This window comes from Undibacterium sp. Di27W (assembly GCF_049340345.1).
In the GTDB taxonomy this organism is placed as follows: Bacteria; Pseudomonadota; Gammaproteobacteria; order Burkholderiales; family Burkholderiaceae_D; genus Undibacterium.
Genome location: NZ_JBMPOS010000006.1, coordinates 114,814 through 172,484 on the forward strand (window position 1 = coordinate 114,814; position 57,671 = coordinate 172,484).

Below are 57,671 nucleotides of genomic sequence, written 5' to 3' on the forward strand. Positions count from 1 at the left end.
CCGGTTTTTTGTGACTGGTCACGCAGGGTGCGGAACCATGTGCCGGGCTTACCATCGAAAGCATTCTCCAATGGATGACCGGGTTCTTCTGCCGGGCGGTTCAGGACGATGAGGCTGTCTGCGGCAATGGTGTTACCCAGGTCAGGTGCAGCCGGGTAATCAGCGGTCATTGCCAGTTGCTTGCTGGCGGCAATCACGAGGCGGAAGCTGTAAGCCTTCTCCACTGGCAGTTTCACTGTCTTCACATGCACGGTGCCGTATTTTTCTGTGGCGTCGTAAAACCAGCCTGTGCTGCTTTTCTGGAATTCTTCGCGGGTCTTGAAGGCGGGCAAGGTCTGCTCGCCAAAAGTGACGGTATCTGGCTCTACGCGGCTATGCACTTGCAGTTGCAAGACGCGCTGTGCTTCCATGCCTGCATAGCTGCCATTGACTGCACCGACATCGATGCGGATATCGCCTGCCTTGTTTTCAGGGGCATCGACTGCGAAGACTTGCAGGCTGGATTTGCCTGCCTGATACTGGCGGCTTTCACCATCGTCTTCATACAGGGCGAAACTGGATTTTCCATGCGGGTAGACATCCAGGGTCAGCACGTCCTTGGCTACCTGGCCATCATACAGGGCGACCGGGTACATGGGCAGGATGGCACCGGCACGTACCATGACGGGCAGCTTTTCCAGCGTGACTTGCTGGTCTATGACTTTGCCTTTGGCATCGGCTTGTACGACGCGGCCATCCCAGTAATCTATCCACTGGCCTTGCGGCAAATAGATGCCTTTGCGCCAGCCTTTGCTGGCAGCCTGGCTGCGGTAGACCGGGGCCACGAGAAAGTCTTTACCCAGCATGAACTGGTATTTGTAGTTTTCGTTATTGGCGTTCGTATCTTGTGGATAGTCCCACATCAGGCCTCGTACTATCGGTGCGCCGGTCAACTCGGTTTCATGCGCATAGGTGTACATATACGGCATCAGGCGCATCTTGAGTTTGAGGTAGTCGCGGTTGATGCTGCGGTAGGGCTCGTCAAACCACCAGGGGTGCTTGCGTTCAGATTTGGACCAGCCAGACATGCCCATCAGCACGGGCGTAAAAGTTTTCCATTGCAGATCACGTGTGAAGGTTTCCGGACTGCCGCCAAAGATGCCATCGACGTCGCCAGTGGCATACGCTTGCCCAGACAGGCCTGAGCCTATCAGGGTGGGGATATGCCAGCGTATATAGTCCCAGCTACCGGACTGGTCACCCGTCCAGGTGACGGCATAGCGTTGTGTGCCAGCCCAGCCCATGACTGTCCAGACAAAGGGGCGCGCGTCGGAATTGTCGAGTATGCCCTTGGCTGCGGCCATGTTGGCATCGAGTGAAAACTGATAGCCTTTGCCTGTCCAGGCCACGTCCAGCTTTTGCGCACGTGTGCCTGCGGTGCCGACTTCCCATGCGATTTTATCGACGCCGTTTTCTGTCCACAGACCGGTGCGGAAGCCATGTTTCTTCAGCCCGGCAACCACATCGGGCAAATTGGTGTAGCCGCAGCCATAGCCATCATTGGGCAAGATCCAGCCGCCTGGCATATCGTGTTCACGGTATTTGGCGGCGACGGAATTGACTACGTCTGGTGTTTTACCAGTCGGGCCATCTGTCCAGTTGCCGGGCACGGTGCCGGGCTTTTTAGCATTGTCGCCATCGTTATAGCAATCGGCATCACCATATTCATAGGCCCAGCGTGGCAAGAGTCTGGCGCGGCCTGTGAGTTCTGTATAAGACGCCAGCACGTCCTTGATGGAATTGCCGACGAAGTAATAGGCATCGAAACGTTTTTCCTGGTGGCTGGTACTCAGGTATTCATTCGAGCGGAAATCATAGCTGCCATTGCTCCAGGTATTGCGCAAGACGCCATAGCCTTTGCTGCTCATGTAGAAAGGCGCGGGGCTGGGCCTGTCACCTTCTTCCCAACCGCCTGAGTAAGACACTTCCATCTGCTTGCCCTTGAAGGCATAGGCACCGTTTTGCTGGCCACCACCAAAGAAGACTTCATCTGTGCTGCTGGACAAGGTCTGGAAGCTGGCTTTGTCCCCCAGTTCCAGCGGCTGGGTTTCTTGCCAGACCAGGGTTTTATTGTCAGGCTTGTAGAGGGCCAGGCGCAGTGGTGCGCGGTAGATGCGCAAGGCCATGGCTGAGGTCTGTATTAACTGATAGTCCGCCTGTGCCGTCAGTTGGTAAGCTACTTTGTCATAATCCTGCTTCAACACGATAGGTGCCGCCTTGTCGCCAGCACCGAGCAATTGCCCTTTCGTGCCTGCCCAGACGCGGAACAGATCAGGCTTGAGCAGGCTAATGCGTACGATGCTGCCATCTGAGGTCAGCAGTTCTATCTGATGGGCATCTGCCGCTATTTTTTGCATATTGCCCAGGGGCGCTGCCAGACTGGTGCTATTAAACGTATGGAAGATCAAGCTGGCGATGACGGTCTTGCGTATGATGGCGTGCAAAGTTTGCATGTTGGTATTTCATCCTATCTTTGAATGTGGGGCGCTAAACACCAGGGCAGAGCTGCCGACAATAATGGCGCATGCAGCAATGTAACTGCGCACTGTCTTTTGCAACAGCGAGATTTATTTTTTGCCTTCATCAAGAAAATTTGAACGACGCTGCGAGACTATCAAAAAGCATGGCGCAGGCGTGATAAATAATGCTGGACCACGCGGCGACAGGCGTCATTGGCCCTGTGTCGTATCAGCGTGATTTTGCGGCCATGGCCCGCCAAATGCAGGGCTTGTTCCAGCATGAATTTGCCTTCCCCTATCAAGACCAACTCGCGCACCCCTGGCAAGACTTGCTGGACGGGGTGATGGTGCTGGTCATGCAGGACTTCAGCGATCGCCAAAATCATCAGTTGGCAAGGGATATCGCCATGGCGGTAATGCAGACTCAGCTGCCTGTCTGTTATCTGGATGCTGCTTTGCCTGTCCAGGCCATCGCTGATAATCTCGACCTTGCGGGCAGACATATGTTGAAAGCCGGTGAATATTTCTGCCGTTCTGGCTGGGCTGAGTATCAAAATATCGGCAGGCGTGCGCATGAAGGCGGGGCGGCGGGGTAAAAGATATAAAACGAGCATTGTACCAATGCCAGAGCAGTAAGCGTGATCAGCGCGTTTTTGCCTCGCTGACCAGCCATTGATGGAAGGCCTGGAAAGCCGGGTTCTCTTTCATGTCTGCTGCATAGATGAGGTAATAATCCAGCCGCAGCGGGGTTTCTACATTCAATGGCCGCACCAGGCGGCCAGCGGCGATATCATATTCGACCAGCAAAGCCTGCCCAAGTGCTATGCCCTGCCCGTCTATGGCGGCCTGCAAGGCCATCAGCGCCAGGGTAAACAATGGCCCCTGACGCGACTCTTGATTGGGCAAACCCAGGGTGGCAAACCAGGATTGCCAGCTGGGGTAATCCGGGTCGTTCATGGCACTGACTTCATGCAGCAGGGTTTGCCTGGACAGGTCAGTGGGTGTCTGCAATTGCTCGGCGATGGCCGGGCTACAGACGGGGAAGACTTCAGTCGCAATAAAGGGTTCGATGCGAAAGTCAGCAAACTGGGTGCGGCGAAAATCAATCGAAATATCGCAGTCGCGGTAAGTACGGTCCACTTCAGAAACGATTTCCACCCGTATATGCGGATGACGGTTCAAAAAACGGTAAAGGCGCGGCACCAGCCATTTGGAACCAAAAGACGGCGGCACGCCCACGCGCAGCAAGGCATTGTTATCATTAAGCAAAGCATCGGTCGCCTGCTGGAAAATCTTGAAACCCTCGCGTATGCGCGGCAGGTACAACTCCCCTGCTTCTGTCAGCTTCAGGACATTATTGCTTCTTTGAAACAAATCTATACCCAGATGATCTTCCAGTAACTTGATCTGGTGGCTGACTGCCGCATTGGTCACATGCAACTCTTCCGCCGCCCGCGTAAAACTCAGCCGCCGGGCGGCAACTTCAAAAACACGCAGCGAATTCAAGGGCGGAAGGCGTTTAGACATGGGCATCCATCAAAAAACGATACGGTAACAGATGTTCATTAAATTTAACTTAATGAAAGATTGAAATTTTCTGTGGCGATGGGATGTTGGTTTTCTGGCAGTATTCGTGGGAGGGTTGGAAGAATAAGAACAAAACCCCTCACCACAGAGACACGGAGGCACAGAGAAATGCAAGAGAAAAACTTAAAAAAACTTCGACCTTCGTTATTCCGTAGGTTGGGCTACGGTTTACCAGCCCAACACTCGGCCTCAATCAACGTATACGTCGTTTCAAAGCCCAGTGTTGGGCTGATGAAGCGTAGCCCAACCTACGAGAATGCTAAATTCGCAAACAGATCACGCTCACCGACATTGAATTAATCTAAACGCAGTCTCAAAAATTAATCGCTGGCAAGACAGGGCATGCATGGTTAAGCTTTGCGTCACTTTCAAGCACTTTATACAGATTCTTATTGCAATGACCCACATACTGACGATAGATACCGGCACCACCAATACCAGGGTGACCCTTTGGCGCGATGGCGTCGTGATTGCGCATCAGGCACATGAAGTGGGTGTGCGTGATACGGCAATGACAGGCAATCGCGAAAAACTGCAAAAAGGCGTGCGTGCCACTTTGCTCAAAACCCTGGAACAGGCTGGCCTGACTGAAGACGATATCAGCCTGGTGCTGGGTTCAGGCATGATCAGCTCCAACGTCGGCCTGTTTGAACTGCCGCATGTGCTGGCCCCGGCAGGTTTGCAGCAACTGGCGCGTGGCATGGTGTCGGTGACGATTCCTGAAGTATTTGCCAAGCCCTTGTGGTTTGTGCCCGGCGTGCGCAATGTGGTTGACAACATAGGCCTGCACAATTGCGAAGCCATGGACATGATGCGCGGTGAAGAAGTCGAAGTCATCGGCGTCATCGACCAGTTGGGTATCACCGGGCCGGCCATGATGGTGATGCCGGGTTCGCATTCCAAATTTGTCTGCATCGATGACAAAAACCGCATCACCGGTTGCGTGACCACGCTGGCGGGTGAACTGATGTATGTCATCACCCACAACACCATCCTGGCGCAATCGCTGGAATCTTCTTTTGCCAACACCATCAGCACGGAGATGTTACTGGCTGGTGCCAAATCCGCACAAACCATAGGCCTGGGACGCACCTGCTTCAATGTGCGCATACTCGACCAGTTCACGATCTATGAGCGCAATGACAGGGCCAATTTCCTGCTGGGTGCCATCCTCGGGGCAGATTTGCTGACGCTCAAAAACAGCACGGCCATCAAGATGCTGCCAGGCACACCTGTCATCATCTGCGGCAAGCCTATCATGAAAGAAGCCCTGGCCCTGCTGATACAGAACGACGATTATTTCTCAGGCAAGGTGACCGTCGTCAGCGACGAAGTCCAGACGCATCTGGCCGGGTTGGGTGCGATCAAAGTTGCCACAGCCCGCGGATTAATAAAATAAAAAAATAAAATAAAAATAAGCGCCCGCCTGAAAAAATCTGGAGACATGCATGACCCGCATTAACACAAGAATTTTTGCCAGTCTGGCCACCGCCCTGCTGGGCATGAGCACCGCAAACGCAGAAACCGTGCGCATCGCCGTGGCCCACTACAGTGACCAGACCCTGCCCTATTTTGAAAAAATGGCGAAGGAGTTCAGCAAGGCCAACCCCGGCATTACCATCAAGGTAGAAGAAGTCAACTGGGACAGCCTGCAACAAAAACTGCAAACAGATATCGTCGGCGGCACCAACCCTGACCTTTCCATCGTCGCCACACGCTGGCTGCTTGATCTGGTCAGGGATGATGTGGTCGAACCGCTGGATGCGCGCATGACGCCCACCTTCAAGGACAAGTTCATCGGTGCCTTCATCAACTCTGGCAAGGTGGCCAGCAAGACCTATGGCTTGCCCATCTCAGCCTCTGCCCGCGGCCTCTACTATAACAAGGCCATGCTGGAAAAAGCGGGCTACCCCAACGGCCCCAAGACCTGGGATGAAGTCATCGCAGCGTCCAAGAAGATCAAGGCCACAGGTGCCTATGGCTTTGGCATACAAGGCAAGGAAATTGAAACCGAGATTTACTGGTTTTACTCGCTGTGGACTAACGGTGGTGAAGTTGTCGATGCCAATGGCAAGGCTGTTTTTGACAGTGCCGCAGGCATCAAGGCGGCGAATATCTACAAGAGCCTGATCGACCAGGGCCTGACACAGCCCGGCGTCACCAGCAACAGCCGCGAAGATGTGCAAAACCTGTTCAAGCAGGGCCGCCTGGGCATGGTGATTACTGCGCCTTTTCTCGCCAAGCAAATACAAAAAGAGAAACCCGGCCTGCAATATGGCGTGACTGCCATCCCCCAGGGTAGCAATGCAGCGACCTTTGCCACGACTGATTCACTGATCATGTTCAAGAACTCCAAGGTCAAGACGGCGGCCTGGCAATTTTCTGAATTTTTGTTCAGCAAGGCAGCGCGTGTCGCTTTCACCAGCGGTGAAGGTTTCTTGCCAACGACGAAAGAAGAAGCGGCAGACCCGGCTTTCAATGACGTGGTGACACAAAGCTTTATCAGCTACCTGCCAACGGCAAAGTTTGCCCCTGTCATTGCAGGTTGGGAAGACCTTTCAAAAATCGTCGCCAATGCCATGCAAGCCGTCTATCTGGGCAAGAGCAAGCCGGAAGATGCCTTGAAAGCCGCAGCCCTGCAAGCCAACAAGATGCTGAAGAAGTAAACATGAGCAAGCGCCCCCTGGCACCGTGGCTGCTGATTTTGCCCAGCTTTGCGCTGGCGCTTTTCATCGTCAGCTATCCGTTTTTTAATATCGTCTGGCAGTCTGTGCACGAGGTATCGCGCTTTGGCCAGGTGCGGGATTTTTCTGGCTTTGCCAACTTTGCCGCTATCTTTGCCGACCCGGTGTTCATGGCAACGCTGTGGCGCACACTGGTGTGGACCATCTGTGTCGTCGGTGGCACGGTGCTGGTGGCGGTGCCCGCTTCGCTGATACTGGTGCAGGATTTTTATGGCCGTGGCCTGGCACGCACGATTACCATGCTGCCCTGGTCTATCTCGCTGACCATGACCGCCATCATCTGGCGCTGGGCTTTCAATGATGAATTTGGTCTCATCAACCTGGGCTTGCAGCAAATGGGCATTATCAAACAACCCCTGCACTGGCTGGCTGATCCGGCGCTGGCTTTTCCGGTCGAGATCATGATAGGCATACTGGTGTCTGTGCCGTTCACGGTCACGATTTTTCTCGGTGGTTTGTCGTCAGTGCCGACTGATATCTATGAAGCAGCGCGCATGGAAGGGGCAAATGCCTGGCAACAGTTTCGCAAGCTGACACTGCCCTTGCTAAGGCCTTTCATCAATATCGCGATTGTATTGAATGTGATTTATGTGTTCAATTCTTTCCCCATCATCTGGGTCATGACCCAGGGCGGGCCGGACAATGGCACGCATATCCTCGTCACTTACCTTTATGAACTGGCTTTCCGCCTTGGCAGGCCGGGCGAGGCTGCGGCGGTATCACTGGTGATGCTATTGATGTTGCTGGCTTTTACTGGCATCTATATGCGCATGCAAGGGGGCGGGCATGCCGAGCAATAAGAGCAAGTTTAAGCGCAGCCTGCTTTGCTGGCTGGCCCTGTCCCCCCTGGTCATCGTGATCCTGCTACCATTTGCCGTCATGCTGCTGACTGCCATTAAACCGGCAGACGAAGTCTTGTCTTACCCGCCGCGCTGGCTGCCTACGCAGATAGCCTGGGAGAATTTTGTCGTGATGTGGGCAGAAACCCAGTTTGGCACGGCGCTTAAAAACAGTATCATCATCAGTACCCTGTCGACCGTGCTGGCTGTGGGCATCAGCATACCTGCTGCTTATGCGATGGCACGCTTCCGTTTTGCCGGGCAGGCAGGCTATCGCCGCTTCCTGCTGGTCACGCAAATGCTGTCACCTATCCTGCTGGTGCTGGGCCTGTTCCGCCTGGCTGCCGCGATACCGTATAGAGATGGCAACCTCGTCGATACCCACATCGGCGTCGTCGCTACTTATACCGCGCTGAATACCGCCTTTGCCGTGTGGATGCTGCAATCTTATTTTGCCACCATCCCGCGCGACATGGAAGAAGCCGCCTGGCTCGAAGGTTGCAGCAAACCCCGCGCTGTACTCAAGGTGTTTTTGCCACTGGCCATGCCTGCGATGGTGGTCACAGGCATCTTCACCTTCATCAACGCCTGGAATGAATTTGCAGTGATCTATACATTGATACGCTCGGCAGAAAACAAAACCGTGACAGTACAGATCGTCGACCTGGTGGCAGGCAGATACACCGTCAACTGGCACCACGTCATGGCAGCCGCCTTGCTGGCGACGTTGCCGGTGGCGGTACTGTTTTCATGGTTGCAGAAGTATTTGGTAAAAGGATTATCGCTGGGTGCGGTTAAGTGAATTTTTAGACCAAAAGGCTCACCACAGAGACACGGAGACACAGAGAAAATCATGAGAAAACCTCTAGTGATAAATGTACTCTATGTCTCTCTTCCTTTGATTTTCTCTGTGCCCCCTCTGTGGTGTAGCAGGGAATTCGAGTGGCATGCCACTCGCCTGCGGAACGAAGACTGCTTGCAAGCAGTCTTTCCTTCCTCTGTGCCTCTGTGGTTAATGGTTTTGAATTAATACAGGAAATTTTATGACTAAAGAAATTACACGTTACGGCAACATCCCTGCAGGTGCTGGTGGGCAGAGGTTGCCGTTTTCGCCTGCGGTGCGGGCTGGGGATTTTGTGTTTTGTTCTGGCCAGGTCGCCATGAAGGACAATGGCGAAGTTGAAGATGGTGGCATAGAAGCACAAACGCGGCGTACCATGGAGAATGTCAAAAAGGTGCTGGCGCTGGCTGACTGTACTCTGGCCGATGTCGTCAAGGTGACGGTATGGCTGGATGACACACGTGACTTCTGGACTTTCAACCGCATCTATCTTGACTACTTTGGCGAGCATCCACCGGCACGTTCTTGCGTGCGCTCTGAAATGATGGTTGACTGCAAGATAGAGATAGAAGTCACGGCTTACAAACCTCTTTAAATTTGTTTCATATCACCATGCACATGCAAATTGATACCGCCTACCGTTCCATCTATGTATATGCCTGGGATGTATTGGATATGGGCGTAACGGCCTTTGTCGATGCGGCGCTGGCCATGGGCGTCACAGATGTCAGCCTGGCTTGCAGTTACCACGCAGGTAAATTCTTGCGGCCACATGCACGCAAGGGGCCGAAGGTAATTTTCCCTGAAGATGGCGTGCTGTATTTTGAACCACGGCAAGAGCGATATGGCGAAATCAAGCCACAGGCACATAGTGATGCAGCCATCCGTCATGTGCTGGCAGATTTATTGGCCGATGGCCGTCTGCGTGTGCATGCATGGACAGTCTTGCTGCATAACACCCGTCTGGGTGCAGCTTACCCGCATCTGACTACGCAAAATGTGTTTGGTGACCGCTATGTGTATAGCCTGTGCCCCATGCAGCCAGCGGTGCTGGAATATGCACGCGCCGTTTGCCGTGATCTGGCGCAGCAATATGAACTCAGCAGCCTGATACTGGAAAGCCCGGGCTGGCAACCTTATGCGCATGGCTACCATCATGAATTTGCCCAGGTGCCCTCGAATGCCTGGCTGGATGTCATGCTGGGTATGTGCTTTTGCGATGCTTGCCAGCGTGCCGCGACTGAACAGGGTATACAGATCAAGGCTGTGCAACAGCGTATTGCTGGCAATATCAATGACTACCTGAGCAACCCCGTGCCCGTCACTGCCCATCAGGCGCAAGACTGGATACAGGCAGACCTGCTCAGGGATGAAGAGCTGCGCGCCTTCATCAGCTTGCGGCAGCGCCGCGTCACCAAGCTGGTGAGCCAGATCGCCACAGAATTGCCCAAGGCAACGCAACTGGCCATCATCCCCACGGTACAAAGGCCGACGGCTGATTGCTGGCAGGAAGGCAGTGACCTGGCTGCCCTGGCCGATGCGGCAGATTATCTGGAAGTACCGTTTTACGAACCCAGCGCCGCCCGTGCCATCAATGATGCGCGCCATACCCTGCATGCCACAGGCAACCGGCCAGAAAAGATACGTGCGATCTTGCGCCCCGGTTACCCTGACCTCAACACTGGTGCAGAACTGGATGCCGCCATCACGGGCCTGCGTGAACTCGGCATCAGTGATTTTGCGTTTTACAACTATGGCTTGCTACCGCAAAAACAACTGGATCATCTTGCCACCACACTCAATAGCCAGTTTGGAAAGGACACAGCATGAAACGTCATGTACTCATCACCGGTGCCTGCGGCGGCATAGGCAGCGTGCTGTGCCAGCGCTTTATCGCGAATGGCGATCAGGTATATGCCCAGGACCTGCCCGGCGCAGCACTCGACGCCCTGGTGGCAAAACTGGGACCAGAAAACTGTGTTGCCGTCGCCGCTGATCTGACCGACGCTGCTACCTTGCAAACCGCACTGGCTGCAGCCCTGCAAGACAATAGCATTGATGTACTGGTCGCCAACGCTGGTGCCGCACAAAGCCTGAACCTGGCCAGCACGACAGCAAGCAGTTGGAAACAGGACATGGACCTGAACCTGAACGGCACTTTCCATAGCGTGGAAGCTGTGCGCAGCGGTATGCAGGCCAAACGCAAGGGCAATATCGTCCTCATCGGCTCAGTCAATGGCATGACTTCACTGGGCCACCCCGCCTACAGCGTCGCCAAGGCTGGCCTGATCAGCTATACCAAGGCACTGGCAATGGAGCTGGGCAAACATGGCATACGCGCCAACATCGTCTGCCCCGGCACGGTAAAAACCCAGGCCTGGCAAGCCCGTGCCGAGAAAAACCCGCAAGTGTTTGAAGACTTGAAGAAATGGTATCCGCTGCAAGACTTTGCTACACCGGATGATATCGCCGATGCTGTGCTGTTCCTCGCATCTGATGCAGCACGCGTGATCACCGGCGTCGCCCTGCCAGTAGACGGCGGCCTGATGGCAGGCAACCGCGTGATGGCTATGGAATTGACGCAAGAGGAAATTTGAATCTTTTAAGACCTTTCAACACAGAGACACAGAGTTTGCACAGAGGGGCACAGAGAAAAACAAAAAGACCTTAAATCGATTTTGCCGTTCTCTGTGGCCTCTGTGCCCCCTCTGTGTCTCTGTGTTGAGAGGTCTTTCCCCAAAATAATCAGGAAGCAAGCATGGCAGCCGTACAGTTAAAAAACATCGTCAAGCACTATGAGCAAACCCCGGTTGTGCATGGCATAGACCTGGACATTGCTGATGGTGAATTCGTGGTGCTGGTCGGGCCTTCGGGTTGTGGCAAGAGTACCCTCATGCGCATGGTGGCGGGGCTGGAAGAGATTACTGGTGGCGATTTTTATATAGCCGGTCAGCGGGCAAATGATTTGCCCGCCCAGCAGCGCAATATTGCCATGGTGTTCCAGAGTTATGCACTCTACCCGCACCTGACTGTGTATGAAAACATCGCCTTTGGTCCCAAGTTGCGCAAAGAAAAAGAAGCCAGCTACAGGCCGCGCATAGAGGCAGCGGCAAAGATGCTCAATCTTGTACCTTACCTGGACCGCCTGCCCAAGGCACTCTCCGGCGGCCAGCGCCAGCGTGTCGCCATGGGCCGTGCAGTGGTGCGTGAGCCAGCGCTGTTTCTGTTTGATGAGCCGCTATCGAATCTTGATGCCAAATTGCGCGTGCAGATGCGGGCCGAGATCAAGTCCCTGCACCAGCGTCTGAAAAATACGGTCATGTATGTCACCCATGACCAGATCGAAGCCATGACCATGGGCGACCGCATCGTCGTCATGAATGCCGGGCGCATAGAGCAAGTGGGCAAGCCGCTGGATTTGTATGACAGGCCAGCCAATCTGTTTGTCGCCAGCTTCATAGGTTCACCTGGCATGAATTTGATCGCAGGCATACTGAGCATGGAAGAAGGCCAGCCCTGCTTGCGCACCGCCAGCAATATTCGCATACCAGTGCCTGCATCTGCCGCGCAGCAAGGCCAGGCTATTACGCTGGGCATACGGCCTGAGCATGTGCAGGCAAAACCATCTGGTATCATCCCTTTGGCGATGAGCATAGATAGCATAGAACCTACCGGTGCCGAGACTTACTTTTATGGCAAACTCGATGGCGTACAGAATGAGCATCCCTGCTGCCTGGCATCACGTGAACGCCTGCAAGTGGCGACCGGTGAAAAATTGGCCCTGCACTTCCCGATTGAACTTTGTCATCTGTTTGATAGCCAAACCGGCTTGCGCCTGAATTGACAGGCAAAAAAAGAAAGAATGAAGAGAACCCCATGCTGAACCTGACATCACTGAATGAACAAGCCCTGCTACCCGGTACCAAGGGTCTGGCGCTGACCGCCCCAATGCTGCAAAAAGACCTGGGCGCACAAGCCTGGAATGTATTGAATGCCGACACCAGCTTCCCAGTGGCCGTGCTGAAAGACAGCGCCCTGCAACATAATTTGCTGTGGATGAAGGCTTTCTGCGCCAGCCGCAATATTGTACTGGCTCCCCATGGCAAGACCACCATGAGCCCACAACTGTTTGACATGCAGTTGCGCAATGGGGCATGGGGCATGACGCTGGCGAATGTCAACCAGATGCGTGTGGCGCATCGCTTTGGCGTGAAACGCGTCATTATCGCCAACCAGCTCATCAGCAAGAGCGATATCCATTCTGCGCTGGCCTTGCTGGCTGAAGATGCGGACTTCACTTTCTATGCAATTTGCGATTCCATTGCAGGTGTCAACATGCTGGCGGATGCAGTGCGTGAAGCAGGCTTGCAAAGAACCTTACCGCTGCTGGTAGAACTGGGCTTTGCCGGTGGCCGCACAGGTTGCCGCAGCACGCAAGAAGCACTGGAACTGGCCCGTCATATCCACCGCAGCCCTTACCTGCAACTGGCAGGCGTAGAGGGTTATGAAGGCTTGCTGGTTGGTAAAAACCGTGAGCAAGACTTGCAGCAAGTGAAAAGCTTTTTGCAAGACATGGGCGCAGTATGCCAGCAGGCTGATCGCGAACAATTATTTGACTTGCCTGAGATATTAATCTCTGCCGGTGGCTCGGCTTATTTTGATCTGGTGGGTGAGGAATTTGTCAGCGAATTAAAACTCTCGCGCCCTTTGCTACCCATCTTGCGTAGCGGTTGCTATGTCACGCATGACCATGGTTTTTATCATGGCCTGGTGGAAGAAATGCATGAGCGCGTTACTGACTTACCAGCAGGCGGCTTGCGACCAGCACTGGAAGTCTGGAGCATGGTGCAGTCACGCCCTGAAAACGACCTGGCCATCCTGACCATGGGCAAGCGCGATGCTTCTTACGACATCGATATGCCTTTGCCTTTTGCCACACACAAGCCAGGCCATGCCAGCGCACCATTTCCCCTGCCAGCCGGTTGCAAGATAGAAAAAATGAATGACCAGCATGCTTACCTGCGCCTGCCCAAAGACAGCGGCCTGTGCCAGACCCTGGCAGTCGGTGACCTCATCGCCTGCGGCATTTCCCACCCTTGCACGACCTTTGACAAATGGCCGCTGATGCTGGTGGTCGATGATGCTTATCGCGTGCAGTCTGCCATCAATACCATATTCTGATGATGCCAGACGGTACTTATGATGTGGTGATCAGTAATGCCCAGGTCTATGACGGCAGCGGCTGCGCGCCCTACCCTGCCGATATAGGCATACGCGAGCAAAAGATCGCTGCCATCGCCGCCCCTGCCAGTCTGAAAGGGCAACACATCATAGACGCCAGGGGCATGGCCGTGGCACCTGGCTTTATCGATGTGCATACCCATGATGACAGGGTAGTCTTACAACAGCCCGCCATGCAGCCCAAACTGACGCAAGGCGTGACAACAGTCATCACCGGCAATTGCGGCATCAGCCTTGCACCCCTGAAAGCCAGTGCTGCAGTGCCTGCTCCCTTGTCGCTGATAGGCACGCAAAAAGACTACCAGTTTGACTGCATGGCCGACTATGTCGCAGCCGTGACAAGTGCTGAGCCCGCCGTCAATGTCGGCATGCTGATAGGCCACTCCACCCTGCGTGTAAATGCCATGGCAGACTGGACAGGTCCCGCCAGCGCTACCGAAATCGGCAGCATGCAAACCCTGCTGGCAGAAGGCATGCAGGCGGGTGCACTGGGTTTCAGTTCTGGCCTGTTTTACCAGACCAGCAAGGCCGCAGACAATGCTGAAGTCATCGCCCTGGCCACAATCGCCGCCCAGGCTGGTGGTGTATATACCTCGCATATACGTGATGAATATAATGGTGTCATGGATGCCCTGGCAGAAGCCTGCGATGCCGGGCAAGCGGCGCAATTGCCCGTCATACTCTCACATCACAAATGCGCGGGCCCGGCCAACTGGGGGCGCACGAGCGAGACCCTGGCGTATATCAGCGAACGTCGCCGCAGCCAGGCAGTGGGACTGGATGCCTACCCCTATGCCGCCGGTTCCACCGTGCTTGACCCCGATTATGTCGATGGTGTCATCCGCATCATGGTGACATTTTCCGAACCTTACCCGGCGATGTCGGGGCGTGATCTGTCCGATATCGCCACTGAATGGCAAGTCGATCAAAAAGAAGCGGCGCGCCGCCTGCATCCTGCCGGTGCGGTGTATTTCCAGATGCGCGAAGATGATGTACAGCGCGTACTCAGCTATCCGCATACCATGATAGGCTCTGATGGCCTGCCGCATGATGAGCATCCACATCCACGCCTGTGGGGTGCTTTCCCGCGGGTGCTTGGTCATTATGTGCGCGAAGAAAAATTGTTCAGCCTGGCTGAAGCGATACGCCGCATGACGACTTTGTCTGCCGATCATTTTGGCCTCAAACAACGTGGCCGCATCGCCTGCGGCTGCTGGGCCGACCTGGTGATTTTTGATCCGGCCACGATCAGCGATACTGCCACTTTTGCGCAGCCGAAACAGGCTGCCAAAGGTGTGCTGTGGGTACTGGTGAATGGCGAGATTGCTATGGCAGAAGGCAAGCTGACTGGCAAACGCGCTGGCAAGGTCTTGCGCAGGCAGGATGAGCGTTATAACTTTGACGACTAAATTTATTATGTGTTCCGTATTGGGGGCGGTGCGCATGGCGCACCCTACTTAACATTCATTTGGAGTTTTTGAAAAGACAAAAAATCTCACCTCAGAGACACTGAGACACAGAGATAGCACAGAGGCATTGGTAGGGTGCGCCGTGCGCGCCGCTGCCGCATGCATTTATATCAGGAAAGTCGTGCGCACGGCATACCCTACGGTGAGTTTGAAATATGCTTACTTCAAAGCGCTCAAGAAAATAGTTCTTCCACTTCTGCAAATCCATAAAAACTGCCTTCCATGTTTTGCACCTGACTGCTGTTTTCAGCCTTTGCAGTTTATGCATCCAACGCAGCAATCCGGCTTAACTATCCGACTTAACTATCCAGCTTATGCATCCTGCTCATGGCATCGGCCAGGCCATGATTGCCTGTTCTCCGGAGCGCCACCAGGCTGTCTTGTATCAGGCTCTCTGGATCACCTTGCCCAAGTTTGAATTGCGCCTGGCAAGACAAGACTGTGGCGTGAAAAGGTACAATGAATTTTGCTAATTGTTCTGCCCTGGGGCTTTCTTCTATCTTCCAGGGGTGTGCTTCATTCGCGTCCATCTGGCTGACCAGGGTTCCCAGTGCATGCATGGCAGCTGCAGGGCCTTCTTCCAAGTAGATATCGACTTCAAAATGGGCCACTTCATAATTCCAGGTGGGGGCATAACGGCGGTCACTCAGCCAGGCAGATGAGATATAACCCTGGACACCCGTAAAAGCCAGCAAGGCACGCGGATTCTTGCGGATGATCTCAAGCTGGGGGTTATGGATGGAAAAATGCCCTATGAAGCTGGCATTGCCCTCAGCATCTCTTTGCAGGATCAAAGGCAGGGGCGATGCTTGTATATTCACACCGTCGGCGCTGATGACCAGAGCCAGAGGATTACGGGCTACCATCTGATCGATTTCAGCTGTGGTTTTGGGCTGGAAAATTTCGGGGTTGTTCATTATTGACTCCAAATTGAATTGACAGCCATGGTAATCTTGCCACTCGCCTACAACAAGACGCATGACTGCAATGACAGATTTCAAAAATGAACAAGCCAGACTGGACTGGGATGATTTGCGCATTATCCTGGCGGTCGCCAGGACGGGTAGCCTGAACCAGGCTGCACTTGCGCTGGGCAGCAGCCACCCCACGGTTTTTCGTCGTGTGCGGGCGATAGAGAGAAAACTCGCAGTCACCCTGTTTGAACGCAAGCGCTCAGGCTATGTACCGAGTACTGCTGCCAGCGACATCATCACGGTAGCACAGCAAATTGAAGAGGATATCCATCGCCTGGAACTGGGCATCGCCGGGCTGGATGAAAAACCCACGGGCAGTGTGCGCCTGACGACAACAGATACGTTGATGTTCCAGCTATTACCCCCTGTTCTTGCCAGCGTACAGCAGCAATTGCCGGGCATACGCCTTGAAGTCAGCACTGGCAACAGCATGTTCTTGCTGGAAAAACGCGAAGCCGATATTGCCTTACGTGCCGGCGGCACGCCGCCGTATCATTTGATCGCCCGTCGTGTGTGTGATATTGCCTCTTGCATCTACTATCCTTCTACCTGGACAAATATGCACAGCAGTGAGATGGCACATCGTCCCTGGGTCATGGCCGATGCCACGCTGGCCCATCTGGACTCAGCCAGATGGCAGGCCGCGCAAGGTTTGCTTGAGCAGGCGGTATTTCGCTGTAACAGCCTCAGCAATGTCGCCAGCGCTGCCAATGCAGGCATGGGCATGGCCATTCTACCTTGCTACCTGGGTGACCGTGCACCAGCCCTGAAACGCCTGGGCTTGCCCATGGAAGAATTTCGCTCTACGCTATGGATACTCAGCCACCCTGACTTGCGCCGTGTCCGCCGCATCAATGCCTGCATAGAAAAACTCCTGCCTGCGCTGGCTGCGCATCAGCAATTGTTTGAAGGTAAGCTGCCAGCAGCCTGATTATGATGAAGGCCGGTCATCAAACGAATAATCTTCTTAAGCATCATGACAACTCAAAAAATAACTACGCTCGCACTGGACCTCGAAGGCACTTTGATCTCTAACGCCATGAGCCAGATTCCACGCCCTGGCCTGTTTGAATTCCTGGAACGTTGCGCTTTGATTTTCCCAAGACTGGTCATGTTCACGACAGTCAATGAAGACAAGTTCCGACATATCGCCCGACTACTGGTGGAAGAAGGCAAGGCACCTGCCTGGTTTGCCCATATTGAATACGTGAACTGGCAAGGCGAGACCAAGAATCTGGAATATATACCCGATGCAAGGGTGGAAGAATCCATTCTGGTCGATGATTTTGAAATCTATGTTCATCCCGGGCAGGCTGAGCAATGGATGCAGATAGAATTTTTTGATTATCCCTATTCGGAAGAAGATAGGGGATTGTTTAAAATGCTGGCAAAGCTCGAAGCCTTGTTTAAAGCCTGAATGGGGATCTGGAAGTCTAAGGAAAATAAGTACAGTGCTGGCCGCACAAGCACACCATATCTAGACTGATACATGTAGGAGCGGCTTTAGCCGCGAACATTTTGCCGTGCCGCTTATATACGCAGGAGTAAAACCCATTCGCGGCTAAAGCCGCTCCTACGAGGAAATGGCAGCGATTAGATCACATCATCAAATTAATCTGGTTCGTGCTTATGTTTTTTTACTTATGCAGGAATTTTCAACTTCCCCTAGCAATTTGTACTTCACATAAAAAAGACTTTCATACAGCAAAAACTGGCCTTTAGCACTCCAGCCTACATAAAGGCTGGTGAGTGTGGCGGCAGAAGTTGCCTGAAGATGCAAGTGATGTGCCATGCTCATCGCGCGCTTCATGTGTAGCGGGTCGCTGACTACCATACTGCTTTTTAATTGATTTACTTGCATGAGCTTGCATGCTTGCTGCAAGTTTTGATAAGTATTCTTCGAGACTTCTTCTATCAATATCTGCGAGGCTGGTACACCTGCAGCAATCGCATACTGCCGGGCGGCAGCGGCTTCAGACAGGGTATCACCCTTACTCAAACCACCCGTAAAGATCAGGTGAGTTACCTGGCCGCTCTGGTAGAGTTGTATGCCATAGTTGATGCGCTCGGCAAATACGGGGGAAGGCTTGTCTTTCCAGACGGATGCGCCCAGGATAATGGCAGCATCTGCTTTTGTTTTTTCAGTCGCAGCGAACTGCTGCACCAGCAGGGCCGGATAGGCCGCGATACTCCACATCACTGCCAGGTATCCCGCCAGCAGCAATACTAAGCTCAGAAGGGCGATATATTTAATATAAAAATGGCGACGCAGTTTATATATCTGAAACATGTGCATGGCTATTGCTTGCTCAGCAAGCGCCAGGGCTTGCTGGTGTTGGGGTCGACAGGCAAGCGTTTTTCATTGCTCGCATAATCATCTTCAAACACTGCCCAGGCATCGCCACGCCTGACCAGATACCAGAATGGCAGTTTGCGGCCCTCTACGCGCAGGGGGGTGCCATATAAATCCAGTTCAGATAAATCCAATGACAGGCTGGCCCTGGATGGCTTGCCATTGATACTGAGTTTGCCGTCCTGAAAACACCATTGCTCTTTTTCTTGGCTGATAAAGCAACCTTGTATGAGGCGCGCCAGATACAGGTCGGCTTCTTTTTGGCCAGGCCCGCCCAGACGTTGATAGGGGCCTTGCTCAGCTCTTTTTTTGCCATCACCAAGTAACCAGACTTTGTCCCCTTGCAGGCGCAGGCAATAATTTGCTTCATCGCCTTCATGCCAGGCCAGATTTTGTTTGATACGACCATCTTTGACGGTGAGGGCCACTTGCTGGTCATCAGTCGCTGTCATGGCAGTAGTCCAGCTGCCATGCTTCTTCAAGAGTTTCAGAAAATGGCTGGTGCTCCAGTAGCCTTCAAGCTTGCTCAGGGCAGCATCGCCAGTACAAACTTTATCGGTCGCGGCCATTGTCGCAGACGTGTAAAACAATATCAGGACGGTAGTAGTTTTTTTGATTGCGGACAGCATGTTTGATCTGCTCATGTCATAGACCTTATTTCATCGCGTTCAAGTATTCAATCCACAATTGAAAGTAGTGTTTCAATTCTGCTTTGCGTATATGGGTGTCAGCATGATGGATTAAAAAATCAGCCTGGTTTTGCAATTTGTCAGCCAACAGCATTTTTCTGACTTCTGGCAATATCCACCCTACATACAAGTGCAGATCAGCCATTTCCCAGGCATCCGTATGCGGCTTGCATAAATAGGCATTGGCTGCTCGGCGGTATTCCATAACCAGCAATATGACCTCTGGCGAAAAAACAGATGCCAGAGGTGCATATGTGGCTAATTCCTGATCTGCCTGAAACAGTGGATGCAGGCAAAAAGCCTGCAAGGCAGCCATGCTGGCATCCAGAGCTATCATGATTTCCAAACCATCATTGATATGTTTCATCAACAATTCCTGGCTGCGCCCGGCACGCCGCTCACCATAGACCTGACTGATCTCCTGGTATGCCCTGGTTGCTGTGATTGCGTGTGTTGCGTGTGTTGCGTGTGTTGCGTGTGTTAGCACCGAATTACTTTCCTTTTCACTGCATGATGCTGGAAGAGTGCACGGAACCATATAGGTCAGCGGTGCATGGTTTCTCTCATGGTAAATCTGCTCCAGTATATTTTAGCAGAATGGCCGGCCTGGCCCTTCATCAGACAGAATCAGACAGGATCACAGTTATTCAGGATTTCTCACCAAATTGACCGTCATCTTGATATCAAAATCCTCTTGTTTATCTGTCGACTCTTTTTGGAGAGTGGCTGTTTGATTGAGACCGGTGACGAGTTTTGGTTCTGCTACCAGAGTGCCATCCTTCCTGACTTGCATGGCGATAAGGACTGCGTTTTTATACTTGGCAGGTGCTGGCACCAGGTTGAAACTGATATCCCATGTGGCTTGTGGTTCTTTTGATGTCAGGCTGATTTTGGCCTCTTTTCCCTGTTCCACCATGACACGGGGAGTAATGGTTTCACCGCCGACATGGATGTCTGTATTCACCAGATAAGTGTCGGCCATGGTTTTGACGCTGGACTGTTTCTTTTGCCCAGCTTGCGTGACTACCGTTTTGACAGGTGTAACAGCCCAGGCGCTGTAGGCAGTGCTCGCGCACAGGCCACTCAGCAATAGATGGGCAATACTACGTTTTAAAAAACCAGGTGTTGATTCTTGTAATTGCATGATTCTTTCCTTCAAAGGATGATGAGAAGGCCAATGACAGGCCAGGGTGCTGGGGGTAACACTAAGCTGCGTCTTGAGCATGGCTTCGGCATAACTGCGCCTGGCTTGCGGCTGGGCAGCGATGACACTGGCATCACAGGCTAGCTCCTGATCGAGACGGAAATATCTGGCTGCCAGGTGTACCAGCGGGTTAAACCAGAGCAGGCATTGCAGTAAGGCAAACAGGCTGTTGGCATACACATCACCCCGGCGCAAATGGACTTGTTCATGACGGATGATGAGTGCCTGTTCTTCTGCGCTATAGCGCACAAAAAAATCGGCGGGCAAAATGATTTTTGGCTTGAAGAAACCTGCCAGTGCCGGGCCAGCCTCTACACTGCTGGAGAGGTAGACACCTTCATTCTCAGTCAGCCTGCCCAGCTTGTGCATGAAGCGCAGATGCGCAACCATGAGCATGCCCATGAAGCAAACACTACCTGTCAGCCATGCAGTGATAAGTAAGATGGGCCCGATGCTGGTGACCGGCATCTCCAGCATCGTGGCCGCAGCCATGAGTTTGCCTGCGGGTGCATTCAGGTCCACGCTCATCTCCAGATATTGGCGATGCGGCAGCAGCATGGCGAGCAAGGCCAATGGCAACATGACCCAGAGTTGGTAGCCTGCATTGGCACCTGACAGTTTGCGCAATGGCAGCCTGATGAGCAAGATGACGGCAATGATTACGCTAGCGACCATGCAGATCAGCAAGCCTGTCTGCAATAGATTATTCATCATCACCCAGCTCCCTGATCAGGCGTTTGAGTTCGGTGATATCCTGCCTGGATAATTTTTTTTGCTCACTGAAGTGCGCTACCAGAGGTGCAATACGACCATTGAACATTCGGTCCAGAAAACCCTTGCTCTCGGACATCAGCCATTGTTCACGCTTCAGGACGGGGGAATACAAAAAGCGCCTGCCATCTTTTTCTGCCTTTATCGCGCCCTTCTTCAAAAGGCGATTCAACAGGGTCTTGACGGTAGCTTCCTGCCAATCCTGCTGTTGCACCAGGATGGCACTGACCTCCTCGGCTGCCATCGGATGTTGCTGCCACAGGGTTTCCATGACCAGCGATTCGGCTTCGCTGATAGCGATGTTTTTCATTGCGGGCTCCAGAATTTATTCATTTACAGATGTAATCGATAAACAATGATTACACGCGTAATCATTGAAGTCAATAAAAATGCAGATAAAAATGACTGAAACTAAAAGCCCGCAAGCAGCCGCGAGCCTACTCCTGCAATAACGCTACTACTCTTGCCTGGTTTGTGCCAGGGCAGCAATAAATTCTTTGGCCGCCAGCATGACTTGCTGCGCCGACCAGCCCGGTTGATACAGGCTGGCACCCAATCCAAAACCATTCGCCCCCGCCTGCAGATACGTCTGCATGCCTGCCGGTTTGACACCGCCCACAGGCAGGCACAGGCTATCGACAGGCAAGACTGTGCGCCAGGCTTTTAAGACCGTGGGTGGCACTGCCTCTGCCGGAAATAACTTGAGCCCATCCGCCCCTGCATGCAGTGCTGCAAAAGCCTCGCTGATAGTGGCCACACCAGGCAAGCTGAACATGCCACGCTGCCTGGCCGCCGCAATCAGGGCCACATCCGTATGCGGCATGACGATCAAAGCACCACCCGCATCCTGCACCTGCCCCACCTGCTCCAGCCGCAATACTGTCCCTGCCCCCAGCAAACAATCAGCTGGCAAAGCCCTGGCCAGCACACCTATGCTGCGCAAGGCATCGGGCGAATTCAGGGGTATCTCTATGCAACGGAAGCCTAGCTGATACAGGTCCAGGGCGATTTCTTCGCATTCATGGGTCTGAATGCCGCGCAGGATGGCGACCAGGGGGATGGGATTGAGATAGGTGGGGAAATTAGTGGATGGGGGCATGGTGGTGTTCGTTCTTGTCTTGATAAGATAGATGATGCTATTTGATGAATATATTACTCTTGAACGTAAAGTAACCCGGGTTTTGAATTTGGGGTTGCTGTTGCTTTTGATTTTGATTTTCCGAATTTCCCATGTGTAGCCGCCGGTCTACCACCGGCCTGCAATCGCAAATACCGTTTTCAGACTATTAAGGATTTCAACTTAAAACAACAAACTCTTACATCGGCGAAACGCGAATCATAGGCCGAGTGTTGGGCTGGTGAAGCGTAGCCCAACCTACAGCACTGTTGCTGTTGGGTTTGATTTTCCGCAGTTCCCATGTGTAGGCGCCGTTTGTGCGGCACAGAAAATGGAAAAAGAAGGACCGCTGTTTGAGCGTAGCGAGTTTCGGGCCTTCCCATTTTTTGTGCCGCACAAACGGGAACCACCTTTAGGGGGCGGCTACGCCTGGGTCGCCTTTTTGGCCCACCTTTTTGGCGAAGCAAAAAGGTGGGTAGCCGCCGGTCTACCACCGGCCTGCAATCGCAAATACCGTTTTCAGACTATTAAGGATTTAAACTTAAAACAACAAGCTCTTGCATCAGCGAAACGATAATCATAGGCCCAGTGTTGGGCTGGTGAAGCGTAGCCTAGCGAGGCCCGGCCCAACCTACATCATTGCATCAACAACGCGTTAATCACACGTCCTCACTTAAACTGATAATTAAACGACAGCTTCACTATCCTCCCCAAAAAATTATCATAGTTATTGACCCCATAATTCCCGCGCGGATCATACTCTGGCTTGTGATTGAACAGATTCTGGATATTCAAATCCAGCTTCATATCCTTTCTTGGCCGCCATGAAATATTACTGGTCCAGGTCGTGATGGCAGCGATGCCCTTGCTGCATAAAGACTTGGGCGTATCCAGGCGGGTTTCGCATGATTCCTGATCATAGGAGGGGTCATACCAGCCGCCCACGCCCTGCAGTCTTTGCGGGCCGGTATAGTTGGCGGCCAGGGCCAGGTCCCACTGGCCGTAATTCCACAGGGCCGAGAAACGGCCAGTGATGCGCGGGTTGTTATAGGCACCGACAGAATTATCTTGCCATTCACCATCAGCACCCTTGACGATAAAACGGCGGGCGATGGTGGTTTGCAGGCCGAGGTTGAGGCGGCCATATTCACCCAGGCCGAAGCGGGCATTGGCATTCACATCAAAACCATCGACCAGGGTTTGTGACTGGTTGATATAGCTGCCTATCATGCCGCCCACCTGGCCAACGGTATACACCGGCAGTTTGCTGCACAAGCTAGGATTGGCAGCACACACTGCGGCAGCCTGGCCCTGGTTGGCCTTGTCCTGTGGCGAGACAGGGGTACGCAGCATGACGCCAGGTACGTCGGCTATGTCAGGACCAAACTTGGCGATGGCGCGTTCCAGCAATTGATTATAGTTTTCCGGGATAATTTCATTTTTGCGATTGATGAAATAATAGTCCGCAGAAATATCAAAGTCCTTGGTCGGCTGGAAGACAAAGCCGATAGTAGATATCCTGGCTTTTTCTGGCATCAGTTTTGAGTTGGGGCTGGTGACGCCGCCTATGTTGTAGGCACTGCATTCCGAGTTCAGCAAGTTCTTGCCAGTAGTCACATCACTGGCATTGGCCGATTTCATGAGTACGTCGGCAATCGCATTGGTTTGCGCACAGCGTATGGGGTCTTGTACCTGGCTCACGGCATAGATACCGCCCGTGCCTGATTCTGCCAGGCTGGGGGCGCGGAAGCCTTCTGAGTAAGTGCCGCGTACCAGCAAGCTATCCAGGGCTTGTATTTTCAAGCCGACCTTAGGCACGATGTTATTGTCAAAGCCGGGATATTTGTCGTCACGGATGGCAAAGTCGGCTTCTATGCTCTTGGTGATGGGTGCCAGAAATTCGGCGAACAAGGCCTGGCTGGTGCGCTGTCCCTTGAACCAGGAGCCACCCTGCCACCAGATATCGCCATTCGCAGCTGCCGTGTCGCCAGGGCTGGAATAGTTTTCATAGTTGAGGTTGAAGCCAGCGGCCATCATCAAGTCCCCTGCAGGCAGGGTGGCGATCTTGCCTGAGATTTTGGCGTCCAGGTTGGCAACCTTATCCCAGGATGGGTATTGCACATTCGGGTACATTTTTTCCAGCAGGGAACGGTTGCTGGCATTGTCGACACCAAATTTATAGGCTGGATTATCACTCATGATGGTGTAACCAGTTTTGGGGTCGGTAGTGTAAGGACCAAAGGCTGCCAGCAAACCACTGACGCTGGGGTTACTGCCACGCTGGTTCATGACGCTATGGGTTTCTGCCAGGGTCAGTGCGGTTTCCCAGTCCCAGCGACCAGTATTACCTTTCAAACCAGTGACGAGGCGGAATTCATCGTCGACCGTGCTTTGTTTGGCCAGGCCTGCGGCATCGAGAAAGCGGTAAGAAATACCAGCAACGCCGCCCATATTGCCCTGCAATTTTGCAGGTAAAGTGTTGTAAGGGTTCTTAGCCGACAGATAAGGGAAGGTCAGAGTATTGAGCTTGACGCCGGTATTACGCGCATACCAGGAAGGATAATCACCGCTGCTGAAATTGGGCGGACCTACATCAGTACTGAGGTCGATGTGGGTGATAGCCAGTTCGGCAAAGGCTTGCACATTATCATTGATATCATAATGGGCGCTGATGAAGCCATTGGTGCGCTTGGATGAAGGCACCCAGAATTTACCAAGGTTCAGGGTATTTAAAGCGCAGGTAGTATTGCTGCCATCTGCCTTCAGTGACAAAGGGGTGGGGCAACCCTGGGCCGGTGCGCGGTTGGTACCTACATTGCTGAAGGCAAACAGGGTGCCGGGGTTGAGCACGCCCGGGCCGCTGCCTTCGGCGATGCGCATATTGGTCAAAAAGCTGGGATGGTATTTGTAGTAATCATCCGGTATGGATGACAATATCTGGGGCAGGTAAACGGCATCACGCTGGTAATAACTGAGTGTGCCAAAGACATTGAATTTATCTTTTTCCAGGTCACCAAAACCATAGGTGATGGCGGCACCATATTCACCATTGCTTTTGGTTTGCATGGATTTTTGCCCATTCACGCGCACATCCAGACCACGGTAATTGGTCTTGGTGATGACATTGATGACCCCAGCTATCGCATCAGAACCATAAATTGCGGATGCACCATCGGCCAGTATCTCTACCCTCTCTATCGCATCAACAGGGATGGAATCGATGTTCACGAACTGGTACTGGAAACCATAGGTTGCGCCATAGCTGGACAAGCGGCGGCCGTTCAACAAGACCAGGGTGGCTTGCGTGCCCAGGCCGCGCAAATTGGCGGAGGATGCACCATCCATGCCGGTGAACAGGCTTTGCGAATCTTTCAGGTCAGGTACATTGGCACTGATATTGGCCAGCACTTGTTGCAGGGTGCTGGCACCCATTTGCTCTATCTGATCACGCTTGACGATCTGTATGGGTGACGCCTGTTCCCTGTCTATGCGCTTGATGCTGCTGCCGGTAATTTCCACCCTTTGCTGGCTTTTTTCGGCTTCTGGCGTATTGTCCTGAGCCTGCACAGCAACAGGCAGCATCATGCTGCCAAAAGCGAGGCAAAGCGCGCGCGTCATTACGGTCTCACGTATTTTCATTTTTCTATTTTGCATGGTCCTGGTCTCTGTTTGGCTGACTTACCCGAGTTACAGACGTGAGCGGTCCTGGCATGCTGCTATCGCGCATGCTTGTGCTTCTATTTTTTTGCAAGTCGGGAATTCTGAATTTATTTTGCTCGTCAAAATCATTCAGGTGTCTGGCTGACTCTTATGGAGCAAGGCACACAAGCTTTTTTGATTCGACATGAAAAAGTCTAAGTTGTATATGGATGTCACGCCATCGACATATTTTTAACTTCTCGTTTAGCTAAATTTGATGGTGACCAGTGTTTGCCTGTGTTTATTTGTAACGGAGTGAATAAAAAGCGCCGCTCCACAAAAGAGGTTTTTTGAACTACGGTAAAATTCTGGCCTTTGATGCTCCAGCCGTCGCCAAGCAGCTCCCTCAAGTAAATTTATGACTCAGCACAAAAGAAATAATCCGGCGATGGCTTTGACCACAATATCCCCAAAAAACCAGCGACAACATCCGCGGCTCTTGCGCGCGCTCTTGCTGGCTAGCTTATTGAGCGAAGCACTATGGGTGCATACTGTGTCAGCACAAGTAGTGACAACACCGGCCAAACCGGATGCGGCGACCAAACCAGAAAGCAAAGCAGAGAAAAAGCTTGATGGCAAGTCTGACAATAAACCTGCAACCAAAACTGAAACCAAGCCTGAAAATAAGCCAGATGCCAAGCCCGACGTCAAGGCCGAAGTCAAGCCAGACACGACGCCAGAAGTCGATGCATCCACAGTCACGGTCACTGCCGAGCGCCCCAGCAATCGCATAGACCGCCAGGTCTATGATGTCAAATCCGATGTCAACAGCAGCAATGGCACGGCAGCCGATGCCTTGAATAATATACCCTCGGTGAATGTCGATCCTGACGGCACGGTCAGCCTGCGTGGCAGCACCAAGGTGCAGATACTGATCGATGGCAAGCCATCTGCCATGTTGCAGGGGGATAACCGCGGTGCCACGCTGCTGGCCATGCCTTCGCATGATATTGAATCTGTCGAAGTCATCAATAATCCCGGTGCGCAGTTTGGCAATGAGGCCGGTGGTGGGCCCATCCTCAACCTGGTCATGCGCCGCACGCGCCAGCCTGGTGGTTTTGGTGTCATCAATGCCAATGGTGGTTCAGCCGGTCGTTACAATAGTGCTTTCTCGGGCAGCTATCATGAAGGGGCATTTGGCATACAAGGCGGCGTCAATGTGCGCCATGATGGCCGCAATTCGGTAGGCGATGTCAGCCGTGATCGTCTGGACACGCTCACACATGACAGCCAGACCTCGACCGCAAAGGGCTTGAATAATTCCTCGTGTCTGAATGCAACGCTGAGTTATAACCTGGGCGCAAAAGATACGCTGGCTGCCAGCTTTGCCTATTCCATTCGGAACAATGATCAGCAATCCGAAAACCATTACCAGACCTATGACCAGGCAAATACCTTGCTCAGTGACTATGTACGCACTGGCCTGCGCAAGGGTGACAGCAGCAATTACAGCTGGGGTGGCCGCTATGATCACAAGGGCGATCTCAATGGTGAAACCCTGAAACTGGATTTACGGGTATCTTCATCCGAGAATGCCAGTCAGAATAATTATGCCAATGTATACGCCGTCGCTCCTGGTTTTTTGTCTGACAAATACAGCCTGCAAGATAATAAAACCAGCGTGAAGTTAGTCGATTTCACCGGCGACTATGAGCGCCCGCATCATGATGGCCTGATCAAGCTCGGTTATAAAATCGCTGATAATAAAAGTGATTTTGATACCGGCTACTTTGATATCAACCCCGTCAATAGCGTGCCAGTCATCAACAAGGACAGAAGCAATCGCTACAGCCTGGATGAAGGCAATCTGGCGTTATATGGTTCTTACCAGTTGCGGCTGGATGAAAACTGGGGTGTGCTGGCAGGTTTGCGAACCGAGTACACCCATATCGATATCCAGCAACAGAGCGCCAATGTTGAAGCCACCAATCACTACATCAGTTATATCCCCAGTTTTTTTGCCAGTTATAAAGCAAGCGAAGATACTACCCTGCGTTTCAGCTATGCCCACCGCATACGCCGTGCCAGTGCCAGCGAACTGAACCCCTTCAAGGTATATCGCGATGATTTGAATGAATCGAGTGGCAACCCAAAACTGAAACCGACCCAGACTGATTCTTTTGAACTTGCCTATGAAACCAGGGTAGCCAAGCTGGACATGAATATCCGTGGTTATTATCGCAAGGAAAGCGATGCCATCGTGTATCACCGCTACTTCCTCAGTGACGGCATCTTGCTGACCACGCCGGAAAATGGTGGTGGCAGTCATACCAGCGGGCTGGAATTCACCCTCAGTGGCAAGGTCACGCCCAAGTTTTCCATCAATACCAGTGGCAATCTTTTGTTTGGCGAGCAGACTTATGTCAACACCGCCGGGCAAGAAGTGCGCCGCCCGGCTAACTCCCTGAGCGTGCGCGGCCGCTTCAATTATCAACTGACGGATGATGACCACCTGCAACTGAGCATCAATACCCAGGGCCGCACCGTCTCTGGCGAAGGATATCGCCAGCCCAATTCCACGGCTAATTTCAGTTATCGCCATAACATCAGCAAGAGCCTGAACCTGGTCATGAATGTGACCGATATTTTCAATTCCAACAAGACTGAAACCCAGGTTGATACCGATATATTAAGAGAGCGCAGTATCCGCCGTTATGATGGTCGCCTGATCTACATAGGTTTTTCTTATCGCTTTGGTGGTGCCAACACGGGTAGTGGCAATTCTCGTCCAGCGCGAGGCTGACAAGAAATGTAACAAATAAGCTGAGGGCTTTGCTGATTCAGCGCGATCTTACAGCGAGCAAAGCCTGGTTTTAGGTTACAGTTATGCCATCGCTACATCCCTCTTCGTGCCGGGATGTAGTGGAAATTTGACATAGATCAAATGTATATATGCCCGAAAGTGACATCTTGAACTGACTGGTAGCGCATCTGTTTCTTTGGTGACAATGCAGCAAGAGCAGACCTGCTTGCCTTTCGGGCCATTGCCATTACCAAAAGAAAAAACAAGAGACAAAACATCATGCGTATTTTGCTAGCGGAAGACGATAGTGTCCTGGCTGACGGTTTGACCCGTTCGCTGCGCCAATCCGGTTATGCCACCGATTGCGTCAACGATGGCGAAGCGGCTGACACAGCGCTGACGACCCAGGATTTTGATTTGCTGATACTGGACCTGGGCTTGCCCAAGCTCAGCGGCCCGGAAGTCTTGCGCCGCTTGCGGGCGCGCAATTCCCACCTGCCTGTCCTGATCCTGACGGCAGCAGATTCCGTAGAGCAAAGAGTCAAAGGCCTGGACCTGGGGGCGGATGATTATATGGCCAAGCCCTTTGCCCTGTCTGAACTGGAAGCCAGGGTGCGGGCCCTGACGCGCCGGGGCGCTGGTGGCGGCCCGACTGTCATCAAGCATGGGCCACTGACTTATGACCAGGTCGGGCGCATTGCCTATATCCATGAGCAAATGCTGGACTTGTCTGCGCGTGAACTGGGCTTGCTGGAAGTGCTCTTGCAACGTACCGGGCGGCTGGTCTCCAAGGAACAATTGGTTGATCACCTCTGTGAATGGGGGGAAGAAGTCAGCAACAATGCCATTGAAGTGTATGTACACCGCCTGCGCAAGAAAATAGAAGTCGATGGCGTGCGTATCGCCACCGTACGCGGTCTGGGTTATTGCCTGGAAAAATTCTTTATTCCTGCTACTGTAGCAACAGCGGCAGCACCCGCAAACCCTGAACAAAAATGAGTGAACAGCCAGGCAGCGCTACCAGCGACACAGCCACGCCTGGCGGCACGGCAGGCAAGCAGCCTGAAGAAAAAATCCAGCGCTCTTTGTTTGGAGAAATCCTCGACTGGATGCTGGCCCCCCTGCTCTTGCTCTGGCCCATGAGCATCGCCATCACGTATCTGGTGGCCAAGTCTATTGCCAACCAACCTTTTGACCGCGCGCTGGAAGACAATGTCCTGGTATTGTCACAGCAAGTCAAAGAGATAGACGGCAAGGTCGTTACCCAGCTCAGCAATCCAGCGCGTGATATTTTGCGGGCTGATGACCTTGATAATATCTATTTCCAGATCAAGGTCACCAAGAATGAAATCATTGATGGCGACCGTGACTTGCCCATGCCGCTGGACGATGAAAGACCGCCGATAGGCACGGTACAATTCAGGAATGCCGTCCTGCGCGGTATCGATATACGTATTGCCTATAGCTATATCGACCTCAACAAGACCAGTCATCGCGGCCCCAATAAAGACCCGCATCTGGCCCTGGTGCAAGTCGCCGAGACTCTGGAAAAACGTGCCCTGCTGGCCAATGAAATCATCAAGGGTGTGATACTACCGCAATTCATCATTTTGCCTATCGCCCTGGCCCTGGTCTGGTTTGCGCTGAGTCGCGGCCTGTCGCCGCTGGCAGAATTGCAGCAGAGAATACGGGCACGCCGGCCAGATGACTTAAGCCCTATAGATTCGCGCCATGTACCGGAAGAAATCACGCCCCTGGTCACATCACTCAATGAAATGCTGGCGCGGCTGGCGCAAACCATTGCCATCCAAAAACGCTTTATCGCCGATGCTGCCCATCAGATGAAGACACCGCTGGCTGGCATGCGCATGCAATCTGAACTGGCCTTGCGCCAGACTGATCAGCAAGAAATACATCAATCACTGACGCAACTGGCCACCAGTTCAGAAGCTGCCACCCGCCTGGTCAACCAGTTGTTGACACTGGCCCGCGCAGAAAATCTGGCGCCCACCAACCAGCCGCGCGAGCAAATCGACCTCAACATCCTGGCGCGCAATGTCGTGCAAGACTGGATACCAGCCTCCTTCGCCAAAAAAATCGACCTGGGCTTTGAACAGGATAAAAATGCCGTGCTGGTCTTTGGCAGCCCCCTGATGTTGCGTGAGATGCTCAGCAACCTCATCGACAATGCCCTGCGCTATACCCCGCAAGAGCATAGCGTGACTGTACGCGTGCGCATAGACCACGACCAGGCGCTGGCCATTGTGGAAGTAGAAGACAATGGCCCCGGCATAGCACTGGCAGAAAGAGAACATGTGTTTGAACGTTTTTATCGCATCCTGGGCAGCAATGTGCAGGGCAGTGGCCTGGGCCTGGCCATCGTGCGCGAAATCGCCAGCCAGCATGAAGCCCGCATACAGATAGTCGACAATCCCCAGCCGCAAGACCCGGCTTATCCTGGCTGTATATTTCGCATCTCTTTTCAGTTGAATCCCTATGATGAACTTGCCATGGAAGGGCTGTCATGAGCCAGCTACCTGAGACTAGTGGCAGCGTCGGCAAACAATACTGGCGTCAGACCAAAAGACTGACCATGACCCTGCTCTGCTGCTGGGGGCTGCTGTGTTTTGGCGTATTGTTTTTCGCGCGAGAATTATCGGCACTGACTTTTTTTGGCTGGCCTTTCTCTTTCTACATGGCAGCCCAGGGTTTGACACTGAGCTTTGTCATGATACTGGCCATCTATTCTCTGGGCATGCACTGGATTAGCCGCAAGCAAACAGAAAACTGACAGGAAACTAAGCATATGGGACAAAAAAGCTTTACCCAAAGACTGACACGTTATTACCTGTGGTACACCCTGCTGTTTATTGTCTTCCTCATCAGCCTGGCGATCCTGGAAAAAGAAGGCGTGCCGCGGGCCTGGATAGGTTATCTGTTCATGTTCGCCACCATCGTGCTGTATGCAGGCATAGGCGTGCTCAGCCGCACCTCGGACATCAGCGAATACTATGTAGCCGGGCGGCGCGTGCCCGCTATCTTCAATGGCATGGCCACCGCAGCAGACTGGATGTCTGCCGCCAGCTTTTTGAGCCTGGCTGGCGGCCTGTATTTGCAGGGCTTTGATGGCCTGGCCTACATCATAGGCTGGACTGGTGGCTTTTGCCTGGTCGCCATGCTGATTGCCCCCTATCTGCGCAAGTTCGGGCAATACACTATCCCTGATTTTTTGGGTGCGCGTTTTGCCGGTGCACCAGAAAATAATATAGTCAGGATACTGGCCGTTTTTGCCACCGTGTTTATCTCCTTCATCTATGTAGTCGCGCAGATTTACGGCGTGGGCCTGATCACTTCGCGTTTTACTGGCGTGGATTTTTCTGTCGGCATTTTCCTGGGCCTGGCCAGCATTTTGGTATGCTCTTTCCTTGGCGGCATGCGTGCAGTAACCTGGACCCAGGTGGCACAATACATCATTATCATCATCGCCTTCCTGATACCGGTGGCCTGGCTATCGATCAAGCATACCAATAATCCGGTGGCACCATTATCTTATGGTGCCGTGCTGCCTGCGCTGGTCAGCAAGGAAAAAAGTTTTGAGGCAGATCCGAGGGAGCAAGAAGTCCGGGCCATCTACCGCCAGCGCGCCGATGAATTGCAAATCAAGATACAGCAATTGCCGCAGTCCTGGGAAGATGGCCGGTATGAACTACAGCAAAAACTGGAAGAATTAAAATCAGGCAATGCCTCTTTGCTCGATATCAAGGCAGCAGGCCGGGTGCTCAGCAATTACCCAAAATCCGCCTATGAAGCACAGCTGCGCTGGAACGATATCCGCAATGCCTATCTGGCCAAGGCGCAACCTGGTTTTTCCAAATACACGCCCTATGCCGCCAGGGATAAAAAAGAATCCGACAACAAACGCAACAACTTCATGGCCCTGGTGTTATGCCTGATGATGGGTACGGCTGCCCTGCCCCATGTACTGGTGCGTTACTACACTACGCCCACCGTGAAGGAAAGCCGCGACTCGGTCTTCTGGTCACTGTTCTTCATCATGCTGTTGTACATCACCATCCCGGCACTGGCGATTCTGGTTAAGTACGATATCTACAATTCGCTGGTGGGCAGCGAATTTTCCAAGCTACCGGCCTGGGTCACTTACTGGGCCAATATAGACCGCAATAACCCGCTGGTCACGATCACCGATATCAACCATGATGGCATAGTCCAATTGGCTGAGATTGTGCTCGATGGCGACATCGTGGTGCTGGCGACGCCAGAAATCGCTGGCCTGCCCTATGTCATCTCCGCCCTGGTGGCTGCCGGTGGCCTGGCCGCGGCACTATCGACTGCCGATGGTTTGCTGCTGACAATATCCAACTCACTGTCACACGACATCTACTACAAAATCATAGACCCGCAAGCCTCGACACAAAAACGCGTGACCATTTCCAAATTGCTGCTGCTGGTCGTCGCCCTGATCGCCGCCTATGTCGCCTCGCTCAAGCCTGCGGATATCTTGTCGCTGGTGGGGACGGCATTTTCGGTCGCTGCATCGACGCTGTTCCCGGCCTTGGTGCTGGGCATCTTCTGGAAACGCGCCAATCGCCAGGGTGCCATTTGCGGCATGGTTTGCGGTTTTGTCATCTGCGTGTTCTACATGCTATATACCCACCCCCTGTTCGGCGGCACTCCCGCCAACCAGTGGTTCAGCATCGCCCCCATCTCGGCTGGTGTATTCGGCGTGCCTGCAGGCTTTATCACCATGCTGGTAGTCAGTTTTTTTACCCCCGGGCCAGATCAGAAAACGCTGGACCTGGTGGATTTTGTGCGACAGCCTTAAGCAGCCTTTGCAAGATGAGGCAAGCCTGCACCCTGCAAATTTATTCAGACTACCCCACTTTGCAGATGTGATACATGATGCACTGAGAGCCTACCTGTAGGAGCGGCTTCAGCCGCGAAGCCCTAGCATGGAAGCAGGCCTTGATCAGCAAGCCCAGTGAGTGATGAGTGATAAATTTGATCAGATTTGCCATTCATGACACAATGGGCTGAAACAAAATTCAGTAGACACAGACCCGCTCATGTATGGAATACCACGCAGTGCCGGGATGCTTATGATGTAGCGGCGCGTATTCGACCACAAGCTTGGAAATCCAGAAATCTCTGTAGTGCTACGCTATTCAAAATGCGTTTTTTTAAATACCCCGGACTGACTGTGGGTCTTACTCAAGGGAAGAATTATCTGAAAATGACTGCCTTTTACAAAATTTTTCTGACCTCATCAATCTGCTTGTCGTGCATGGTCAACCCGGCTTTTTCGCAAGAATTCAATATTGAAGACGACAGCTTATCCCAGCTACCTCCTACCGCATTAAATGCAGTAAGAGCCCATGCAAAAACCACTGATTACCGCGACTGTGCCGATGGCGGCTTCATAGGCAGCGCGATAGCTCTTAGTGGCGACACACAGAAATCAGACTGGGTCGCAAAAACAGCCGATGGTTGTGCATGGGGTGCTGCCACAGCGGTGATCTGGGTTTTGAAACATGAAGGCAATGCTTACCGGGTGGTGCTCAACAGTGGCGGTCAGACGCTGAGTCTCAAAGGGAAGAAATCGCATATGCTAAAAAATCTGGAAATCACGAGCGAGACTGCAGGCTATTATTCTGCGGCAAATTATCAGTACGATGGCAAACGCTATCAACAATTCAAGACGCGGTATGTTGATTTATCAAACCCGCGAGTATGCAAAAAAAATCCCGATGTATGTCCAGCCAAATAGCAGCAAGCCGTATATTTACTTAATGCCAGTACATAGCACGCAAGGCTTTATTGCGTCCTTTTGAAACCAGGTGAGCTACCTGCTTTCACTGCGACCTTATCACCAATGGCAATCGTGTTGATAAAGCTGCCGGGACTAATTTTTAATTTTCCCCAAGTCGCGCCACCGCAGCTATACGCGACCTCTGAGAATTTCCCCTTCTGGTAATCGATAGTCATCACCTGCCGGGCACGATGCTGGTGGTCAGTTTTTCACACTCAGGCCAAGTCAGAAAACGCTGTACTTGGGGGTTGAGCGGCAGTCTTGGAAAACACTCTATATACATATCCTGGCGACGTGCGCATCATGACTGTGTCACCAGGTTTCATGGTGTGGGAGACACCGGCTTCACGGACATGCCTTCTTTTTTGAGCATGGTTAATAGAGTGTCACACTGGTTGCGCCCATCTTCCCGGGGTAGCAAGTGCGCCAGGCCCAGCGCATAGAACTTATTTTGGCTATCCAGACTTGATGCCAGCATTTTCTTGAGCCAGCGCGGGTTACGCGTACAAATCACCCCGGTTTGCGATTCCATGGAAAACGGGGACAAGGTATCAGCCATCTTTCCATTTTCTATGGATTTTTTTAAATCTCTATTGAATTGAAGCCTGTCCTTGAGCATCTGAAGAACCTCGGCCTCACTATCATTGAATGCCCATCTCTGTAAATGATGTTGAAATTCCAGTTCCCGGTGTGGCCGAGAATTGCAATATGCATCAACCACGTCTTGTGGTGCATCAATGGACTCCACTTTTATTTGCGGATAATGTGTTCTGAAATAGTCCACCAGATCTGGGCGTATGGAAATCTCATCTGTAAAACCTGTTTCTTTTTTTGCCTGTTGTATCAGAGCTTCCAGTTTATTTTTAGACTCGGGTTTATACAATGCACTGCCATTTTTCTGCGCTTGAAAGTAAGTATTCATAGCGACGACGAGACCATATTCTGAATAGCTTTCGGCCAACTGCTTAGCGTGAGCAGCCTTATTACTTTTCACCATCTGATCTATTGCTTCCTGCTCTGCTTGCGTGGCTCCAGGAATGACAGCCTTGGGTGAACGATCAAACATTGCTTGCAGAACACTACGTATCTGTTCACGCGCTGCCTGTATCATTTCCTTGTTTGCCATGGTCGGCGCCAACGGGACAGGACATTCTCCTGCCATGTTAGGTAATAATGGTGCCAGCTCGGCGGACAAGGCACTTGCTCTGGAAAAAACAGGCAAAACTTTTTTGAAAAAATAATCATCATATTCCACCTCCAGGCCATTATGTGTCACGCCAAGGATATGAAAACTGAGATATTTCCCATCTTTGGCGATGCCTGTCACTTCCCACATTCTCACACCGCCACCAGCTTGACTCTCAGCGTGAATCTCAGTTTTCTCCTCAGCTTCAGCATAAGAGTGACATGGCAGCAGGAGAAAAAGTGCAAGCAGAAAATGGAGACTGCGTAAGCCTGTTCTTACACTATATTTTCGCCGCGGATAGAATTTTTTCATACAAAAATAAATTAATCTACACTCTTATTATCGAATTTTAATTGCAGCGCAACAAGGAGGCCAGTATCTATTTCATGCGTCACTATCGTATTAACCGCATCGCAATTGAGCAATACCACACATTGCCGGGATGTTGATGATGTAGCGGCGCCTTATCGTCCGCAAGCTTGGGAATCCAGAGGTCTCTGTACCACTGCACTATTCAAAATGAGTTTTTTAAATACTCCAACGCAAGGCTTTAATTACATGCTGCTGAAACTAATTGCACACCCCTGTGAATAAGAGGCGTGCAAAGTACTGCAAACATGAATCAGAATTTGGAGAAAGATGCTCTGACACCAGCTCTTACTGCCACGTTATCACCAATGGCAACCGTGTTAATAAAGTTACCGGATTCAAATTTTGTTTTTGCCCAAGTCACACCATCACAGCTATACGCGACCTCTGCATAATCGTAACTCTTCTGGTAATCGATAGTCATCACCTGTCCGGCACCTATCACCAGTTGATTCCCATAAATGATGGGACTCATATTCCCCCTGAGAACAGTTTTCCAGTTGACGCTATCGCTGCTGTTGGCGATCACGCCATTGGCATCCACGGCAATATATAGCCCATTGAGATACTGCATCCCTGTAATAACAGCTGTAGGGAAAACGCCGTCGCCACTAATTTTCTGTGCCTGCCAGATATTGCCATCCGTACTGACATATAGCATTCGCGGATCTGCACTTGTGGTGGTATAGAATTTTCCTTTAGCAAAAGCCGCCCAATTAAAATCGTAATCTTTTGCAACTTTCAGATCATTGATATTCGCGGCAAGATTCCATGTCTGGCTATCTGTAGTCCAGATAATTTTGTTGTTGCTACCAACAACAATAAGCCTGCCATTTCCGGAGACCAGGTCGGAAGGGTAAAACGAGGGTAAAGTCGAGCTGGAATTTGCAGAGGTTTGTGCAATGATTTTCTTATCCCAGCTCGCCCCGTCTGTAGTGCTAGAGACTATCAAGTTTCCGGATGAATCCCTGTTGAGCGTGATAAATTTCCCGAGCGCATAAGTCACTACGCCGCTTCCATGGTAAGCAGATGGTGAAGAAATGGTCCAATTTTCACCATCTTTGCTCCAGAGACTATATCCATACTCTTTTATTCCACCAAGAAACACACCATTGCCGTACACCACATTACTGAAATAACCAACCCTTGGTTTACTCGAATCATTATCGATCGCAGTCCAGGTGCGGCCAAATTTATTGGTACAAGCCAGTTGAGTGGCGCCATCCGATCCCGAAGCCGTACCAGGGCTCACGGCAGTTGCAGTGCCACCACCACTACCACCTCCACAGGCAGATAAAAAAATCGAGAGAGTCAGTACTAACTTGCTTTTAAGTTTCATCATATAGGAAGAGAATCAGAATTTGAGTGATGACCGCAATCAGCTAAAGCAAATGACATACAGTCAGGGGATGCGCAGCATTGTAACAAAAAGTAAATTCAGATTCTATCGAATAGTGCCCACACCTTGAGTCATTCAAGATGGTATTTGGGGCGTGACATAATTGATCTTGTTCATAGCTCAGCTGCAATATGCTGCAATAATAACAAATGTATTATCGAGTCTGGGATCGAATCATGATGCATAACTCAACAATCGACTCGGACGCGATGCGCCAGTCTTTTCGGCACTAAATCTCATGAAGCACACTTTTCTCTTCACACTAATGATTCTTGCAGTGTGCTCCTGTAGCGAGCCCATTCCAAATCGCGCCGAATCGCCGGAGGCAGCATTTCTGGCAGTGCGAGCAGGACTCAAAAATCATGATCTGAAAACTTACTTTGACGCTTTGACTGAGCAAGCCGTCCTTGATGAACTGGGAAATTCCGTCATGATTTGCCTAGGCGGATCTAATCCAAAGGCAGTTGCAGCAGGCCTTAAACAGTCAGTTGGCTGTGAAGAAATACTTAAACGTTACAATTGGCCTGCAAGTACGGGAAGTTCCCCTGACGCGTACAAAGCAGCAATCGCAAAAATCCATGACTCGCGTAGCTTGGCCGCAGAACTGGAAGCGAACCATAGAAGGTATGGAGTTGGTTCTTCATTTGTCTGGGGTTACCTTGACAAGGTTCGCCTGTCAAACCTTATGGTTGAAGGGACAAAAGCGCACGCCTCCGCCGAATGGGAATCCGGTGATAAGGGTGATGTGCGATTCGAGAAGGATGCGACAGGCTGGCGCTTTGACCCCATGCAGGGAGTCCGATGAAACTTGACCCTGCCCCTTCACATCCGCTCAATGACAGGCTCAGCCATCAATCACGCTGAACCAGGCGAAAGGGGAGCCCGCGCGTGTTGCCATTACCGTTACCATTGCCAAGGAGGATTTCCTTCCCTTTGTCGTCATAGGCAATGCTCTGCGCAGTGAGAGCTGCCCTGGCTTGTGACAAAGACGACACTTCTATCGTCAACGAACGGAGTGCTTCACTCTTCCCTTGAGCAAGCCGGATGATGGGTCCAGATGATAGTGCAAATACGCCAGCCTCTTGTTCAATTGCCGACGAAAGAAGATTCTTCCATCGTGCCCTTGCTGCCTGCAAGTCGGGCGTCTCAATGATGACTTCCTTCACACCCAGGAGACCAAGAGGTCCGCCTTTGAATTTCTGTAGTTCGTCGTGTGCCGCAGTCTGGCGAAGCTTCGAATCGAAGTGATACTCACAGACAAACAGCCAGGAATCGGCAGGTCCAATTCCGCTGATTCTGACATTGGTCCACAAGGCCTGCGGCTTGCCCTCACGATATGTGGTAAACGGTTCTGCCGGGCCATGAGCAATCTGATGCTGATCAAATTCCATCATGCTCGCGGCTGCCGACTTAAGTGGTTGGAACGCGATACCCGCGAGGCGTGTGCTTTCTGGTGCAACGCCTCCTAGCGCGGCAAACTGGCCAAACTCAAGCACGACATTTCCGAAGTAAAGACCGCCACTGCTAAAAGGCCCGTATTTCACCATTGGCCAAATGACTGGAACCTGAAGCTGGTTCGCAAAGAGCTGGAATGAGTCGTCAGTCGTTTTCTGCTCAATCAAGATGTGATCAATTCGAGAGATCGTCGAATCAGCGCCTGTCTGAGCGGCAATGGCGTTCGAACTGAAGCAGGCAAGCAGCAATAGTTGCAGCAGACGAAGTGACATATTGTTTCCTTGATGGTTAAGGTGTTAAATGTAGCAAATCGGCAATATAACACGGTACTCTGCGACATCACGCCTTAGTTTCAGTCTACCTACTTTCGGCATGGCTTTGCCAGACACGCTCTCCAAAGGCACAATATTCGAACTGTCCATGAGTTATGGAATGATGGAGTTAAAACGCCCAAGTACTATTTTCTTTTCCAATATTCACTCATTATTTGATGCGACCAGGCTGGCTGTTGAAGCTCTTGGCGCGGCAGGAATTCTCTCATGACGGGTTTAATATCCAGCACGGCTGTTCCATTGATTGCATCAAGCTCGGCAACAAAAACCTTTACACCTTCCACTCGAACGATACGGCAAATGGTGCTGCCGATTCTGTTTGGCCGGTTCTTGCCACGCTGAGCGAAAATACCCACTTCAGGCCATGCATTATTGTTTCTGGGATGGCGTGCGCCCGAGATAATTTTTGCGTCATCGACCTCGTGAAAATAGAACAAAATTTCAGCATGAGAAAAGTCTGCGAGCCCCTTTAAAGCATCAGGAGTAAAACCCTTAGTTAATGTGATACATGCCTCTTCGCCACCCCAGTAGTCATCCTCAGCATGAGGGCGCATCGCTTCTACAAAGCCTATGGCCTCAATTCTCACGACAGTAGCATTCAATACTGACATTCTTTTCTCCTATCTATGAAATCCATTGAGTCTTTAGTGCTTATTCATGGTCACCGGCAAAAATATAGATGCAGGTATTGCATTACGAAAAGAAGGGGTCAGGTCTTACGTTACGACAATTCTATTCTTGGAAAATGTATGAATTTAAGACCTGACCCTTTCTTTGCTGACGGCCAGCGATATGACAACGACTATGTCTTCGTGATCCATTTCAGAGATGGTAAGATCGCCCGATACGAAGAGCGAAAAGAAGGGGTCAGGTCTTACGTTACGACAATTCTATTCTTGGAAAATGTATGAATTTAAGACCTGACCCTTTCTTTGCTGACGGCCAGCGATATGACAACGACTATGTCTTCGTGATCCATTTCAGAGATGGTAAGATCGCCCGATACGAAGAGTATTGCGACACTGAGTTAATCACTCGAATTTTTCCTGACCGCATCGCTGCCAAAGCCATGCTCAAGACCAAGCCCACTTAAGCCGGGCATCGAAGATTGTCAGCGGCTTAGGGGCACAACACGTGTTCACAAATATCGGGCAGGTCATACATTCACTGATCATCACGGGGGTGACGGCGCTATAATTTGTCATGTTTCGCTTCTTCATAGAATTCGCCATCCGATAATTTCCAGATATAACTTTCAATGCCAGCTTCATGATCAGCGTGAAATATCCCTGTCAGATAGTCTGTCGTCCACTCTTCTGAATGAATGATTTCTTTTGAGAGTGTTTTCAGTTGATCTCTGATGTAGTCGAGGCACTGAATTCGTATGTCTGCACCGTAAAATATGTAGTGCGTCCAGTTGATATGTGTGTCTGGAATTACCCAGCCCTGGTTATACATTTCTGCGATTGGCGCATCGAAGCCGTAGTCCCCGGCTTTATCAATGAAGGATGAAATTACTGCCTTGATCTGTGGAATAGACTCTTCATGACATGCGATCCAACCTCTGATGCTTATGTATGTTCCCATGATTTTCAGAAGAGCCTTGATGAAATACGTATTGTACTATTGTCAGCTCGGCCACTTTGAGCTCCTTGGCGACAAAAAAACCACGCTAGGGTTAACCACCATGTTATCTGGCACGTTTCTTGATATGCTGTAATGGAACCGTAACCACGAGACGAGAACATGGCCAAGTTTTTCAATGAAATGCATGCCTATGATAATGCTGCACCGGGTGCCGCCGCACTTGGTGGCGCGGGCGGAGAATTGACGCGGGAACATTACCGTGAGTTTTGTAACTGGCTGGCGCAGCAGCCTGCCGAGCGCTTGAAGCGCAAGCGGGCTGAGGCTGACCTGAGTTTTCGGCGAGTGGGTATTACCTTTGCCGTGTATGGTGATGATGCGGGTACTGAGAGGCTAATCCCGTTTGATATCATCCCGCGCATTATCCATGCGGGTGAATGGGCGCAGTTGCAAAAGGGCCTGGCGCAGCGGGTGCAGGCGCTGAATATGTTCATCCATGATATTTATCACGACCAGAATATCATCAAGGCCGGCATTATCCCAGCTGAACAAATCTATAAAAATGCTCAATATCGCCCTGAAATGCAGGGTATTTCAGTCGCTTCTGACATTTATGCCCATATTGCGGGTGTGGATATTGTGCGTGCTGGCGAGGGTGAGTTCTACGTACTGGAAGATAACTTGCGGGTGCCGTCTGGTGTGTCTTATATGCTGGAAGACCGCAAGATGATGATGCGGCTGTTTCCTGAGCTGTTTGCGCGTAACAAGATTGCGCCGGTAGATCATTATCCTGACATGTTGCTGGATAACCTGCGCTCAGTCGCGCCTATGGGGGTGGATAACCCTACCGTGGTCGTCATGACGCCGGGCATGTATAACTCGGCATATTTTGAGCATGCCTTCCTGGCCCAGCAAATGGGGGTGGAACTGGTTGAGGGCCAGGATTTGTTTGTAAATGACAATGCGGTCTTCATGCGTACTACCCGTGGACCCAAGCGGGTGGATGTGATTTACCGCCGTATTGATGATGATTTTCTTGATCCTCTGGCTTTCCGCCCTGATTCTTCTCTGGGTGTGCCGGGCTTGCTGTCGGTGTATCGCGCTGGTCGTGTGACGCTGGCGAATGCGATAGGGACAGGCGTTGCGGATGATAAATCCATCTACCCTTTCGTGCCGGACATGATCAAGTTTTATCTGACAGAAGAACCTATCTTGAACAATGTGCCGACTTACCAGTGTCGCAAACCCGAAGACCTGTCGTATACCCTGGCGAACCTGGCTGAGCTGGTGGTCAAGGAAGTGCATGGTGCCGGTGGTTATGGCATGCTGGTGGGCCCGGCTTCGACCAGGGCGCAGATAGAAGATTTTCGTCAGCGTTTGCTGGCCAAGCCTGATGGTTATATTGCACAGCCTACGCTGGCATTGTCGGCCTGCCCTACCTTTGTTGAAAGCGGCATCGCCCCGCGCCATATAGATTTGCGACCCTTTGTCTTGTCTGGCAAGACCATCTCCATGGTGCCAGGCGGTTTGACGCGGGTGGCCTTGCAGGAGGGTTCGCTGGTGGTGAATTCTTCACAGGGTGGCGGGACCAAAGATACCTGGATACTTGAAAATTAAATCAGTAGGACTTACGCAAAACCGCCCCAGCTGCGTTGCAGCGCCTAGCCGTACTAAAGTACTGTCTTCGTCGCTACGCCTTGCCGGGACAATTTTGCGTAAGTCCTAGAAAAAATTTAAGTTGGGAGAAAATATATGCTAAGCCGTACCGCTGATCACTTGTTCTGGATGGCGCGCTATACCGAGCGCGCAGAAAATACTGCCCGTATGCTGGATGTGAATATCCAGACCTCGATGCTGCCGCAGTCTGCCGAAGATGCTGAACGCGGCTGGCGTGCCATGCTGGGCATCTCTGAATTACAGTCTGCCTTTGACCATCAATATGGTTTGCTGACGAAGAAGGATGTGCTGGACTTCATGGTCAGGGACCCGATGAACCCGTCGTCGATTGCATCATGCCTGAAAGAAGCACGCGAGAATGCGCGCGCCGTGCGCGGTACGCTGACAACCGAGGTATGGGAAACCCAGAATGCCACCTGGCTGGATATGCAGGACAACTTGTCGGACACGATACTGGAAAACGATCCTAGCCAGTTTTTTGAATGGGTCAAGTACCGTTCGCATTTATCGCGTGGCGTGACGCTGGGCACGATGCTGAAAGATGAAGCCGTGCACTTCATCCGCCTGGGCACTTTCATAGAACGCGCAGATAATACGGCGCGGATACTGGATGTGAAATTCCATGGTGCCAAGGAAAGTGGGCGCGGCAATGACAGCCTGCAAAGGGATTTTTATTACTGGGCAGCGCTGCTGCGTTCAGTCTCTGGCTTTGAGATTTACCGCAAGGTCTATCGCGATGTCATCACGCCAGAACGGGTGGCAGAATTGCTGATGCTGCGGGGTGACATGCCACGTTCCTTGTTGGCGTGCATGGATGAGGTAGTCGCCAACCTCAAGGAAGTGCGCAATGATGTATCAGCAGACACTGAACGTTTTGCTGGCAAGCTGCATGCAGAATTGCAATTTGCCCGCATAGAAGAGATCCTGGCAGAAGGTTTGCATGACAACCTGACGCGCTTCATGGAAAACATTTTTGACCTGGGTAATCGTGTCAGTCGCGATTTCCTGGTCCCGCTGGCGGCCTGAGAAAATATCATGCAACTTTTTATACGTCACCAGACTATCTACAAGTATTCAGCACCGCTGACTTACACCATACAACAATTACGCCTGACACCGCGTGCCGAGCAGCACCAGCATGCGATCTCCTGGCAAATCAAAACCGCAGGGCAGCGCCACGCCTTTGTTGATGCCTATGGCAATCCCTCGCATACGCTGACCATCACTGGCCAGCATCATGAGGTTGCCATCATTGCCGAGGGTGTGGTGGAGTTGACGACACCTTATCAGGGGCGCATCACCGATCCCGACACGTTTTCACCGCTGGTATTTACTGTGCCAACACGGCTGACCGAGCCAGTGCCAGCAATTGTGGACTTTGCTCTGACGCACTTGCCTGACAGCGGCAAGACCAGCACGGCTGCACTACTTAATCTGGCTGCGCACATCCGTGGTGCAGTCGAGTACCAGACTGGTGCAACCATCGTCACGACCAGCGCCAGCGATGCTCTGCAATTGGGCCGTGGCGTGTGCCAGGACCATGCCCATATCATGCTGGCCTGCTGCCATGCACGCGGTATTCCGGCGCGCTATGTGTCTGGTTATATTGATCCTGAATCCACTGGTCATGCCGACAGCCATGCCTGGGTGGATGTCTGGGTAGAAGACAGCGACTATAGCGGCTGGGTCAGCGTCGATGTGACGCATGCCGTGCTGATGACAGATGCCTATTGCCGTCTGGCCATAGGACGCGACTATGATTCAGCCGCACCGGTGCGTGGGGTGCGCCGCGGTGGCGGACTGGAAACCTTGAGTGTGACGGTGCATGTCACACCCAGGTGAGTTTCATGCTTTATCTGGCATACTTTATTTGGTAAGCATCAACGCGGTGACAGAGGCATGCTCTTCCAGTTCGTGTAGTCATGTATGCCGAACGAATACTGGGCTCCGGCAGTACTGCTATTGAGGCTGATGGCAGTTACCACACGATTGAGCTCGGTACGCATGATGGCTTCGCCTTCTTCATAGAAGCTGACATAGGACGGTTCTTGTTGAGAGGTTTCTGCGCCAACTATGGTGCGCCTGTTGTAGGTCACACCATAGGCAAGTTCGTTCTTGATGAAATCGAATATGGGGCCGCTGGTATCGCGGTAAGACATGATGGCGACGATGGGCACGTTCTGATAAACCCATTCTGCCAGGTTGCCACTGCCATAGCTATTATTGTACTGACGTTCGTCATACCAGAAGGGGATATCCACCACCATGTTGATATTCCATCCTAGGCTGGCACTTTTGGTGGCGATACGGTTTTTCGTATTGGTCACAAAATTTTGATACGCCAGGACGCCTGCTGCCAGATCGCTTTTCCACGGTTCTGCGGTATAGGGTTCCACATCAAAATGAATGGCGCTGAAACGCTGTGCCACTGTTGCCATTTGTTGATAGGCAAAGACCCAATCCAGGAAAGCATTCTTGCGCGCCTCACCAGCGGCCACTACCCAGTTAGAAGCGCCATCCAGGGCTTGCACTGAGATAGGCGTACTGGTATCGCCTATAGTAACCATTGCCGCATTGAGCGTGCTGACCAGATATTGGTATTTGCTGACAGGGATGTCGCGATTGATCTGCAAGTACACTTCTGTGACTTGTTTGTCTTTGCAAAACTGTATCAGGGCATTGACCTGGGTTTTATCTGCGGTCGTCAGCTTGTTGCTATTGCTGAGCACGCTGGTGGTATCCCACAACCAGGTTCCTGCTGTCTTGTTACTATACAGCGGTGTGGTAGGTAGCAGCTTCAGGCTGGCACTGTTGTCGGCAGGAGGTGGCGGCGGGTTGGCACTGCCGGTACTGCCGGCAGACGTGTCGCCACCGCTGCAAGCCGTCAGTACCGCCAGGCTCAGGCTAGCCAATAAAACCTGCCGCCTTACCTGTACTGCCTGGAAAAATTTGCGCGCAAGCACAAGTGTAGATTTCTTTTGCATCATCAATCCCTTGGTCACATACCAGCAGTTACAAAAACAATACAAATAAGGCAAGACATAGTACAAAGCGAATATATGCTCTTTTTTGCAAGTTGGGATTTTTAAATAGAAAAAACCATGCAGTATCACGAAGATTTCATTGCAGCTTTGCATACCAATATGACAAGCGTATTTCGCCGCCCTGCTTTCGGGTAGAATTCAAGTTTCGACAGAACAAGAATCCGCACTATGACTTACTGTATTGGCATGCGCCTAGACGCCGGGCTAGTGTTTCTTTCCGACTCGCGCACCAATGCTGGCGTCGATCATGTGGGCACTTTCCGCAAGATGTCAGTGTTTGAAAACCCGGGTGATCGCACCATGGTGTTGATGACTGCGGGTAATTTGTCGATTTCACAATCCATACGCCAGCTGGTGTCCGAGCATGTCGATGCTGCTGGCAAGACCATCTGGACTGCACCGAATATGTATGAGGCTGCACGCATCCTGGGTGAGGCCGTGCGCACTGTGTATCACCGCGATGCCAAGTCACTTTCAGAATTTGGCATAGACTTTAATGTCAGCCTGATTTTTGGTGGCCAGATCAAGGGCGAGCGTTGCCGTTTGTTCCAGATTTATTCTGCCGGTAATTTCATTGAATCTCATAATGAAAATACTTATTTCCAGATCGGCGAAGCCAAGTATGGCAAACCCATACTCGACCGTGTGGTGACACCGGCCACGCCACTGGATGAAGCGGCCAAGTGCGCGCTGATCTCTATGGATTCCACCTTGCGCTCCAATATCTCGGTGGGCCTGCCGCTGGATTTGCTGGTGTATGAAGACAATAAACTGGCCATCACCCACTTCGTCACCATCGATGAAAAAAACCAGTATTTCCAGATGATACGCAATACCTGGGGCCAGCAATTGAAGTCGGTTTTTGAAAGCATAGACGACCCAGTCTGGAACGCCAGCCCCGAAGCCCAGGGCAATGTCTTGTCAGCCACCAATATGCACAGCAAACCTGTGCGCGTGGCCGTGCCAGCTGAGTTGCTGGATACGGTAAACAGCCCTGCGCCTTTGCAGTCTTTGGCGCAGCAGCCCGACGACAATAAGCAGGCTTAAGAGCGTCAACAGGGGCTAAGCCAAAGCCCCCTGTATCATATAGCCTCAGATACAAAGACCTGACTTAATGGCAAAACATACTCTTATCCCGCTCAGCGATGGTCCTGTCATTGGCATCGGTCTTGGCACCATTTCCATGAGCAGCCTTGCCACTGAGAATGTCTTTGGCCAGGGCACAACGTGAGGCATCGGTTTCCTGGTGATAGTCAGGGGCGGCGGGCGGCTTGGCTTCACTCGCCTTGGCTGCCTTGGCATCGGCTTCCTGTTTTTGCACCTGGCGCTTGCGGAATTCAATTTCCCGGTCTTGCCAGCTTTGCGAGGGAGCGGTATTGGTCGACTCAGGCAAGCCTTTGACTTTTACTTCTTCTACCTTGGCTTTGCCAGCATCATCCTTTTTCTCGGAATAATGTGTTTTACCATTGGCATCTACCCATTTATAAATTTCTGCATGACTTGCATGGGCGATGAATAAAAGGCTCAGGCAGGCGGCCTGCAAGCGCAGTTTGGGTGTAATTTGCTTCATTTTTACCAACTTTTTACTAAGTATTAGACAATAACAGAGCTGATTTGCTTTGACAAATGCCGGAAGTCATATGCCGGGTCAATGTCAGGAAATGAACTTACTTCTTATGCTTGCGCCAGGCACAGTCAGTCGCATGGTCATTCACCATGCCTATACCCTGCATATAGGCATAGATGATGGTAGAGCCAACAAACTTGAAACCACGTTTCAGCAAGTCTTTGGAGATACGGTCTGATAATTCTGTGGTGATGATGCGTTCACCGCCATTGATGATGGGCTTGCCATCGACATAAGCCCACAGATAGGCATCCAGGCTGCCTTTCTCTTCACATAGACGCAAATATGCTTTGGCATTGGTGATGGCTGCAGCGACTTTGAGGCGATTCCTGACTATGCCCGCATTGCCCAGCAAGCTGGCGACTTTGGCATCATCATAACTGGCAATTTTTTTGGCATCCCAGCCATCAAAGGCTACTCTATAGTTTTCACGTTTGTTGAGTATGGTTTCCCAGGAGAGGCCTGCCTGTGCGCCCTCCAGATTAAGCATCTCAAACAAGCGTACTTCATCATGACAGGGCTGGCCCCATTCATGGTCGTGATAATGCAAATACAAGGGATTAGAGGGATTGGCCCAGCTGCAGCGTGTCTTCATATGTAAAAAGCCAAATAGAGTAGGATATGATGTGGGAAAAGGTTTTTTAACAAAAATTTTCAATTCAAATTGACATTCTACTTATTTATCTTAGAATCGTCTTTCGTCATCAGATAGTGGAATAACCATGTTGAGTTTTAAGCAAAGCAGTAAGCAACTGCTGGCCTTGTCCGCAGTAACCCTGGTCTTGAGCGCCTGTGGTGGCAGTAGTAGCAATAATAGTCAGGATGCCAAACAAGTCAGCGTTTCGCCAGCCCCTTTGATACAGGCCGCACCAGTCAGCGCAGACGTCATGCAGTTTGCTGGCAAGCGTCAAAACTACAGGATCACCCGCCTGGGCTCGACTTATGTTGTACTTGATACTACCGCCAGCAAACCAGCAACCACCGTAGACGCCAGTATCAAGGTACTGCAATTTGCCGATTTCCGCGTCAATCTGACGATCGCTGACAAGGCCAAAACCTTGTCCGTCACAGGATTGAATAATCTGATCGACCTGTACATTGCCTTCTTTAATTGTGTACCAGATGCAGATGGCCTGGCTTACTGGATAGACCAGGTGAATGCTGGCGCGAATGAAGCGCAAATTGCCGAAAGCTTTTACCTGGTTGCTGCGCAATCACCAGAACTGACTGGTTATACCAGCAATATCACGAATGATAACTTTATCCGCCTGATCTATAAAAATGTACTGAGCCGTAGTGGCAGCACTGCGCCCAATGCGGCGGAAGTCGATTACTGGTCCAGCCAGCTCAACAAAGGTGCTTCCAAGGGGAGTATCGTCAGGGCTGTGCTGGTTGCCGCGCGCGCCACCGCCAATGACCCCAACTGGTCCTGGGTTGCCTCATTACTCAATAACAAGCTTGATGTCGCCAATTATTTTGCGGTACAACAAGGCCTGAGTTATCTGACGCGTAGTGACAATATCACCAAGAACATGGCCATTGCCGCCGCAGTCACCAGCAGCTCTACGTCCGCCGCCCTGGACCTGATCGGTGTCAGTGGCAATGACCTTAATCAAACTACCACAAGCCAATATGGCAACCCAGACAGCCTGGCCAATATTTGCACGCCAGCAGGCGAGAAAAACTGGGTGCGCGCGCATCTGGATGATGTCTATCTGTGGTACAAAGATATCATCAATGTACCGCAATCCTTATATAGCACGCCGCAGGATTATTTCCAGGCACTGATCGTCAAATCCAAGGACAGGTTCAGCTTTACTTCCGAGCAAGGCAGTATTGATGATTATTTCCAGACCGGTGCTGATGTTGGCTTTGGATTTAGCCTGACCCGCGATAGTGGTGCCATACGGGTACGTTATGTGCAACCTGGCTCGCCTGCCGACAAGGCACAGATCAAGCGTGGCGCAACCCTGGTCAGCGTAGACAATTCCCCTATCAGTTCTTACCTGAATGATGCGCAATATGATGCCATCTACCCGGTCAAGGCAGAAACCCATAGCTTCCAGATCCAGGATAGCGGTTCCTTCTCCAGTCGCCCGGTAACGATGACAGCCACCACAGTCACGACTGCCCCGGTCTTGCAAAACCAGGTACTGAATGTGAATGGCAAAAAAATAGGCTATATGGTGTTTACTGACCATATACGCACGGCAGAGACCCCATTGGTTAACACCATCACCCAGTTCAAGCAGGCGGGCATCAGTGACCTGGTCCTGGACTTGCGTTATAACGGTGGCGGTTACCTGTACATTGCCAATGAGCTGGCAGCCATGATCGCCGGTAAAAAGGCAGTCAACAATGTCTTTGAGAAATTGCAGTTCAACGATAAACATCCTGACGCGACTGCGGATAATATTTCGTATTTCTACGATACAGACTCCTACTATCGTCCCTTGCCGCAACTTAATCTGCCACGCGTATTTATCCTGACTGGCAGTAACACTTGCTCGGCCAGTGAATCTGTCATCAATGGCCTGAAACCCTTCATGGACGTGATTTTGATCGGCGACACCACTTGCGGCAAACCCTATGGTTTTATCCAGACCAATAACTGTAATACGGCCTATTTTGCCATCCAGTTTTCTGGTGTGAATGCGCTGAATCAGGGGGATTTCACGAATGGCTTCACGCCGACTTGCCGGGTATCCGATAGTTTAAATTATGCTTTAGGTGATCAAAATGAACCACGCCTGTCAGCTGCCCTGAAATATGCCAGCACCGGCGCATGCCCAACTACAGCATTCAGCCCTGCCCCGCCACCGGCAGCATTTGATACTGTCAAGGACAGGGAACCGCGCCCATGGCGTAACAACAAATTGCTGAAAGTGAATTCAAAGTTCAGATAAGCTCAGATAAGCTCAGTAAATAAAGAAAAAGCGCACCACGGTGCGCTTTTTCTTTGTCCAGGGAATGCCCCAGTTACTCATGCATTTAACATCTGGCCACACAGTCTGTGCACTCAATGCATGACTACCCTGCGCATTTTTTGCGAGATATAAGCCAGGCTGACCAGGCTCATCAAGGCGCACACCAGGAAGGCAATGCCGACTGCCACTGTGCTCATGGTTTCTCCCTTTAATACCTGGTTCATCATCTGGTTTTGCGCCAGCACGGGCACCCACTGGAACCAGGCAGGTTCACGGCCAGGGAAAAGTATGGGAACCAAAGAAACAAAGGGAATGAACATGGTCACCATCTGGTTACGCACCTGGGCTTCCTTGTAGCTCTTGCAATCGAGCGAGACCGCTATCTGTATCGCTGCCATGCTGGCCGCCAGCGGCAATAAGACCAGCAGGAAACCCAAAGCATCCTTGAAATTGAACTGGAATTCAGCGCGCAGGGTTTCATTATGGATCAGCCATTGCGAGGGGAAGAAACTACCTATGGTCAGCACCACCACCCCCATGCCGACGATGGCAACGGCCCCCCATTTACCGATAGTCAGTTGCCAGCCGGTGACAGGATTCATCATCAGCGGTTCCAGCGAGCCACGTTCACGCTCGCCCGCCGTGGTATCAATGGCAGCATACATGCCACCGAGCACGATGGCCATCAAGACCATCATGGGTAGCATGGTGGTGATGGTGGCTTTGCGTTCTTCCGGCTTTTTGATATGACGTTCACGCACATCTATGCGCTGCAATAATTCTGTGGAGACACCACGCATGGCCAGACCCATGGTCGCAACCTCTTGCGAATAGCCGTCCAGCAAGCGACGCAGCGGGCGCACCCCAAATTCTGCCTGACGATTCGAAGTATCAAAGGCAATTTCCAGCGTGCCCTTGTCACCTGTAGCCAGCTTTTCATCAAAGTCATCTGGGATCAGCAAAACAGGTTGATCCAGTTCCTTGCTTTGTGATTTGGCTGCATAATCATCGGGCGCAGTTTTGATTTTATACCCCTGGCGCTGTATGAAATTTTCCAGGCCACGCGCATGCTCTATACCCTTGACGAGTACGCTGCGTTTTTCTTCCTGTGACTCCACTTGCGTCAGCACCACGGAAAAAATCAAGAGCATCAGTGGCACACCCAGCAATGAGCTGATCAGGGCCACCAGCAGGGTACGACGGTCACGCAAGGCATCGCGCAATTCCTTGCGCAAGATAGCTAAAGTGGCTTTCATCAATTGACTCCTGCCAGGGATTTTTGTGGATGCAAAAATGCCAGTTTGACGAATGCATCTTCGAAATTGTTTTCACCAGATTGCTGCAGCAAATCATCGACAGTGCCATGGGCCACGTCCTTGCCGTCGGCCACGATGACGACCTGGTCACACAGGCGTTCTACTTCCTGCATGATGTGGGTAGAGAAGATAATGCACTTGCCGCCGCCTTCGGGTGAACGCAGGAAGCGCAGGAATTCTCTCAGGGCGCGGGTAGCCACCACGTCCAGCCCATTGGTGGGTTCATCCAGGATGATGTTCTTGGGATCATGCACCAATGCCCTGGCCAGCGCAGTTTTCATGCGCTCACCCTGGCTGAAACCATCGGTGCGGCGGTCCAGCAATTTATCCATGTCCAGCCATTGCGCCAGTTGCAGGGTACGTTGCTCGGCGTGCCCGGCATCCATGCCATGCAAGAGCCCATAGTAATGAATGTTTTCCCTGGCGGTCAGGCGTGGGTACAGGCCGCGGGCATCTGACAAGACCCCCATCTGCGATTGCGTGGCAGATGTACCCGCCTTGACGGCCGTGCCATCCACCTTGATGTCGCCCTTATCAGCTTGCAAGAGGGCAGCAATCATGCGCAGCGTGGTGGTCTTGCCTGCACCATTGGCACCCAGCAAGCCGGTGATGCAGGCATCCTGAGCGCTGAAACTGACGCCACTGACCGCCTTCACCACTTCACGGTTTTTTTTCATCAAGCCCAGGCTGCGCGCAGTCTGGACCAGGGCATTACCTGAGGATTTACCCAGGCGCACAAATTCTTTGTGCAAGTCATGAACGATAATCATGGCTTGGCCTCCTTGCCAGCTTTATTGGCAGAAGCTGGCGTCGGCGCCTGCCAGGCCAGGGCGCGTGGAATCTGGCGCACGCAAGCGGTATCAACCTTGATGGCTTCGCTGTCTTCCTTGGCATTCAAAAAGCGGTGCACGACATCGCGCACACAACCTTGTGCCAGCAAACCATGACCAGTGTTTTCTATCTGTACATGCACTGCATTCGGGCCCAGTGCCTTGGCCACTTCTGCACCGTGCCTGCTGGGGGTGACCGGATCTATGCCGCCACTGAGTAGCAAGGCGGGAGTAGCAGATTTAGGGATGGTAAAGAAGCCCGCTGGTATCTCGGCACGTGGCCATTTTTTGCAAGCCTGGGTATACATCTCAGCCATGAGTTTTTCAAAATCATCACTGGCAGGTAAATTCGCTGACTGGGCAAAGGCTTCGCCACACCAGACCGATAAATGCATGCCATAAGAAATCCCGCCAGGACCGGGCAAGCTGGTAGCACCACTCATGGTAATCAAGGGCGCATAATTACCCTGCTCTGCCTGTGTCAGTGCATAGGGCAAGGCGGCCAGCGAATTGGGGCTGTACAGGGTTTTATGCACCAGGCCCAGCAAACCATCGCGCGTCATATCAAACTTGATGGGTGTACCCAGGCGCGGGTGTAGCAGGCTGATTTTTTGTGGCTGGCTGGCCAGCAGTTTTTTCCAGCGGTTTGCCAGGTCAGGATAACTGGTATTGCAGGCGACTTCTTTTTCACAATCGCGGAACAGGGCATCGAGCGCCTTTTGCGCATCGGAGCTCGCCAGACGCATGCTCGGCGGCACCACGCCATCGAGCACGACGCGACGCACGGATTGTGGATATTGCCGTAAATATTCAAGTCCGGCACGGGTGCCATACGAAGCGCCCACCAGATTGATACGGCCATAGCCTTGCTTCAGGCGTACCGCTTCCAGGTCTTGCATGGCGATGCTGGTACTGAAGTATTGCAATTCACCATAAGGCAGGGTTTGCAACTGACGCATGCAATCATCGGTCAGTTTGATTTTTTGCTCTGGGGACAAGACTTCATCGGCTTTTTCCAGCGCAGGGCATTCCAGCGGCGCGCTGCGCCCTGTACCGCGCTGGTCGACAAACACCAGGTCACGACGACGGTTGAGGCGCGACATCAGGGCTGTGCCCCAACTGGCGACATTGATGGCACTTTGCCCAGGCCCACCGGCCAGCAGGAAGACGGCATCCGGTAGTTTGTTCCTGTCTTGCGAGGGCACGACGACATAGTGTATGTCTATCTGCTTGCCTTGCGGCTGGGCCGGGTTCAGTGGCCTTTGTATTTGCCCGCACTGCACTTCCTGGGGGAAGTCTGGCAAGCGACAAGCCTTGGTGGTGGCAGGGGCGGCGGCATAAGCCGCCATGCTGCTGCACAGTGCCAGCCCGGACACGAGCCCGAGCATGAATCTTTGGTTCAAAGTGGTCTCCTGAAAAGCAATGATGCGAATTGCAAAATCAGGAGTCTAAGCGTAATTGTTTATTCAGTAAATGCCAGGCTGGCCTGTGTACCGAGATTCGTCAGCAAAGTCTTGACAGGTGCAGGCAAACCCAGTTGCGCAGCATCACTGAGCGGATGCCAGGCATGATCGGCTTCCGCGATTTGCAAATGTCGCTTGCTGAGCTGCACCTGCACCGGCAGGATGTGCAATTTGAAATGGGTGAACACATGGGCAAACACTGGCAAGACCTGGATGCTGGCAATCTCGCCAAAACGACTCGCTTGAGCGCGCACGGTCGCCATTTGTGCATCGACAGAGAAAGCAGCATCCTGGCAGTCTTGCATGCCTGCCAGCTCTGGCAGTGACAATAAACCGCCCCAGATGCCTGTGGGTGGCCGTCTTTCCAGCAAAACTTCAGCGCCATCTTGCAGTAACAACATGATGGCCTGTTTTTCTTTTTGGGCTTTCTTGGGCTTGCGCACAGGCAGCTCGGCTGTCCGGTCCTGGGCATAGGCCACACAGCGCGACTGGAAAGGGCATAGCTGGCATTTGGGGCTGCTGCGAGAGCACAAGGTAGCACCGAGGTCCATCAGGCCCTGGGTATAGGCACCTATGTCTTGCGCTGGCAATAAAGCCTGGGCGCGCAGCCACATATTATCTTCAACTGGTTTGGTGCCGGGGTAACCATCTATGCCAAACACACGGGCAAATACTCGCTTGACGTTGCCATCCAGAATTGCGGCCACCGTGCCATAAGAAAATGCCGTGATCGCCGCTGCCGTAGAACGGCCTATGCCAGGCAGCTCTTGCAACAAGGCCGGGTCAGCCGGGAATTTGCCCTGGTATTTTTCCACTACCTGTTTGGCACACTGATGCAGATTGCGGGCGCGGGTGTAATAACCCAGCCCACTCCAGTGTTCCATGACTTGCTCGACCGGCGCTGCAGCCAGGTCAAACACGGTAGGAAAAGTCTCAAGGAAACGCTGGTAATAAGGAATGACCGCTGTCACCTGAGTCTGCTGCAACATGATTTCAGACAGCCAGACACGATAAGCTTCATGGCTTTGCTGCCAGGGCAAGCCATGGCGGCCATGTTGCTTTTGCCAGGCAATGAGCGCGGCAGAAAAACTGGGATCAAAGTACGGGGATTTGGCAGGCTGAGGCTCAACCTGAGCATGAAACTGAGGCTGGCCCTGCGGGCCAGCCTTGCTACTTGATACTGTGGACTTCATTGTGTCAGGCAGCTACCCTGAGTGCCTTCAATTCGGCATTCAATGCTGTCTTGAGGCTGTCTTCCAGATCAGTCAGGGCTTTTTTCTGTGCATCGATATCTGCCTGCAAGCTCTCAAAAGAACCTATCTTGTCTTCCAGGCTATCGGTCGCCACATGGATACGCTGTATCGACTGCATGCGGTTTTTCAACTGGCCCTTGTGTTCACGTATCTGTGCTTCCAGCGGTGCCATGACGACTTTTTGCCATGCTTCGACATCGCGGTTGGCTTGCAGAAAGCTTTGCTTGACGCGGGCGGCGACAGAATCAAAGAACTTGTGCATCAGGACGACTTGCGGTGTCGTCAGCAAAGTGGCGGTACTGAATTGCTTTTGGTACACGCCTTCTATGGCTTCGACTTCCTTGATGTACTTATCCAGCGAGAATGACATAGGTGCAGACAGGGCCAGACCATGCTCAGTCGAGAACTTGCGGTACATGACCGTCATCATTTCCGAAATTTCATCGGTCTTTCTGTTGGATGTCTGCAGGTTCAGCTTCACCTGGGCAAAGAATTGGCGCACAGACTCACGCAGGCCGATAGAGAATTTGCTCTTTTCCATGGCTTCACGCGATTTGCGGATTTCTTCACGCAGGATATCCATGCCCAGGCTGGTGTAGACCTCGGTAGACAGGCGAGTGAAGACTGAGCGCGTACCCTGCATGCGTAAAAGGCTGGCGTCGAATTCTTTTTTCTCGGCATCAATACGCTTCATCATGTGTTCGATGACGTTCATATTCTTGCCGCGCAAGCTCTTCAATTCCATCATTTGCTCAACCATGCTGCGGCTGCGGGCAGAAATAACCGCTTGCTGGGCATGGATGATTTCATTGATTTCTGAAGTCAGCTGGGCACGTATGATGTTTTGCTTGGCTGGTATCAACTCCTTGGACAAGGCATATTCCAGCGTAGGCAGACGACTCTTGGCCAGCAAAGGGGCATCTTTATTGATCTTGGCAACCAGGCCTTTTTGCGCCGAGATAGGGAAAATCTGCTTTTCTTCCAGACCAAGGGTATGGGCAACGGTGCTGATCTGGCGGACGATTTGCGCTTCCACTTCTTCCGGTGTGCGCAATTCATCCCACATGCTGTCTATCTTATTGAGGACAACCATGCGGCCTGGGCCATTGCCTATATTATTGCGCCAGACATCGATATCGCTCTTGGTCACGCCAGTGTCAGCGGCCAGGATAAACAATACGGCATGCGCATTCGGGATCAGGTTCAGCGTCAGTTCAGGCTCGGTACCTATGGCATTCAGGCCCGGCGTATCGACGATGATGAGGCCTTCTTTCAATAAAGGATGGGGGAAATTGATAATGGCATGACGCCATTGAGAAATTTCTACCAGGCCATCTTCATCGACTTCCAGCGGTGCATCAGGGTCGTTTTCATCAAACAGGCCATATTGCTTGGCCACGTCTATGCTGACTTTCTTGGTCAGGCTGACTTGCTTGAAGGCTTCCAGCATGCCGTCGCCGGAATTGATATTCAGCGGCAGCACCGTCCAGACATGGCTTTGGCCCTTGTATTCACTGGTCGATTGCGCTTCGGCACGGGTTTCTATAGGCAACAGGCGTATGCAAGGCGGGATAGTGTCGTCATACAAAAGCTCGGTCGGGCACATGGTGGTGCGACCAGCAGATGACGGTAATATGCGTTGACCATAATCAGCAAAGAAGATGGCATTGATGAGTTCGGACTTGCCGCGTGAAAATTCAGCAACAAAGGCGATGGACAGTTTGTCGTCAACCAGACGCTCCATCAGACGTGCAATACGCTGATCACTGGCGGCATCGGCCATATCCGATCCATGTATCCATGACCGGTACTGCTCCAGCGCTTTGACCACTCCTTTGCGCCAGTCGCTGTACTCCTGGAATTTCTGAACCAGATTGCTCATGTTCCCCTCAGTTAACTTTTTTGATATTCCAAGTATATATGGAAGCGTTAAAAAAATACGTGTAAATCGAATTTTGCTTACATTTCAGCCATATTTGTGGGTTTATTTCTGACATTTTGCACAATAAAAGCTACTACGTTGTCCTTGTTTTATCTGTTTTATGGGCTCGCCACAGACCCGGCAAGGCTCGCCTGTGCGGTCATACACAAAATAAGATTGTTGAAAATAGCCACTTTGACCATCCACACCAATGAAATCCTTGAGTGTGCTACCGCCCTGCTCTATCGCTGCAGCCAGGGTGGCACGTATGGCCGCTTCCAATAAAGTATAGCGCTTAAGACTGATGCGTCCAGCCTGAGTTTTAGGATTTATGCCAGCCCTGAACAGGCTTTCAGATGCATAAATATTACCAACACCGACCACAATGTCCCCGGCCAGCAAGACTTGCTTGATGGGGGCACTACGGTTTCTGGTCAATTTATACAATAATTCTGCGGTAAACCCCGCCTCCAGCGGCTCTACACCGAGCTGACGTATCAATAAATGCTCTTCCAGGTCACCATCGGCGGCATCATGCCAGAGTACGGCGCCAAAGCGGCGCGGGTCGGTCATGCGCAAGGCAAAATCACCAACCACTATATCAATATGGTCGTGCTTTGCTGGCTGCACGTCTTTATCCAGCACGCGCAAATGGCCAGACATGCCCAGGTGGATGAGCACAGTACCATGCT

Annotated in this window: 51 protein-coding genes (2 of these 51 only partly in view); 26 read left to right on the forward strand and 25 right to left on the reverse strand. The window is 51.9% G+C overall.

What is annotated here, in order from left to right:
* The 3 genes from ACO0LF_RS14010 to gcvA all read right to left on the reverse strand — a co-directional run.
* On the reverse strand, nucleotides 1-2,492 hold the 5' portion of the coding sequence (locus ACO0LF_RS14010; protein ID WP_423014890.1) for a TIM-barrel domain-containing protein. The gene continues 856 nt to the left of window position 1, outside the view; the window shows 2,492 of its 3,348 coding nt (coding positions 1-2,492); it begins with the start codon at nucleotides 2,490-2,492; its stop codon lies beyond the left edge, outside the window.
* 161 nt (nucleotides 2,493-2,653) lie between these two features.
* Nucleotides 2,654-3,112: a hypothetical protein gene (locus tag ACO0LF_RS14015; protein ID WP_423014892.1), complete on the reverse strand. Its 459-nt coding sequence runs from the start codon at nucleotides 3,110-3,112 to the stop codon at nucleotides 2,654-2,656.
* 28 nt (nucleotides 3,113-3,140) lie between these two features.
* The gene (gcvA, locus tag ACO0LF_RS14020) at nucleotides 3,141-4,025 is read right to left on the reverse strand and encodes a transcriptional regulator GcvA (protein WP_423014894.1); all 885 of its coding nucleotides are present in this window, start codon (nucleotides 4,023-4,025) and stop codon (nucleotides 3,141-3,143) included.
* A gap of 457 nt (nucleotides 4,026-4,482) precedes the next feature.
* Between gcvA and ACO0LF_RS14025 the strand changes: the two genes are divergently transcribed.
* The 10 genes from ACO0LF_RS14025 to ACO0LF_RS14070 all read left to right on the forward strand — a co-directional run bounded on the left by ACO0LF_RS14025 (nucleotide 4,483) and on the right by ACO0LF_RS14070 (nucleotide 15,159).
* The gene (locus ACO0LF_RS14025) at nucleotides 4,483-5,484 is read left to right on the forward strand and encodes a 2-dehydro-3-deoxygalactonokinase (RefSeq protein ID WP_423014896.1); all 1,002 of its coding nucleotides are present in this window, start codon (nucleotides 4,483-4,485) and stop codon (nucleotides 5,482-5,484) included.
* A gap of 49 nt (nucleotides 5,485-5,533) precedes the next feature.
* The gene (locus ACO0LF_RS14030) at nucleotides 5,534-6,751 is read left to right on the forward strand and encodes an ABC transporter substrate-binding protein (RefSeq protein ID WP_423014898.1); all 1,218 of its coding nucleotides are present in this window, start codon (nucleotides 5,534-5,536) and stop codon (nucleotides 6,749-6,751) included.
* Nucleotides 6,752-6,753: 2 nt separating this feature from the next.
* Nucleotides 6,754-7,629 carry a carbohydrate ABC transporter permease gene (locus ACO0LF_RS14035; RefSeq protein ID WP_423014900.1) on the forward strand — a complete coding sequence of 292 codons (876 nt, stop codon included), beginning with the start codon at nucleotides 6,754-6,756 and terminating at the stop codon, nucleotides 7,627-7,629.
* Nucleotides 7,616-8,470 carry a carbohydrate ABC transporter permease gene (locus tag ACO0LF_RS14040; protein WP_423014902.1) on the forward strand — a complete coding sequence of 285 codons (855 nt, stop codon included), beginning with the start codon at nucleotides 7,616-7,618 and terminating at the stop codon, nucleotides 8,468-8,470. The genes ACO0LF_RS14035 and ACO0LF_RS14040 overlap by 14 nt, the downstream gene beginning before the upstream one ends.
* Before the next feature lie 241 nt (nucleotides 8,471-8,711).
* Nucleotides 8,712-9,104 carry a RidA family protein gene (locus tag ACO0LF_RS14045; RefSeq protein ID WP_423005767.1) on the forward strand — a complete coding sequence of 131 codons (393 nt, stop codon included), beginning with the start codon at nucleotides 8,712-8,714 and terminating at the stop codon, nucleotides 9,102-9,104.
* Nucleotides 9,105-9,121: 17 nt separating this feature from the next.
* The gene (locus ACO0LF_RS14050) at nucleotides 9,122-10,339 is read left to right on the forward strand and encodes a hypothetical protein (RefSeq protein WP_423014904.1); all 1,218 of its coding nucleotides are present in this window, start codon (nucleotides 9,122-9,124) and stop codon (nucleotides 10,337-10,339) included.
* The gene (locus ACO0LF_RS14055) at nucleotides 10,336-11,106 is read left to right on the forward strand and encodes an SDR family oxidoreductase (protein WP_423014906.1); all 771 of its coding nucleotides are present in this window, start codon (nucleotides 10,336-10,338) and stop codon (nucleotides 11,104-11,106) included. Before ACO0LF_RS14050 ends, ACO0LF_RS14055 begins: the two co-directional genes overlap by 4 nt.
* A 161-nt stretch (nucleotides 11,107-11,267) precedes the next feature.
* Nucleotides 11,268-12,353 (forward strand): ABC transporter ATP-binding protein, encoded by a 1,086-nt coding sequence (locus tag ACO0LF_RS14060; RefSeq protein ID WP_423014908.1) that lies wholly within the window; start codon nucleotides 11,268-11,270, stop codon nucleotides 12,351-12,353.
* A gap of 32 nt (nucleotides 12,354-12,385) precedes the next feature.
* Nucleotides 12,386-13,690 carry an amino acid deaminase gene (locus tag ACO0LF_RS14065; RefSeq protein ID WP_423014910.1) on the forward strand — a complete coding sequence of 435 codons (1,305 nt, stop codon included), beginning with the start codon at nucleotides 12,386-12,388 and terminating at the stop codon, nucleotides 13,688-13,690.
* Nucleotides 13,690-15,159 carry an N-acyl-D-amino-acid deacylase family protein gene (locus ACO0LF_RS14070; protein WP_423014912.1) on the forward strand — a complete coding sequence of 490 codons (1,470 nt, stop codon included), beginning with the start codon at nucleotides 13,690-13,692 and terminating at the stop codon, nucleotides 15,157-15,159. Before ACO0LF_RS14065 ends, ACO0LF_RS14070 begins: the two co-directional genes overlap by 1 nt.
* Before the next feature lie 359 nt (nucleotides 15,160-15,518).
* Here the strand turns inward: ACO0LF_RS14070 and ACO0LF_RS14075 are convergent, their stop codons facing one another.
* A complete protein-coding gene (locus ACO0LF_RS14075) occupies nucleotides 15,519-16,136 on the reverse strand; it encodes an FMN-binding negative transcriptional regulator (protein WP_423014914.1) in 618 nt (205 codons plus the stop codon).
* A 61-nt stretch (nucleotides 16,137-16,197) separates the two neighbouring features.
* Here ACO0LF_RS14075 and ACO0LF_RS14080 point away from each other — a divergent pair, with 61 nt between their 5' ends.
* Nucleotides 16,198-17,124 (forward strand): LysR family transcriptional regulator, encoded by a 927-nt coding sequence (locus tag ACO0LF_RS14080; protein ID WP_423014916.1) that lies wholly within the window; start codon nucleotides 16,198-16,200, stop codon nucleotides 17,122-17,124.
* Nucleotides 17,125-17,169: 45 nt separating this feature from the next.
* On the forward strand, nucleotides 17,170-17,610 hold the full coding sequence (locus tag ACO0LF_RS14085; RefSeq protein ID WP_423014918.1) for an NIF family HAD-type phosphatase: 441 nt from the start codon (nucleotides 17,170-17,172) through the stop codon (nucleotides 17,608-17,610).
* 210 nt (nucleotides 17,611-17,820) lie between these two features.
* Here the strand turns inward: ACO0LF_RS14085 and ACO0LF_RS14090 are convergent, their stop codons facing one another.
* The 6 genes from ACO0LF_RS14090 to ACO0LF_RS14115 all read right to left on the reverse strand — a co-directional run bounded on the left by ACO0LF_RS14090 (nucleotide 17,821) and on the right by ACO0LF_RS14115 (nucleotide 22,309).
* The gene (locus ACO0LF_RS14090) at nucleotides 17,821-18,483 is read right to left on the reverse strand and encodes a YdcF family protein (protein ID WP_423014920.1); all 663 of its coding nucleotides are present in this window, start codon (nucleotides 18,481-18,483) and stop codon (nucleotides 17,821-17,823) included.
* Nucleotides 18,484-18,491: 8 nt separating this feature from the next.
* A complete protein-coding gene (locus ACO0LF_RS14095) occupies nucleotides 18,492-19,175 on the reverse strand; it encodes a hypothetical protein (RefSeq protein ID WP_423014922.1) in 684 nt (227 codons plus the stop codon).
* A 25-nt stretch (nucleotides 19,176-19,200) separates the two neighbouring features.
* The gene (locus tag ACO0LF_RS14100) at nucleotides 19,201-19,602 is read right to left on the reverse strand and encodes a hypothetical protein (protein WP_423014924.1); all 402 of its coding nucleotides are present in this window, start codon (nucleotides 19,600-19,602) and stop codon (nucleotides 19,201-19,203) included.
* Nucleotides 19,603-19,878: 276 nt separating this feature from the next.
* Complete coding sequence (locus ACO0LF_RS14105) at nucleotides 19,879-21,153, reverse strand: M56 family metallopeptidase (RefSeq protein ID WP_423014926.1); 1,275 nt, start codon at nucleotides 21,151-21,153, stop codon at nucleotides 19,879-19,881.
* Nucleotides 21,143-21,520 carry a BlaI/MecI/CopY family transcriptional regulator gene (locus ACO0LF_RS14110; protein WP_423014928.1) on the reverse strand — a complete coding sequence of 126 codons (378 nt, stop codon included), beginning with the start codon at nucleotides 21,518-21,520 and terminating at the stop codon, nucleotides 21,143-21,145. Before ACO0LF_RS14110 ends, ACO0LF_RS14105 begins: the two co-directional genes overlap by 11 nt.
* A gap of 147 nt (nucleotides 21,521-21,667) precedes the next feature.
* A complete protein-coding gene (locus tag ACO0LF_RS14115) occupies nucleotides 21,668-22,309 on the reverse strand; it encodes a 2-dehydro-3-deoxy-6-phosphogalactonate aldolase (protein WP_423014930.1) in 642 nt (213 codons plus the stop codon).
* A gap of 349 nt (nucleotides 22,310-22,658) precedes the next feature.
* On the opposite strand from ACO0LF_RS14115, the gene ACO0LF_RS14120 reads away from it, so the two are divergent.
* Complete coding sequence (locus ACO0LF_RS14120) at nucleotides 22,659-22,904, forward strand: hypothetical protein (RefSeq protein WP_423014932.1); 246 nt, start codon at nucleotides 22,659-22,661, stop codon at nucleotides 22,902-22,904.
* A 92-nt stretch (nucleotides 22,905-22,996) separates the two neighbouring features.
* Here the strand turns inward: ACO0LF_RS14120 and ACO0LF_RS14125 are convergent, their stop codons facing one another.
* Entirely contained in the window at nucleotides 22,997-25,966 is a 2,970-nt protein-coding gene (locus tag ACO0LF_RS14125) for a TonB-dependent receptor plug domain-containing protein (protein ID WP_423014934.1), read from the reverse strand.
* A gap of 418 nt (nucleotides 25,967-26,384) precedes the next feature.
* On the opposite strand from ACO0LF_RS14125, the gene ACO0LF_RS14130 reads away from it, so the two are divergent.
* The 6 genes from ACO0LF_RS14130 to ACO0LF_RS14155 all read left to right on the forward strand — a co-directional run bounded on the left by ACO0LF_RS14130 (nucleotide 26,385) and on the right by ACO0LF_RS14155 (nucleotide 34,554).
* Nucleotides 26,385-28,769, forward strand: coding sequence for a TonB-dependent receptor domain-containing protein (locus ACO0LF_RS14130; RefSeq protein ID WP_423014936.1), 2,385 nt, complete (start codon nucleotides 26,385-26,387; stop codon nucleotides 28,767-28,769).
* 279 nt (nucleotides 28,770-29,048) lie between these two features.
* Complete coding sequence (locus ACO0LF_RS14135) at nucleotides 29,049-29,768, forward strand: response regulator (protein WP_423014938.1); 720 nt, start codon at nucleotides 29,049-29,051, stop codon at nucleotides 29,766-29,768.
* Complete coding sequence (locus ACO0LF_RS14140; protein WP_423014940.1) at nucleotides 29,765-31,297, forward strand: sensor histidine kinase N-terminal domain-containing protein; 1,533 nt, start codon at nucleotides 29,765-29,767, stop codon at nucleotides 31,295-31,297. The genes ACO0LF_RS14135 and ACO0LF_RS14140 overlap by 4 nt, the downstream gene beginning before the upstream one ends.
* Entirely contained in the window at nucleotides 31,294-31,560 is a 267-nt protein-coding gene (locus ACO0LF_RS14145) for a DUF4212 domain-containing protein (protein WP_423014942.1), read from the forward strand. The genes ACO0LF_RS14140 and ACO0LF_RS14145 overlap by 4 nt, the downstream gene beginning before the upstream one ends.
* A 15-nt stretch (nucleotides 31,561-31,575) precedes the next feature.
* Entirely contained in the window at nucleotides 31,576-33,612 is a 2,037-nt protein-coding gene (locus ACO0LF_RS14150; protein WP_423014944.1) for a sodium:solute symporter family protein, read from the forward strand.
* A gap of 195 nt (nucleotides 33,613-33,807) precedes the next feature.
* Entirely contained in the window at nucleotides 33,808-34,554 is a 747-nt protein-coding gene (locus tag ACO0LF_RS14155; RefSeq protein ID WP_423014946.1) for a hypothetical protein, read from the forward strand.
* A gap of 364 nt (nucleotides 34,555-34,918) precedes the next feature.
* On the opposite strand, the gene ACO0LF_RS14160 is transcribed toward ACO0LF_RS14155, so the two are convergent.
* The gene (locus ACO0LF_RS14160; RefSeq protein ID WP_423014948.1) at nucleotides 34,919-36,094 is read right to left on the reverse strand and encodes a hypothetical protein; all 1,176 of its coding nucleotides are present in this window, start codon (nucleotides 36,092-36,094) and stop codon (nucleotides 34,919-34,921) included.
* A 310-nt stretch (nucleotides 36,095-36,404) separates the two neighbouring features.
* Complete coding sequence (locus tag ACO0LF_RS14165; RefSeq protein ID WP_423014950.1) at nucleotides 36,405-37,493, reverse strand: hypothetical protein; 1,089 nt, start codon at nucleotides 37,491-37,493, stop codon at nucleotides 36,405-36,407.
* A 295-nt stretch (nucleotides 37,494-37,788) separates the two neighbouring features.
* Here ACO0LF_RS14165 and ACO0LF_RS14170 point away from each other — a divergent pair, with 295 nt between their 5' ends.
* Nucleotides 37,789-38,355 carry a hypothetical protein gene (locus ACO0LF_RS14170; protein WP_423014952.1) on the forward strand — a complete coding sequence of 189 codons (567 nt, stop codon included), beginning with the start codon at nucleotides 37,789-37,791 and terminating at the stop codon, nucleotides 38,353-38,355.
* 46 nt (nucleotides 38,356-38,401) lie between these two features.
* Here ACO0LF_RS14170 and ACO0LF_RS14175 read toward each other — a convergent pair whose 3' ends face one another.
* Together ACO0LF_RS14175 and ACO0LF_RS14180 are read right to left on the reverse strand one after the other, a co-directional pair.
* Nucleotides 38,402-39,277: a hypothetical protein gene (locus tag ACO0LF_RS14175; RefSeq protein ID WP_423014953.1), complete on the reverse strand. Its 876-nt coding sequence runs from the start codon at nucleotides 39,275-39,277 to the stop codon at nucleotides 38,402-38,404.
* Between the two features lie 185 nt (nucleotides 39,278-39,462).
* On the reverse strand, nucleotides 39,463-39,948 hold the full coding sequence (locus ACO0LF_RS14180) for an SAM-dependent methyltransferase (RefSeq protein WP_423014955.1): 486 nt from the start codon (nucleotides 39,946-39,948) through the stop codon (nucleotides 39,463-39,465).
* Nucleotides 39,949-40,244: 296 nt separating this feature from the next.
* Here ACO0LF_RS14180 and ACO0LF_RS14185 point away from each other — a divergent pair, with 296 nt between their 5' ends.
* Nucleotides 40,245-40,430, forward strand: a complete 186-nt coding sequence (locus tag ACO0LF_RS14185) for a nuclear transport factor 2 family protein (RefSeq protein WP_423014957.1) — start codon at nucleotides 40,245-40,247, stop codon at nucleotides 40,428-40,430.
* A 98-nt stretch (nucleotides 40,431-40,528) separates the two neighbouring features.
* Here the strand turns inward: ACO0LF_RS14185 and ACO0LF_RS14190 are convergent, their stop codons facing one another.
* Nucleotides 40,529-40,924 (reverse strand): hypothetical protein, encoded by a 396-nt coding sequence (locus ACO0LF_RS14190; RefSeq protein ID WP_423014959.1) that lies wholly within the window; start codon nucleotides 40,922-40,924, stop codon nucleotides 40,529-40,531.
* A gap of 159 nt (nucleotides 40,925-41,083) precedes the next feature.
* Here ACO0LF_RS14190 and ACO0LF_RS14195 point away from each other — a divergent pair, with 159 nt between their 5' ends.
* The 3 genes from ACO0LF_RS14195 to ACO0LF_RS14205 all read left to right on the forward strand — a co-directional run bounded on the left by ACO0LF_RS14195 (nucleotide 41,084) and on the right by ACO0LF_RS14205 (nucleotide 44,440).
* Nucleotides 41,084-42,538: a circularly permuted type 2 ATP-grasp protein gene (locus tag ACO0LF_RS14195; protein ID WP_423014961.1), complete on the forward strand. Its 1,455-nt coding sequence runs from the start codon at nucleotides 41,084-41,086 to the stop codon at nucleotides 42,536-42,538.
* A gap of 135 nt (nucleotides 42,539-42,673) precedes the next feature.
* Entirely contained in the window at nucleotides 42,674-43,624 is a 951-nt protein-coding gene (locus ACO0LF_RS14200; protein ID WP_423014963.1) for an alpha-E domain-containing protein, read from the forward strand.
* Nucleotides 43,625-43,633: 9 nt separating this feature from the next.
* Nucleotides 43,634-44,440, forward strand: a complete 807-nt coding sequence (locus ACO0LF_RS14205) for a transglutaminase family protein (RefSeq protein ID WP_423014965.1) — start codon at nucleotides 43,634-43,636, stop codon at nucleotides 44,438-44,440.
* Nucleotides 44,441-44,478: 38 nt separating this feature from the next.
* Here ACO0LF_RS14205 and ACO0LF_RS14210 read toward each other — a convergent pair whose 3' ends face one another.
* On the reverse strand, nucleotides 44,479-45,585 hold the full coding sequence (locus ACO0LF_RS14210; protein ID WP_423014967.1) for a hypothetical protein: 1,107 nt from the start codon (nucleotides 45,583-45,585) through the stop codon (nucleotides 44,479-44,481).
* Between the two features lie 225 nt (nucleotides 45,586-45,810).
* Between ACO0LF_RS14210 and ACO0LF_RS14215 the strand changes: the two genes are divergently transcribed.
* A complete protein-coding gene (locus ACO0LF_RS14215) occupies nucleotides 45,811-46,689 on the forward strand; it encodes a peptidase (protein ID WP_423014969.1) in 879 nt (292 codons plus the stop codon).
* A 64-nt stretch (nucleotides 46,690-46,753) separates the two neighbouring features.
* Here ACO0LF_RS14215 and ACO0LF_RS14220 read toward each other — a convergent pair whose 3' ends face one another.
* Together ACO0LF_RS14220 and ACO0LF_RS14225 are read right to left on the reverse strand one after the other, a co-directional pair.
* Nucleotides 46,754-47,212, reverse strand: a complete 459-nt coding sequence (locus tag ACO0LF_RS14220; RefSeq protein ID WP_423014971.1) for a DUF4124 domain-containing protein — start codon at nucleotides 47,210-47,212, stop codon at nucleotides 46,754-46,756.
* Between the two features lie 97 nt (nucleotides 47,213-47,309).
* Nucleotides 47,310-47,864: a DNA-3-methyladenine glycosylase I gene (locus ACO0LF_RS14225; protein WP_423014973.1), complete on the reverse strand. Its 555-nt coding sequence runs from the start codon at nucleotides 47,862-47,864 to the stop codon at nucleotides 47,310-47,312.
* A 127-nt stretch (nucleotides 47,865-47,991) separates the two neighbouring features.
* Between ACO0LF_RS14225 and ACO0LF_RS14230 the strand changes: the two genes are divergently transcribed.
* The gene (locus tag ACO0LF_RS14230; RefSeq protein ID WP_423014975.1) at nucleotides 47,992-50,175 is read left to right on the forward strand and encodes a S41 family peptidase; all 2,184 of its coding nucleotides are present in this window, start codon (nucleotides 47,992-47,994) and stop codon (nucleotides 50,173-50,175) included.
* Nucleotides 50,176-50,288: 113 nt separating this feature from the next.
* Here the strand turns inward: ACO0LF_RS14230 and ACO0LF_RS14235 are convergent, their stop codons facing one another.
* The 6 genes from ACO0LF_RS14235 to mutM form a co-directional block, all read right to left on the reverse strand.
* A complete protein-coding gene (locus ACO0LF_RS14235) occupies nucleotides 50,289-51,452 on the reverse strand; it encodes an ABC transporter permease (protein WP_423014977.1) in 1,164 nt (387 codons plus the stop codon).
* The gene (locus ACO0LF_RS14240) at nucleotides 51,452-52,282 is read right to left on the reverse strand and encodes an ATP-binding cassette domain-containing protein (RefSeq protein WP_423014979.1); all 831 of its coding nucleotides are present in this window, start codon (nucleotides 52,280-52,282) and stop codon (nucleotides 51,452-51,454) included. Before ACO0LF_RS14240 ends, ACO0LF_RS14235 begins: the two co-directional genes overlap by 1 nt.
* Complete coding sequence (locus ACO0LF_RS14245; RefSeq protein ID WP_423014981.1) at nucleotides 52,279-53,745, reverse strand: alpha/beta hydrolase; 1,467 nt, start codon at nucleotides 53,743-53,745, stop codon at nucleotides 52,279-52,281. Before ACO0LF_RS14245 ends, ACO0LF_RS14240 begins: the two co-directional genes overlap by 4 nt.
* 59 nt (nucleotides 53,746-53,804) lie before the next feature.
* Nucleotides 53,805-54,998: an A/G-specific adenine glycosylase gene (mutY, locus tag ACO0LF_RS14250; protein WP_423014983.1), complete on the reverse strand. Its 1,194-nt coding sequence runs from the start codon at nucleotides 54,996-54,998 to the stop codon at nucleotides 53,805-53,807.
* A gap of 4 nt (nucleotides 54,999-55,002) precedes the next feature.
* Nucleotides 55,003-56,940: a dynamin family protein gene (locus tag ACO0LF_RS14255; RefSeq protein ID WP_423014985.1), complete on the reverse strand. Its 1,938-nt coding sequence runs from the start codon at nucleotides 56,938-56,940 to the stop codon at nucleotides 55,003-55,005.
* 102 nt (nucleotides 56,941-57,042) lie between these two features.
* Nucleotides 57,043-57,671, reverse strand: partial view of a bifunctional DNA-formamidopyrimidine glycosylase/DNA-(apurinic or apyrimidinic site) lyase gene (gene mutM, locus ACO0LF_RS14260; RefSeq protein ID WP_423014987.1) — the 3' portion only. It continues 193 nt past the right edge of the window; only the last 629 of its 822 coding nucleotides appear in the window; the start codon falls outside the window, past its right edge; its stop codon occupies nucleotides 57,043-57,045.

Coding starts and splice junctions, on each gene's coding strand:
- ACO0LF_RS14025 (WP_423014896.1), top strand. CDS start 4,483: ATGACCCACATACTGACGATAGATACCGGCACCACCAATACCAGGGTG.
- ACO0LF_RS14195 (WP_423014961.1), top strand. CDS start 41,084: ATGGCCAAGTTTTTCAATGAAATGCATGCCTATGATAATGCTGCACCG.
- gcvA (WP_423014894.1), bottom strand. CDS start 4,025: ATGTCTAAACGCCTTCCGCCCTTGAATTCGCTGCGTGTTTTTGAAGTT.
- ACO0LF_RS14255 (WP_423014985.1), bottom strand. CDS start 56,940: ATGAGCAATCTGGTTCAGAAATTCCAGGAGTACAGCGACTGGCGCAAA.
- ACO0LF_RS14100 (WP_423014924.1), bottom strand. CDS start 19,602: ATGAAACATATCAATGATGGTTTGGAAATCATGATAGCTCTGGATGCC.
- ACO0LF_RS14095 (WP_423014922.1), bottom strand. CDS start 19,175: ATGCTGTCCGCAATCAAAAAAACTACTACCGTCCTGATATTGTTTTAC.
- ACO0LF_RS14155 (WP_423014946.1), top strand. CDS start 33,808: ATGACACAATGGGCTGAAACAAAATTCAGTAGACACAGACCCGCTCAT.
- ACO0LF_RS14035 (WP_423014900.1), top strand. CDS start 6,754: ATGAGCAAGCGCCCCCTGGCACCGTGGCTGCTGATTTTGCCCAGCTTT.
- ACO0LF_RS14045 (WP_423005767.1), top strand. CDS start 8,712: ATGACTAAAGAAATTACACGTTACGGCAACATCCCTGCAGGTGCTGGT.
- ACO0LF_RS14055 (WP_423014906.1), top strand. CDS start 10,336: ATGAAACGTCATGTACTCATCACCGGTGCCTGCGGCGGCATAGGCAGC.
- ACO0LF_RS14090 (WP_423014920.1), bottom strand. CDS start 18,483: ATGTTTCAGATATATAAACTGCGTCGCCATTTTTATATTAAATATATC.
- ACO0LF_RS14140 (WP_423014940.1), top strand. CDS start 29,765: ATGAGTGAACAGCCAGGCAGCGCTACCAGCGACACAGCCACGCCTGGC.
- ACO0LF_RS14120 (WP_423014932.1), top strand. CDS start 22,659: ATGGAAAAAGAAGGACCGCTGTTTGAGCGTAGCGAGTTTCGGGCCTTC.
- ACO0LF_RS14135 (WP_423014938.1), top strand. CDS start 29,049: ATGCGTATTTTGCTAGCGGAAGACGATAGTGTCCTGGCTGACGGTTTG.
- ACO0LF_RS14105 (WP_423014926.1), bottom strand. CDS start 21,153: ATGATGAATAATCTATTGCAGACAGGCTTGCTGATCTGCATGGTCGCT.
- ACO0LF_RS14060 (WP_423014908.1), top strand. CDS start 11,268: ATGGCAGCCGTACAGTTAAAAAACATCGTCAAGCACTATGAGCAAACC.
- ACO0LF_RS14230 (WP_423014975.1), top strand. CDS start 47,992: ATGTTGAGTTTTAAGCAAAGCAGTAAGCAACTGCTGGCCTTGTCCGCA.
- ACO0LF_RS14015 (WP_423014892.1), bottom strand. CDS start 3,112: ATGCTCGTTTTATATCTTTTACCCCGCCGCCCCGCCTTCATGCGCACG.
- ACO0LF_RS14175 (WP_423014953.1), bottom strand. CDS start 39,277: ATGTCACTTCGTCTGCTGCAACTATTGCTGCTTGCCTGCTTCAGTTCG.
- ACO0LF_RS14205 (WP_423014965.1), top strand. CDS start 43,634: ATGCAACTTTTTATACGTCACCAGACTATCTACAAGTATTCAGCACCG.
- ACO0LF_RS14075 (WP_423014914.1), bottom strand. CDS start 16,136: ATGAACAACCCCGAAATTTTCCAGCCCAAAACCACAGCTGAAATCGAT.
- ACO0LF_RS14070 (WP_423014912.1), top strand. CDS start 13,690: ATGATGCCAGACGGTACTTATGATGTGGTGATCAGTAATGCCCAGGTC.
- ACO0LF_RS14240 (WP_423014979.1), bottom strand. CDS start 52,282: ATGATTATCGTTCATGACTTGCACAAAGAATTTGTGCGCCTGGGTAAA.
- ACO0LF_RS14050 (WP_423014904.1), top strand. CDS start 9,122: ATGCACATGCAAATTGATACCGCCTACCGTTCCATCTATGTATATGCC.
- ACO0LF_RS14150 (WP_423014944.1), top strand. CDS start 31,576: ATGGGACAAAAAAGCTTTACCCAAAGACTGACACGTTATTACCTGTGG.
- ACO0LF_RS14235 (WP_423014977.1), bottom strand. CDS start 51,452: ATGAAAGCCACTTTAGCTATCTTGCGCAAGGAATTGCGCGATGCCTTG.
- ACO0LF_RS14180 (WP_423014955.1), bottom strand. CDS start 39,948: ATGTCAGTATTGAATGCTACTGTCGTGAGAATTGAGGCCATAGGCTTT.
- ACO0LF_RS14125 (WP_423014934.1), bottom strand. CDS start 25,966: ATGAAAATACGTGAGACCGTAATGACGCGCGCGCTTTGCCTCGCTTTT.
- ACO0LF_RS14160 (WP_423014948.1), bottom strand. CDS start 36,094: ATGAAAAAATTCTATCCGCGGCGAAAATATAGTGTAAGAACAGGCTTA.
- mutY (WP_423014983.1), bottom strand. CDS start 54,998: ATGAAGTCCACAGTATCAAGTAGCAAGGCTGGCCCGCAGGGCCAGCCT.
- ACO0LF_RS14130 (WP_423014936.1), top strand. CDS start 26,385: ATGACTCAGCACAAAAGAAATAATCCGGCGATGGCTTTGACCACAATA.
- ACO0LF_RS14110 (WP_423014928.1), bottom strand. CDS start 21,520: ATGAAAAACATCGCTATCAGCGAAGCCGAATCGCTGGTCATGGAAACC.
- ACO0LF_RS14165 (WP_423014950.1), bottom strand. CDS start 37,493: ATGATGAAACTTAAAAGCAAGTTAGTACTGACTCTCTCGATTTTTTTA.
- ACO0LF_RS14225 (WP_423014973.1), bottom strand. CDS start 47,864: ATGAAGACACGCTGCAGCTGGGCCAATCCCTCTAATCCCTTGTATTTG.
- ACO0LF_RS14210 (WP_423014967.1), bottom strand. CDS start 45,585: ATGATGCAAAAGAAATCTACACTTGTGCTTGCGCGCAAATTTTTCCAG.
- ACO0LF_RS14085 (WP_423014918.1), top strand. CDS start 17,170: ATGACAACTCAAAAAATAACTACGCTCGCACTGGACCTCGAAGGCACT.
- ACO0LF_RS14145 (WP_423014942.1), top strand. CDS start 31,294: ATGAGCCAGCTACCTGAGACTAGTGGCAGCGTCGGCAAACAATACTGG.
- ACO0LF_RS14040 (WP_423014902.1), top strand. CDS start 7,616: ATGCCGAGCAATAAGAGCAAGTTTAAGCGCAGCCTGCTTTGCTGGCTG.
- ACO0LF_RS14170 (WP_423014952.1), top strand. CDS start 37,789: ATGAAGCACACTTTTCTCTTCACACTAATGATTCTTGCAGTGTGCTCC.
- ACO0LF_RS14190 (WP_423014959.1), bottom strand. CDS start 40,924: ATGGGAACATACATAAGCATCAGAGGTTGGATCGCATGTCATGAAGAG.
- ACO0LF_RS14200 (WP_423014963.1), top strand. CDS start 42,674: ATGCTAAGCCGTACCGCTGATCACTTGTTCTGGATGGCGCGCTATACC.
- ACO0LF_RS14215 (WP_423014969.1), top strand. CDS start 45,811: ATGACTTACTGTATTGGCATGCGCCTAGACGCCGGGCTAGTGTTTCTT.
- ACO0LF_RS14030 (WP_423014898.1), top strand. CDS start 5,534: ATGACCCGCATTAACACAAGAATTTTTGCCAGTCTGGCCACCGCCCTG.
- ACO0LF_RS14080 (WP_423014916.1), top strand. CDS start 16,198: ATGACTGCAATGACAGATTTCAAAAATGAACAAGCCAGACTGGACTGG.
- ACO0LF_RS14220 (WP_423014971.1), bottom strand. CDS start 47,212: ATGAAGCAAATTACACCCAAACTGCGCTTGCAGGCCGCCTGCCTGAGC.
- ACO0LF_RS14115 (WP_423014930.1), bottom strand. CDS start 22,309: ATGCCCCCATCCACTAATTTCCCCACCTATCTCAATCCCATCCCCCTG.
- ACO0LF_RS14185 (WP_423014957.1), top strand. CDS start 40,245: ATGAATTTAAGACCTGACCCTTTCTTTGCTGACGGCCAGCGATATGAC.
- ACO0LF_RS14065 (WP_423014910.1), top strand. CDS start 12,386: ATGCTGAACCTGACATCACTGAATGAACAAGCCCTGCTACCCGGTACC.